The 56,402-nt window shown below is 72.6% G+C and carries 54 protein-coding genes; 36 read left to right on the top strand and 18 right to left on the bottom strand.

Annotation, left to right across the window (positions count from 1 at the left end; genetic code table 11):
- Window positions 1-118 precede the first annotated feature (118 nt).
- From mshD to pstB, 8 genes are all read left to right on the top strand, one after another.
- A complete protein-coding gene (gene mshD, locus ACWDRR_RS31990) occupies window positions 119-1,141 on the top strand; it encodes a mycothiol synthase (RefSeq protein ID WP_449775750.1) in 1,023 nt (340 codons plus the stop codon).
- 396 nt (window positions 1,142-1,537) lie between these two features.
- Window positions 1,538-3,715: an RNA degradosome polyphosphate kinase gene (locus ACWDRR_RS31995; RefSeq protein ID WP_449775811.1), complete on the top strand. Its 2,178-nt coding sequence runs from the start codon at window positions 1,538-1,540 to the stop codon at window positions 3,713-3,715.
- Between the two features lie 127 nt (window positions 3,716-3,842).
- Window positions 3,843-4,928: a CHAD domain-containing protein gene (locus ACWDRR_RS32000; protein WP_449775751.1), complete on the top strand. Its 1,086-nt coding sequence runs from the start codon at window positions 3,843-3,845 to the stop codon at window positions 4,926-4,928.
- Between the two features lie 43 nt (window positions 4,929-4,971).
- Window positions 4,972-5,463 carry an NUDIX hydrolase gene (locus ACWDRR_RS32005; RefSeq protein ID WP_449775812.1) on the top strand — a complete coding sequence of 164 codons (492 nt, stop codon included), beginning with the start codon at window positions 4,972-4,974 and terminating at the stop codon, window positions 5,461-5,463.
- 227 nt (window positions 5,464-5,690) lie between these two features.
- Window positions 5,691-6,821 (top strand): phosphate ABC transporter substrate-binding protein PstS, encoded by a 1,131-nt coding sequence (gene pstS / locus ACWDRR_RS32010; protein WP_449775752.1) that lies wholly within the window; start codon window positions 5,691-5,693, stop codon window positions 6,819-6,821.
- Between the two features lie 148 nt (window positions 6,822-6,969).
- Window positions 6,970-7,950 (top strand): phosphate ABC transporter permease subunit PstC, encoded by a 981-nt coding sequence (pstC, locus tag ACWDRR_RS32015; RefSeq protein WP_449775753.1) that lies wholly within the window; start codon window positions 6,970-6,972, stop codon window positions 7,948-7,950.
- Window positions 7,947-9,023 carry a phosphate ABC transporter permease PstA gene (gene pstA / locus ACWDRR_RS32020; RefSeq protein WP_449775754.1) on the top strand — a complete coding sequence of 359 codons (1,077 nt, stop codon included), beginning with the start codon at window positions 7,947-7,949 and terminating at the stop codon, window positions 9,021-9,023. Before pstC ends, pstA begins: the two co-directional genes overlap by 4 nt.
- Before the next feature lie 68 nt (window positions 9,024-9,091).
- Window positions 9,092-9,868, top strand: coding sequence for a phosphate ABC transporter ATP-binding protein PstB (gene pstB / locus ACWDRR_RS32025; protein ID WP_449775755.1), 777 nt, complete (start codon window positions 9,092-9,094; stop codon window positions 9,866-9,868).
- 135 nt (window positions 9,869-10,003) lie between these two features.
- Here the strand turns inward: pstB and ACWDRR_RS32030 are convergent, their stop codons facing one another.
- Window positions 10,004-10,999: an anion permease gene (locus ACWDRR_RS32030; protein ID WP_449775756.1), complete on the bottom strand. Its 996-nt coding sequence runs from the start codon at window positions 10,997-10,999 to the stop codon at window positions 10,004-10,006.
- 5 nt (window positions 11,000-11,004) lie between these two features.
- Window positions 11,005-11,625, bottom strand: coding sequence for a DUF47 domain-containing protein (locus ACWDRR_RS32035; protein ID WP_329489086.1), 621 nt, complete (start codon window positions 11,623-11,625; stop codon window positions 11,005-11,007).
- A 363-nt stretch (window positions 11,626-11,988) separates the two neighbouring features.
- On the opposite strand from ACWDRR_RS32035, the gene ACWDRR_RS32040 reads away from it, so the two are divergent.
- Complete coding sequence (locus ACWDRR_RS32040) at window positions 11,989-12,375, top strand: metal-sensitive transcriptional regulator (RefSeq protein ID WP_449775757.1); 387 nt, start codon at window positions 11,989-11,991, stop codon at window positions 12,373-12,375.
- 65 nt (window positions 12,376-12,440) lie between these two features.
- Here the strand turns inward: ACWDRR_RS32040 and ACWDRR_RS32045 are convergent, their stop codons facing one another.
- A complete protein-coding gene (locus ACWDRR_RS32045; RefSeq protein WP_449775758.1) occupies window positions 12,441-12,641 on the bottom strand; it encodes a hypothetical protein in 201 nt (66 codons plus the stop codon).
- Between the two features lie 172 nt (window positions 12,642-12,813).
- Entirely contained in the window at window positions 12,814-13,716 is a 903-nt protein-coding gene (locus tag ACWDRR_RS32050) for a hypothetical protein (protein WP_449775759.1), read from the bottom strand.
- Between the two features lie 167 nt (window positions 13,717-13,883).
- Here ACWDRR_RS32050 and ACWDRR_RS32055 point away from each other — a divergent pair, with 167 nt between their 5' ends.
- Entirely contained in the window at window positions 13,884-14,075 is a 192-nt protein-coding gene (locus tag ACWDRR_RS32055; protein WP_449775760.1) for a hypothetical protein, read from the top strand.
- Between the two features lie 26 nt (window positions 14,076-14,101).
- Here ACWDRR_RS32055 and ACWDRR_RS32060 read toward each other — a convergent pair whose 3' ends face one another.
- Complete coding sequence (locus ACWDRR_RS32060; RefSeq protein ID WP_449775761.1) at window positions 14,102-14,815, bottom strand: phosphatase PAP2 family protein; 714 nt, start codon at window positions 14,813-14,815, stop codon at window positions 14,102-14,104.
- A 193-nt stretch (window positions 14,816-15,008) separates the two neighbouring features.
- Complete coding sequence (locus ACWDRR_RS32065; RefSeq protein WP_449775762.1) at window positions 15,009-16,226, bottom strand: NlpC/P60 family protein; 1,218 nt, start codon at window positions 16,224-16,226, stop codon at window positions 15,009-15,011.
- Between the two features lie 239 nt (window positions 16,227-16,465).
- Here ACWDRR_RS32065 and ACWDRR_RS32070 point away from each other — a divergent pair, with 239 nt between their 5' ends.
- The 6 genes from ACWDRR_RS32070 (at window position 16,466) to ACWDRR_RS32095 (ending at window position 24,095) form a co-directional block, all read left to right on the top strand.
- Entirely contained in the window at window positions 16,466-16,816 is a 351-nt protein-coding gene (locus ACWDRR_RS32070) for a hypothetical protein (protein WP_360625092.1), read from the top strand.
- A gap of 168 nt (window positions 16,817-16,984) precedes the next feature.
- Entirely contained in the window at window positions 16,985-17,803 is an 819-nt protein-coding gene (locus ACWDRR_RS32075) for a hypothetical protein (protein WP_449775763.1), read from the top strand.
- 46 nt (window positions 17,804-17,849) lie between these two features.
- Window positions 17,850-19,109, top strand: a complete 1,260-nt coding sequence (locus ACWDRR_RS32080; protein ID WP_449775764.1) for a hypothetical protein — start codon at window positions 17,850-17,852, stop codon at window positions 19,107-19,109.
- A gap of 7 nt (window positions 19,110-19,116) precedes the next feature.
- On the top strand, window positions 19,117-20,691 hold the full coding sequence (locus ACWDRR_RS32085) for an SCO6880 family protein (RefSeq protein WP_449775765.1): 1,575 nt from the start codon (window positions 19,117-19,119) through the stop codon (window positions 20,689-20,691).
- An 18-nt stretch (window positions 20,692-20,709) separates the two neighbouring features.
- Entirely contained in the window at window positions 20,710-22,059 is a 1,350-nt protein-coding gene (locus ACWDRR_RS32090; RefSeq protein WP_449775766.1) for an ATP-binding protein, read from the top strand.
- A gap of 242 nt (window positions 22,060-22,301) precedes the next feature.
- Window positions 22,302-24,095 (top strand): bifunctional metallophosphatase/5'-nucleotidase, encoded by a 1,794-nt coding sequence (locus ACWDRR_RS32095; RefSeq protein WP_449775767.1) that lies wholly within the window; start codon window positions 22,302-22,304, stop codon window positions 24,093-24,095.
- 70 nt (window positions 24,096-24,165) lie between these two features.
- Here the strand turns inward: ACWDRR_RS32095 and ACWDRR_RS32100 are convergent, their stop codons facing one another.
- The 5 genes from ACWDRR_RS32100 to ACWDRR_RS32120 all read right to left on the bottom strand — a co-directional run bounded on the left by ACWDRR_RS32100 (window position 24,166) and on the right by ACWDRR_RS32120 (window position 29,713).
- Window positions 24,166-25,680 carry a HAMP domain-containing sensor histidine kinase gene (locus ACWDRR_RS32100; protein WP_449775768.1) on the bottom strand — a complete coding sequence of 505 codons (1,515 nt, stop codon included), beginning with the start codon at window positions 25,678-25,680 and terminating at the stop codon, window positions 24,166-24,168.
- Window positions 25,677-26,450: a response regulator transcription factor gene (locus ACWDRR_RS32105; RefSeq protein WP_449775769.1), complete on the bottom strand. Its 774-nt coding sequence runs from the start codon at window positions 26,448-26,450 to the stop codon at window positions 25,677-25,679. Before ACWDRR_RS32105 ends, ACWDRR_RS32100 begins: the two co-directional genes overlap by 4 nt.
- Before the next feature lie 96 nt (window positions 26,451-26,546).
- Window positions 26,547-27,692, bottom strand: coding sequence for a S1C family serine protease (locus ACWDRR_RS32110; protein WP_449775770.1), 1,146 nt, complete (start codon window positions 27,690-27,692; stop codon window positions 26,547-26,549).
- Window positions 27,693-27,798: 106 nt separating this feature from the next.
- Window positions 27,799-28,857 carry a LacI family DNA-binding transcriptional regulator gene (locus ACWDRR_RS32115; RefSeq protein WP_449775771.1) on the bottom strand — a complete coding sequence of 353 codons (1,059 nt, stop codon included), beginning with the start codon at window positions 28,855-28,857 and terminating at the stop codon, window positions 27,799-27,801.
- Window positions 28,858-28,981: 124 nt separating this feature from the next.
- Window positions 28,982-29,713: a response regulator transcription factor gene (locus ACWDRR_RS32120; protein WP_449775772.1), complete on the bottom strand. Its 732-nt coding sequence runs from the start codon at window positions 29,711-29,713 to the stop codon at window positions 28,982-28,984.
- Window positions 29,714-30,433: 720 nt separating this feature from the next.
- Between ACWDRR_RS32120 and ACWDRR_RS32125 the strand changes: the two genes are divergently transcribed.
- From ACWDRR_RS32125 to ACWDRR_RS32155, 7 genes are all read left to right on the top strand, one after another.
- Entirely contained in the window at window positions 30,434-30,727 is a 294-nt protein-coding gene (locus ACWDRR_RS32125; protein WP_449775773.1) for a MoaD/ThiS family protein, read from the top strand.
- 5 nt (window positions 30,728-30,732) lie between these two features.
- Window positions 30,733-32,082 (top strand): hypothetical protein, encoded by a 1,350-nt coding sequence (locus ACWDRR_RS32130; protein ID WP_449775774.1) that lies wholly within the window; start codon window positions 30,733-30,735, stop codon window positions 32,080-32,082.
- A gap of 220 nt (window positions 32,083-32,302) precedes the next feature.
- On the top strand, window positions 32,303-33,019 hold the full coding sequence (locus tag ACWDRR_RS32135; protein WP_449775775.1) for an LmeA family phospholipid-binding protein: 717 nt from the start codon (window positions 32,303-32,305) through the stop codon (window positions 33,017-33,019).
- A 248-nt stretch (window positions 33,020-33,267) separates the two neighbouring features.
- Window positions 33,268-33,348, top strand: coding sequence for an Ms5788A family Cys-rich leader peptide (locus ACWDRR_RS32140; protein WP_350517234.1), 81 nt, complete (start codon window positions 33,268-33,270; stop codon window positions 33,346-33,348).
- A gap of 218 nt (window positions 33,349-33,566) precedes the next feature.
- On the top strand, window positions 33,567-34,400 hold the full coding sequence (locus tag ACWDRR_RS32145) for a sulfurtransferase (protein ID WP_449775776.1): 834 nt from the start codon (window positions 33,567-33,569) through the stop codon (window positions 34,398-34,400).
- A 40-nt stretch (window positions 34,401-34,440) separates the two neighbouring features.
- Window positions 34,441-34,731, top strand: a complete 291-nt coding sequence (locus tag ACWDRR_RS32150; protein WP_093861460.1) for a DUF1416 domain-containing protein — start codon at window positions 34,441-34,443, stop codon at window positions 34,729-34,731.
- 157 nt (window positions 34,732-34,888) lie between these two features.
- Complete coding sequence (locus tag ACWDRR_RS32155; protein ID WP_449775777.1) at window positions 34,889-35,173, top strand: DUF3099 domain-containing protein; 285 nt, start codon at window positions 34,889-34,891, stop codon at window positions 35,171-35,173.
- Here ACWDRR_RS32155 and ACWDRR_RS32160 read toward each other — a convergent pair.
- Window positions 35,167-35,529: a DsrE family protein gene (locus ACWDRR_RS32160; RefSeq protein ID WP_449775778.1), complete on the bottom strand. Its 363-nt coding sequence runs from the start codon at window positions 35,527-35,529 to the stop codon at window positions 35,167-35,169. The genes ACWDRR_RS32155 and ACWDRR_RS32160 overlap by 7 nt on opposite strands.
- Window positions 35,530-35,816: 287 nt before the next feature.
- Here ACWDRR_RS32160 and ACWDRR_RS32165 point away from each other — a divergent pair, with 287 nt between their 5' ends.
- From ACWDRR_RS32165 to ygfZ, 3 genes are all read left to right on the top strand, one after another.
- A complete protein-coding gene (locus ACWDRR_RS32165) occupies window positions 35,817-36,419 on the top strand; it encodes an FABP family protein (RefSeq protein WP_449775779.1) in 603 nt (200 codons plus the stop codon).
- Window positions 36,420-36,557: 138 nt separating this feature from the next.
- The gene (locus ACWDRR_RS32170; RefSeq protein WP_449775780.1) at window positions 36,558-37,022 is read left to right on the top strand and encodes a Fur family transcriptional regulator; all 465 of its coding nucleotides are present in this window, start codon (window positions 36,558-36,560) and stop codon (window positions 37,020-37,022) included.
- A gap of 10 nt (window positions 37,023-37,032) precedes the next feature.
- The gene (gene ygfZ / locus ACWDRR_RS32175) at window positions 37,033-37,995 is read left to right on the top strand and encodes a CAF17-like 4Fe-4S cluster assembly/insertion protein YgfZ (protein ID WP_449775781.1); all 963 of its coding nucleotides are present in this window, start codon (window positions 37,033-37,035) and stop codon (window positions 37,993-37,995) included.
- 31 nt (window positions 37,996-38,026) lie between these two features.
- On the opposite strand, the gene dtd is transcribed toward ygfZ, so the two are convergent.
- A complete protein-coding gene (gene dtd / locus ACWDRR_RS32180) occupies window positions 38,027-38,491 on the bottom strand; it encodes a D-aminoacyl-tRNA deacylase (protein ID WP_449775782.1) in 465 nt (154 codons plus the stop codon).
- 477 nt (window positions 38,492-38,968) lie between these two features.
- Here dtd and ACWDRR_RS32185 point away from each other — a divergent pair, with 477 nt between their 5' ends.
- The 3 genes from ACWDRR_RS32185 (at window position 38,969) to ACWDRR_RS32195 (ending at window position 40,925) form a co-directional block, all read left to right on the top strand.
- Window positions 38,969-39,589: an RsiG family protein gene (locus ACWDRR_RS32185; RefSeq protein WP_449775783.1), complete on the top strand. Its 621-nt coding sequence runs from the start codon at window positions 38,969-38,971 to the stop codon at window positions 39,587-39,589.
- A 74-nt stretch (window positions 39,590-39,663) separates the two neighbouring features.
- A complete protein-coding gene (locus ACWDRR_RS32190) occupies window positions 39,664-40,623 on the top strand; it encodes an asparaginase (protein ID WP_449775784.1) in 960 nt (319 codons plus the stop codon).
- An 86-nt stretch (window positions 40,624-40,709) separates the two neighbouring features.
- Window positions 40,710-40,925 carry a dodecin gene (locus ACWDRR_RS32195; RefSeq protein ID WP_449775785.1) on the top strand — a complete coding sequence of 72 codons (216 nt, stop codon included), beginning with the start codon at window positions 40,710-40,712 and terminating at the stop codon, window positions 40,923-40,925.
- Between the two features lie 149 nt (window positions 40,926-41,074).
- Here the strand turns inward: ACWDRR_RS32195 and ACWDRR_RS32200 are convergent, their stop codons facing one another.
- From ACWDRR_RS32200 to ACWDRR_RS32210, 3 genes are read right to left on the bottom strand one after another with little or no spacing between them, the layout of a single operon-like run.
- Entirely contained in the window at window positions 41,075-41,896 is an 822-nt protein-coding gene (locus ACWDRR_RS32200; RefSeq protein ID WP_449775786.1) for a heme ABC transporter ATP-binding protein, read from the bottom strand.
- Window positions 41,893-42,960 carry a FecCD family ABC transporter permease gene (locus ACWDRR_RS32205; protein WP_449775787.1) on the bottom strand — a complete coding sequence of 356 codons (1,068 nt, stop codon included), beginning with the start codon at window positions 42,958-42,960 and terminating at the stop codon, window positions 41,893-41,895. The genes ACWDRR_RS32200 and ACWDRR_RS32205 overlap by 4 nt, the downstream gene beginning before the upstream one ends.
- Complete coding sequence (locus ACWDRR_RS32210; protein ID WP_449775788.1) at window positions 42,957-43,988, bottom strand: heme/hemin ABC transporter substrate-binding protein; 1,032 nt, start codon at window positions 43,986-43,988, stop codon at window positions 42,957-42,959. Before ACWDRR_RS32210 ends, ACWDRR_RS32205 begins: the two co-directional genes overlap by 4 nt.
- Before the next feature lie 156 nt (window positions 43,989-44,144).
- Here ACWDRR_RS32210 and ACWDRR_RS32215 point away from each other — a divergent pair, with 156 nt between their 5' ends.
- Both ACWDRR_RS32215 and ACWDRR_RS32220 read left to right on the top strand, forming a co-directional pair.
- On the top strand, window positions 44,145-45,674 hold the full coding sequence (locus tag ACWDRR_RS32215; RefSeq protein ID WP_449775789.1) for an HtaA domain-containing protein: 1,530 nt from the start codon (window positions 44,145-44,147) through the stop codon (window positions 45,672-45,674).
- 40 nt (window positions 45,675-45,714) lie between these two features.
- Window positions 45,715-47,382, top strand: coding sequence for an HtaA domain-containing protein (locus ACWDRR_RS32220; RefSeq protein WP_449775790.1), 1,668 nt, complete (start codon window positions 45,715-45,717; stop codon window positions 47,380-47,382).
- A 106-nt stretch (window positions 47,383-47,488) separates the two neighbouring features.
- Here ACWDRR_RS32220 and ACWDRR_RS32225 read toward each other — a convergent pair whose 3' ends face one another.
- Entirely contained in the window at window positions 47,489-48,160 is a 672-nt protein-coding gene (locus ACWDRR_RS32225) for a biliverdin-producing heme oxygenase (protein WP_449775791.1), read from the bottom strand.
- 194 nt (window positions 48,161-48,354) lie between these two features.
- The gene (locus tag ACWDRR_RS32230) at window positions 48,355-48,846 is read right to left on the bottom strand and encodes an inorganic diphosphatase (protein WP_329492202.1); all 492 of its coding nucleotides are present in this window, start codon (window positions 48,844-48,846) and stop codon (window positions 48,355-48,357) included.
- A 76-nt stretch (window positions 48,847-48,922) separates the two neighbouring features.
- On the opposite strand from ACWDRR_RS32230, the gene dacB reads away from it, so the two are divergent.
- The 5 genes from dacB (at window position 48,923) to ftsH (ending at window position 56,380) form a co-directional block, all read left to right on the top strand.
- Window positions 48,923-50,629 (top strand): D-alanyl-D-alanine carboxypeptidase/D-alanyl-D-alanine endopeptidase, encoded by a 1,707-nt coding sequence (dacB, locus tag ACWDRR_RS32235; protein WP_449775792.1) that lies wholly within the window; start codon window positions 48,923-48,925, stop codon window positions 50,627-50,629.
- A 196-nt stretch (window positions 50,630-50,825) separates the two neighbouring features.
- Window positions 50,826-52,004: a zinc-dependent metalloprotease gene (locus tag ACWDRR_RS32240; protein ID WP_449775793.1), complete on the top strand. Its 1,179-nt coding sequence runs from the start codon at window positions 50,826-50,828 to the stop codon at window positions 52,002-52,004.
- Window positions 52,005-52,333: 329 nt separating this feature from the next.
- The gene (gene tilS, locus ACWDRR_RS32245) at window positions 52,334-53,461 is read left to right on the top strand and encodes a tRNA lysidine(34) synthetase TilS (RefSeq protein ID WP_449775794.1); all 1,128 of its coding nucleotides are present in this window, start codon (window positions 52,334-52,336) and stop codon (window positions 53,459-53,461) included.
- Window positions 53,462-53,532: 71 nt separating this feature from the next.
- Window positions 53,533-54,087 (top strand): hypoxanthine phosphoribosyltransferase, encoded by a 555-nt coding sequence (gene hpt, locus ACWDRR_RS32250; protein ID WP_030059589.1) that lies wholly within the window; start codon window positions 53,533-53,535, stop codon window positions 54,085-54,087.
- 235 nt (window positions 54,088-54,322) lie between these two features.
- Window positions 54,323-56,380, top strand: a complete 2,058-nt coding sequence (gene ftsH, locus ACWDRR_RS32255; RefSeq protein WP_449775795.1) for an ATP-dependent zinc metalloprotease FtsH — start codon at window positions 54,323-54,325, stop codon at window positions 56,378-56,380.
- Window positions 56,381-56,402 lie beyond the last annotated feature (22 nt).

Genomic DNA, 56,402 nt, shown 5'->3' on the forward strand with positions numbered 1-56,402 from the left:
TACTGCAGGGGGGACCCTGTGGGAGAGTAGGACGCCGCCGAACAATCATTGTGAAGAACCCCCCGATCCATCCGGATCGGGGGGTTCTTTGCGTTTCCCCTTGACGTATCGTCAGAGCATGGACGATCAGGACGCTCAGCAGGAACGGGTCTACAAGGGAACTCCGGCCACCGGCGAGGGGGCCGTCGTCGCCCACGAGGTGCTGCGGCCGGAGGTGCGCGAGGGTGCGCTGCGCGTTCTGGCGGACGCCCAGGCGGTGGACGGCCGGGCCGCGGTGTCCGAGCAGGGGCGGCTGCGGCTTCGTTCCTCGGACACGGCCCGCCCGGGAGTGGTCCACTTCGTCCAGGAGGCCGGCACCGGGCCGGCGGCGGACGTCGTCGGGTACGGGCAGCTGGAGGTCCCCCAGGGCGCCGGCGCCAACCCGTCGGCCGAGCTCGTGGTGGCACCGGCCGCCCGCGGGCGCGGCTTCGGCCGGCCGCTGCTGGACGCGGTGCTCGCCGAGGCGCACCGGGACGGCCGGGACCATGTGGACGTCTGGGTGCACGGCGGCCACCCGGCCGCCCGCCACCTGGCCGGGCAGTACGGTGCCGAGCTGGTCCGCGAGCTGCGGCAGATGCGTCGCACCGGCCCGCAGACCGAGTCCGTCGCGCTGCCGGACGGCATCGAGCTGCGGACCTTCCGGCCCGGTCAGGACGACGCCGAGTGGCTGCGGCTGAACGCACTGGCCTTCGCCCACCACCCGGAGCAGGGCTCCTGGACCGAGCAGGACCTCGCGGACCGGCTGGCCGAGCCGTGGTTCGACCCGGCCGGCTTCTTCCTCGCCACCCGCGGGGGCAGGCCGGTCGGCTTCCACTGGACCAAGGTGCACCCGGCGACGGCCACCGAGCCGGCCCTCGGCGAGGTGTACGTGGTCGGAGTGGACCCGGCGGAGCAGGGCAGCGGCCTCGGCCGGGCGCTCACCGCGGCCGGACTGCGTCACCTGACCGGCGGCGGCCCGGGCGAGCGAGGGCTGGAGACCGTTCTGCTCTACGTCGATGCTGACAATCCCGCCGCTGTGCGGGTATATGAACGACTGGGGTTCACCGTTCACGAGGTGGACCTGATGTACCGCGTTCAGTACCGCGAGTCCGGAACGGCCTAGTGGTACCCCGGCGCGGCAGGGGCGGGCCCGACCGCGGCCGGGCCCATTCCCCGGCCGCGCCGGGACACCGCACGGCAGGCGCGAAGCGACGCTCCGGCACGGCGTCGGGACGGCATAGCGGAGAGCCGGGACCGAAGCAACGGGTGTGCCCGCACACCCCGGCTCCGACCGGTTCAGCTTTCCTCCTGGCCATGCGGTGTTTACCGTGGATTCAATTGCTGCCGCGAAGATCACAGGATGAAGTCCGTAGTGTCTCGCTCGTGCAGCGTCGGCCGACACCCGCTGGCCGGTCCTGTGCAGACCGCGCCGGGTGGGTGGGCGCTGGCGCTGGGCGAGGACGACGGCCCGCAGAGCCTTTCCCGTCCGGACGCCGTCCTGCTGGAGGAGCTGGAGCCCATGAGCATCCCCCGCCCTGTCTCTGCCCCGCTGTCCCCTCCGGCCCGGATGTCCAGCCCGCTGGGGATACCGCCGGAGCTTCCGGTCGCGGACGAGCAGGCGTTCGACGAACTGCCCCAGGGCCGGTTCCTGGACCGCGAGCGCAGTTGGCTCGCGTTCAACGAACGCGTTCTCGAACTGGCCGAGGATCCGCAGATCCCGCTGCTGGAACGGGCCAAGTTCCTCGCGATCTTCGCGAGCAACCTGGACGAGTTCTTCATGGTCCGGGTGGCCGGCCTGAAGCGCCGGATCGCGACCGGGGTGGCCCAGCGCAGCGCCTCCGGCCTCCAGCCGCGCGAGGTGCTGGACCTGATCTGGACCCGTTCGCGCGAGCTGATGGCGCGGCACGCCGCCGCCTTCCAGCAGGAGGTCCTGCCGGACCTCGCGAGCGAGGGCATCGAGCTGGTCCGCTGGGCGGAGCTGGCCGAGAAGGAGCAGGCCCGCCTGCACACCCTCTTCCGGCAGAAGATCTTCCCGGTGCTCACCCCGCTGGCGGTGGACCCGGCGCACCCCTTCCCCTACATATCGGGGCTCTCCCTCAACCTCGCCGTGGTCGTGCGCAACCCGGTCTCCGGGCACAAGCACTTCGCCCGGGTGAAGGTGCCGCAGTCCCTCGCCCGCTTCCTGGAGGCGTCCCCGCAGCGCTACGTGCCGCTGGAGGACGTCATGGGGGCCCACCTGGAGGAGCTCTTCCCCGGGATGGAGGTGCTCGCGCACCACGCCTTCCGGGTGACCAGGAACGAGGACCTGGAGGTCGAGGAGGACGACACCGAGAACATCCTCAAGGCCCTGGAGAAGGAGCTCATGCGGCGGCGCTTCGGCCCGCCGGTGCGGCTGGAGGTCGAGGAGTCGATCGACCCCTACATCCTGGACCTGCTGGTGCGGGAGCTGAACATCACCGAGGCGGAGGTCTTCCCGCTGCCCGGTCCGCTGGACCTCACCGGTCTGTTCGGCATCGCCGACCTGGACCGCCCCGAGCTGAAGTACCCGAAGTTCGTCGCGGGCACGGCGCGCGGGCTGACCGACGTCGAGTCGGCCTCGCAGCCGGACATCTTCGCCGCGATGCGCGAGCGGGACGTCCTGCTGCACCACCCGTACGACAGCTTCTCCACCTCGGTGCAGGCCTTCCTGGAGCAGGCCGCGGCCGACCCGGACGTCCTGGCGATCAAGCAGACGCTGTACCGGACCTCCGGTGACTCGCCGATCGTGGACGCCCTGATCGACGCCGCCGAGTCCGGCAAGCAGGTGCTGGTCCTGGTCGAGATCAAGGCGCGCTTCGACGAGCAGGCCAACATCAAGTGGGCCCGCAAGCTGGAGGAGTCCGGCTGCCACGTCGTCTACGGCCTGGTCGGGCTGAAGACGCACTGCAAGCTGTCGCTGGTGGTGCGCCAGGAGGGCGACACCCTGCGCCGCTACTCGCACGTCGGCACCGGCAACTACCATCCGAAGACGGCCCGGCTGTACGAGGACATCGGGCTGCTGACCTCGGACCCGCAGGTCGGCGCGGACCTCTCGGACCTCTTCAACCGGCTCTCCGGCTACTCGCGCCGCGAGTCCTACCGGCGGCTGCTGACCGCGCCGCGCGGTCTGCGGGACGGGCTGATCTCCCGGATCCACAACGAGATCGCCCACCACCGGGCCGGCCGTCCGGCGTACGTGAAGCTCAAGGTCAACTCGATCGTCGACGAGGCCGTGATCGACGCGCTCTACCGGGCCTCCCAGGCCGGCGTGCCGGTGGACGTCTGGGTGCGCGGGATCTGCGCGATCCGGCCGGGGGTGGCCGGGCTCAGCGAGAACATCCGGGTCCGCAGCGTCCTCGGGCGCTTCCTGGAGCACTCGCGGATCTTCGTCTTCGGCAACAACGGCGATCCGGAGGTGTGGATCGGCAGCGCCGACATGATGCACCGCAACCTGGACCGCCGGATCGAGGCACTGATGCGGATCACCGACTCGGCGCACCGGGCCGAGCTGTCCGGGCTGATCGACCTCGGGGTCTCGGACGAGACCGAGTCCTGGCACCTCGGGCCGGACGGGGCCTGGACCCGCCACGCCCAGGACGCCGAGGGCAAGCCGCTGCGACACGTCCAGGACCTGCTCATCGACTCGCGCCAGCGCCGCCGGGCCGCCACCGCCCGCTGATCGCGAGTCGCCGCCACGACCCGCTGGAGCGACCCACCGAGGCGTGCCGCCGAGCCGTCGGGTCGGCTGCAGCGGTCGGCCACCAGCCCCGGGGGACGGCCCCGGGGGAACGGGGATCTACCTAGTCATGACCGATGCGCCGATGACGGCCCAGGCGGCCTCCACCGCGACCGCCGGGGACATCCTCTCCAGCCACCTCACGGCCCAGGCCGGGGCGTTCCTGCGGGCGCTGCCCACGGCGGTGGGCGAGGTCGGAGCCAGACCGGGGGCGGCCGTCGTCCCGTCCGCCGGTACGGCCGACCTGCTGCGGGCGGTGCGGCGGATCGGCGGGCTGCTGCACACCTTCGGCGGGACCTTCGAGCAGGCCTGGGCGCAGGAGTCCCGCACCGAGCTGCGCTGGCTGCTCAACCTGTTGGCGCTGGAGCCGGGGTACGTCCGCCGGGCGGCCCGGCTGCTGGGCGCGCTGGACGCGCTGAACGGCAGCGAGGCGGACGGCCCCGGCATGCTGGCCGGCCACGCCGGTTCGCCGAAGGCGCGGGCGCTGCTGGACCGCCAGCTGACACTGGCCCGGACCAGGGCGCACTCGACCGTGCTGCAGGAGCTCCGCTCGGCGCGGCTGCACGCGCTGGCGGACCGGATGACGCTGCTGGTCGCCGAGGCGCCGCTGCTGGAGGCGGCGGGCGGCCGGGCCGGGGCGGTGCTGCTGCCGCAGGCGGCGGCGGCCTTCGGCGCGCTGACGGCGGGTGCCCAGCAGCTGCCGCTGCGGCGGGCCGCCACCCCGTACGGCGGGGACGGGTTGCGCCGGCTCGGCGCGGTGCCGGCGGCCCGGGGCGCGGTGGACGCCGACGCGGCGCTGGCGGCGGACGACGCGCCGTGGCACCGGGTGCGGATCCTGGTGAAGCGGGCCCGCTACGCGCTGGAGGTGTGCGGCCGCCCGGCCGTCGAGCTGGACGAGCTGGACGAGGTGCTGGGCCGGCACCAGGAGGCGGCGGACGCGGCGGTCACCGCGGCCACCGCGGCGCGGACGCCGAGGATCACTCCCGCGACCGCCTACGTGCTCGGCGTGGTGCATGCTGATCAACGACTGGAGGTGGAGGCGGCGCGGTACGCCTTCGGCCGCCGGTGGCCCGAGCTCCCGCCCGGCCTGGACGGCTGGCTGGAGATTCCCCCTGCCGAGGGCTGGGGGCACACCCCCGCACCCCGGACGGCATGACTTGCGCAACCGCCTGAGCACCGAGCAGGCCCACGGCCCGATCATCAGCAGCCCGCGTGTCGGGCGGGGGCCGGTCGTGCTCGCCGCCGGTGCGGTGCTCTGGCTGCCGGGGCGGCCGAAGAAGAGCGGCCGGCTCGGGCGGCCGCGGATCGCGCTGATCCACCGCCCCAAGTACGACGACTGGAGCCTGCCGAAGGGCAAGCTCGACCCCGGCGAGGGCGTGATCGAGGCGGCGCTGCGCGAGGTGCGCGAGGAGACCGGGTTCTCCTGCGTGCTGGGGGAGGAGCTGCCGACGCAGCACTACCTGGCGCAGGGGCGGCCGAAGGAGGTCCGGTACTGGGCGGCGGTGCCGTCGGCCGGGGCGTTCCGGCCCAACCGGGAGGTGGACCGGCTGGAGTGGCTGCCGGCGGGCAAGGCCCGGGCCAGGCTGACCCACGAGCGCGACCGGCTGCTGGTGGACGCGCTGCTGGCGGTGCTCGGCGCGCGGCCGGTCCGGGCGTCCGGGCCGGGCCCGGTGACCGGGCGATCGAAGTGATCTTCCCGCGCTCTCGTCGTGACGCAACCGTTACTACCTGACGTAGTTTCCTGCCATCCGTTCGAGGTTCACTCTCCGTTCACTTCCGACCGGCTGACGTGTCACTTACCCGGCCTAACTTCGGGGTTACCGGAGGGCCGAACGGGCCCCGGACCACAGCAAAACCCGCGCTCCGCCGTGTTCGTACGGTCCGCGCGCCGGGCAATGCCACAGAAAGGGACACCCCTGTGAAGCTCCAGCGGAACGGCCGCTCCAAGGCCCTCGCCATCGGTGCCATGGCGCTCGTCAGCTCGCTGTCGCTCGCCGCCTGCGGTTCGGACGAGAACAACACCAACGCGTCCGGCGGCAGCAGCGGTTCCCCGGCTGCCGCGATCAACTGCGGCAGCAAGCCCGCCGCCCTGATCTCCGCGGGTTCCACCGCGCAGGGCAACGCGATCGACGTCTGGAAGAACAACTTCGGCGCCGCGTGCTCCGGTTCCAGCATCAACTACGGCGGCGGCGGCTCGGGCGCGGGTGTCCAGCAGTTCAACCAGGGCAAGATCCAGTTCGCCGGCTCCGACTCGGCCCTGAAGCCGGCCGAGGTCGAGGACAGCAAGAAGGCCTGCACCGGCGGCCAGGGCATCAACCTGCCGCTCGTCGCGGGTCTGATCTCGATCGTCTACAACGTGGACGGCGTCGACAACCTGGTCCTGGACGGCGCGACCACCGCCAAGATCTTCGACTCGCAGATCACCAAGTGGAACGACCCGGCGATCGCCGCGCTGAACCCGGGCGCCAAGCTCCCGGACGCCGACATCCAGGCCGTCCACCGCACGGACGACTCGGGCACCAACGAGAACCTGACCAAGTACTTCGCCAAGGTCTCCAACGGCGCCTGGTCCTACCCGGCCGCCAAGGCCTGGGCCGGCAAGGGCGGCCAGGGTGCGAACGGCTCCGCCGGTGTCGCGGCCCAGGTGAAGCAGGTCAAGAACTCGATCAGCTACGCCGAGCTGTCCTACGCCCAGAGCAACAACCTGAAGAGCGCCGCGATCGCCACCGGCGCCTCCAAGCCGGTCGAGGCCACCGCCGCCAACGCCGCCACCACCTTCGCCAAGGCGAAGATCGCGGGCACCGGCAGCGACCTGGCGCTGACCCTCGACTACGGCACCAAGGACGAGGGCGCCTACCCGCTCGTCCTGGTCACCTACGAGATCGTCTGCGACAAGGGCAACAAGGCCGACACCCTCGACACCCTGAAGGCGTTCCTGACCTACGCCGCCAGCGACGCCGGCCAGAAGGCGATCGGCGACACCGGCTACGTCGCGCTCCCGAAGGAGCTGACCGACAAGGTCAACGCCGTCATCCCGACCCTGGCCTGATCCAGGCAAGCCTCCGGTGGAGCGGCCCCGTTGACGAGGGGGGCCGGGGCCGCTCCGCCGGACAGCACATTCTTCGCAAGCACGTCCGGGGCACCGCCGCCAGGGTGCCGCCCCCTCGGGGCAGCACCACCAGACCGGAGTAGATCACATGACTTCATCCACCCCTGCCGCCCCGCGAGGCAGGGAACGCCGCAAGCGTGACAGCCGGGTCGGCGACAAGATCTTCATGAACGCCGCCCGTGGGTCGGGCATCCTGCTGCTGGTCATCATGGCCGCCATCGCGGGCTTCCTGACCTGGCGCTCGGGCATCGCCCTGAGCAAGAACGAGGGCAACTTCCTCACCACCTTCGAGTGGACGCCGGACGCCGCGAAGCCCGTCTTCGGCATCGCCGTCCTCGCGTTCGGCACGATCATCAGCGCGGCGCTCGCGATGGCGATCGCCGTCCCGGTGGCCATCGGGATCGCGCTGTTCATCTCGCACTACGCGCCGCGCCGGATCGCCCAGCCGTTCGCCTACCTGGTGGACCTGCTGGCCGCCGTGCCCAGCATCATCTACGGCCTCTGGGGCGCGCTCTTCCTGGTGCCGCACCTGTACGGGCTGACCAGCTGGCTGGACGAGTACCTCGGCTGGACGTACATCTTCGACCAGTCCCGGGTCGGCTCCGTGCCGCGCACCCTGTTCACCGTCGGCATCCTGCTCGCGATCATGATCCTGCCGATCATCACCGCGGTCAGCCGTGAGGTCTTCCGGCAGGTGCCGCGGATGCACGAGGAGGCGGCGCTCGCGCTCGGCGCGACCCGCTGGGAGATGATCCGCACCGCGGTGCTGCCGTTCGGCCGCCCCGGCATCATCTCGGCCTCGATGCTCGGCCTCGGCCGTGCGCTCGGCGAGACCATCGCGGTCGCGGTGGTGCTCTCCTCCAACAACGTCCTCTCGCTCCACCTGCTCGACCCGGGTGGTGGCACCTTCGCGCAGAACATCGCGCTGAAGTTCGCCGAGGCCCAGCCCTTCGGCCGCGACGCGCTGATGGCCTCCGGCCTCGTCCTGTTCGTGATCACCCTGGTGGTGAACGGTGCCGCGCGGCTGATCGTCGCCCGCCGCAAGGAGTACTCGGGGGCCAACTCATGACCGCTGCGACCACGTCCGTCCCGGCGGACGCCCGTTCGGTCGGCCGCCCGCTGACCGCCAACCGGCTGCCCAAGTGGACCCCGGCCGCCGTCGCCGCCGGCTCGATCGCCCTCGGCTGCGGGATCGGTGCGGTCGGCGGCCTGGAGAGCCACCTGCAGTGGGGCCTGATCTCGGCGCTGCTGTTCCTGGGGATCAGCTACGGGCTCGCGGCCCGGGTCGAGGGCCGCCGTCAGGCCAAGGACCGGTTCGCCACCTCGGTGGTCTGGGTCGCCTTCATCCTGGCCGTGGTGCCGCTGGCCGCCCTCACCATCTACACCGTCCAGCAGGGCGCGGGCGTGGTGGACGGCAACTTCCTGTCGCACTCGATGAAGGGCGTCCGCTACTCGGGCCCCGGCGGCGGCATCTACCACGCGCTGATCGGCACCATCGAGCAGGTCCTGCTGGCCACCGCGATGGCCGCCCCGATCGGTCTGCTGACCGCCGTCTACCTGGTCGAGTACGGCCGGGGCCGGCTCGCCAAGGTGGTCACCTTCTTCGTCGACGTCATGACGGGTGTCCCGTCGATCGTCGCCGGTCTGTTCATCCTGTCCCTGTGGAACATCGCCCTCGGGTTCAGCTACTCGGGCTTCTCGGGCTCCCTCGCGCTGGCGATCCTGATGATGCCGGTCGTGGTCCGCTCCACCGAGGAGATGCTGAAGCTCGTCCCGAACGAGCTGCGCGAGGCGTCGTACGCCCTCGGCGTGCCGAAGTGGAAGACCATCCTGCGGATCGTCCTCCCCACCGCGATCGGCGGTATCACCACCGGTCTGATGCTCGCGGTCGCCCGCATCACGGGCGAGACCGCCCCGGTGATGATGCTGGTCTTCGGCGCGGACTACATCAACAGTGACCCGTTCAACGGGCCGCAGCAGTCGCTGCCGATGTACATCTGGCAGCAGTACGCGGTGGTGAACAACGACTACGGCTACGCCCGTGCCTGGGGCGCGGCGCTGGTGCTGATCGCCTTCGTGATGGGGCTCAACCTCATCGCCCGGGGCATCGCACGCTGGCGTTCGCCCAAGGGCGGACACTGAGCGACCGACTGACGTACGACCCCGAATTCATTAGCGGCCCCCGGCCGCGGGCGAGAGAAGTAACGATCATGGCCAAGCGCATCGACGTCAGCGGACTGTCCGCCTTCTACGGCACCACCAAGGCCATCGAGGACATCTCGATGAGCATCGAGCCCCGCTCGGTGACGGCCTTCATCGGCCCCTCCGGCTGCGGCAAGTCCACCTTCCTGCGGACCCTCAACCGGATGCACGAGGTGATCCCCGGCGCCCGGGTCGAGGGCAAGGTGCTCCTGGACGACGAGAACCTCTACGGCTCGCACGTCGACCCGGTCGCCGTCCGCCGCTCGGTCGGCATGGTCTTCCAGCGCCCGAACCCGTTCCCGACCATGTCGATCTACGACAACGTGGTCGCCGGTCTGAAGCTCGCGGGTGTGCGCAAGAAGTCCGTCCTGGACGGCGTGGTGGAGAAGTCCCTCAAGGGCGCCAACCTCTGGAACGAGGTCAAGGACCGGCTGAACAAGCCGGGCGCCGGCCTCTCCGGCGGCCAGCAGCAGCGCCTCTGCATCGCCCGCGCGATCGCGGTCGAGCCGCAGGTGCTGCTGATGGACGAGCCCTGCTCGGCGCTCGACCCGATCTCCACCCTCGCGATCGAGGACCTGATCGGTGAGCTGAAGTCCCAGTTCACCATCGTGATCGTGACGCACAACATGCAGCAGGCGGCCCGCGTCAGCGACCGCACCGCCTTCTTCAACCTGGCCGGCGTCGGCCAGCCGGGCAAGCTGGTCGAGCTGGACGACACCCAGCGGATCTTCTCCAACCCGTCCGTCCAGGCGACCGAGGACTACATCTCCGGCCGCTTCGGCTAGACCGCCCGGAGCCAGAGCTGCTTCGTGGTGCTGCATGGCGGTGCCGCCGCGAAGTATGAGGAAGGGCCCGCCCCCGAGATGTGGGGGCGGGCCCTTGCCATGCGTACCGAGCTCCTTCTTCCTGCCGTGGGCCTCTCAGCCCCAGAACAGGTGGACGAACCAGTACATCAGCGCCGCGACGACGGCGGCCGCCGGCATCGTGATGAACCAGCCGAGCACGATGTTCTTCGCCACTCCCCAGCGGACCGCGCGGATCCGCTTGGTGGCGCCCACGCCCATGATCGCGGAGGTGATCACGTGGGTGGTGGAGATCGGCGCCTTGAAGACGAACGAGGTGATGTACATGACCGTCGAGGCGGTGGCCTCGGCGGCGAAGCCCTGCGGCGGGTCCAGCTCGATGATCTTGCGGCCGAGGGTCCGCATGATCCGCCAACCGCCCGCGTAGGTGCCCAGCGAGAGCATCGTGGCGCAGGAGATCTTCACCCAGACCGGGATGTCGTCGGTGGTCTGGTGGCCCGAGATGGTGAGCGCCATGACCACGATGCCCATCGTCTTCTGGGCGTCCTGCAGACCGTGCGCGAGCGCCATGGCGGCGGCCGACGCGGTCTGGGCGACCCGGAAGTTGCGCTTGGCGCGGTGCGGGTTGGCCCGCCGGAAGATCCACAGGATCGCGAGCATCACCAGGTAGCCGCCGACCAGGCCGACGATCGGCGAGACGATCATCGGGATGACGATCTTGTCGACGACGCCGTTCCAGAACACCTCGGTGCCGCCGGCCAGCGCCGCTCCGACCATGCCGCCGAACAGCGCGTGCGAGGAGGAGGAGGGAAGACCGAAGTACCAGGTGACCAGGTTCCAGGTGATCGCGCCGACGAGGGCGGCGAACAGGATCACCATGCCCTGGTTGCCGGTCGGGGTCTCGATGATGCCCTGGGAGACGGTGTGCGCCACGCCGCTGCCGAGGAAGGCGCCGGCCAGGTTCATCACCGCGGCCATCGCGAGCGCGGCCCGCGGGGTGAGGGCCCGGGTGGAGACCGAGGTGGCGATGGCGTTCGCGGAGTCGTGGAAGCCGTTGGTGTAGGTGAAGAAGAACGCAACGCCGAGGACGGCGATGAGTGCAGCCATGTCCACGAGGGTCAGGACTCCTTGACGGCGATGGTCTCCACCGTGTTGGCGACGTGCTCGAACGCGTCCGCCGCCTCCTCAAGGACGTCCACGACCTGCTTGAGCTTGAGCACCTCGATGGCGTCGTACTGGCCGGAGAACAGGTGGGCGAGCAGCTTGCGGTGGATCTGGTCGGCCTGGTTCTCCAGGCGGTTGACCTCGATCCAGTACTCGGTGAGGTTGGACATGGTGCGCAGGTTCGGCATCGCCTCGGCGGTGAGCTCGGCCGCGCGCGCCAGGACCTCGATCTGCTGCTCGATGCCCTTGGGGAGGGTCTGGATGTCGTAGAGGACGACCAGGTCGACGGCCTCCTCCATGAAGTCCATGATGTCGTCCAGCGACGAGGCGAGGCTGTAGATGTCCTCGCGGTCGAAGGGCGTGATGAAGGACGAGTTCAGCTGGTGGAAGACCGCATGGGTGGTGTCGTCCCCGGCGTGCTCGGCGGCGCGCATGCGCTCGACGATCTCCGCGCGGGCCGACACGTCTGATCCCAGCAGTTCCAGCAGGAGCTTCGATCCGACGACGAGGTTCTCCGCGGCAGCGGCGAACATGTCGTAGAAACTCGTCTCCTTCGGGGTCAGGCTAAAACGCACGGAAATCTCCGATGTGCGGGGTAGGGACTGAACGATGCTAGGTGCAACCAAGCGCAATTGCGCAAACGGGGTGGTGCGAGAGGAGGCGGAGCCTCCGCTTCCGTTTGGCCGCCGCAGCAGTGGACCCGGCCCGCACACCCATGTGCGGACGTGAGCCCCCAGTCTGACGGAACCTCGCCGGGATTGCCCCCGTCGTGCGCGCGGAACAGCGGGGTGTTGCCCGGACGGGGGAACACCCCTCCGGAGCCGCTTCCGGCGCCCGTCCGGGCCCGCGGACCGCGTCGTAGGAACACCACGACCGGGCCCGGTGTTGGACACTGGAGGCCGACGCAGCCACCCAGGCACCCAGACGAAGGCGGGCCGATGACCACGACGGAAGCGCGTACCGACCCGGACCACGCGCCCGGGAGCGAGCCGCACGGCGACCCCGCCGCCCCGGAGGCGGCCGGGCACCACGGCGGGCACGGCCCGCACGGGTACAGCGCCCAGAAGGACGCCCACCTCAAGCGGCTGCGCCGGATCGAGGGCCAGATCCGCGGCCTCCAGCGGATGGTCGACGAGGACGTCTACTGCATCGACGTGCTGACCCAGGTGTCGGCCGGTACCAAGGCGCTGCAGTCCTTCGCGCTCTCGCTGCTGGAGGAGCACCTGCGGCACTGCGTCGCCGCGGCCGCCGAGGAGGGCGGCGCCGAGCTGGACGCCAAGGTGGCGGAGGCCACCGCCGCGATCGGCCGCCTGCTGCGCAGCTGACGCCCCGGCCCGGCCCGGCTCCCGGGCGCCGGCCCCCCGCTCCCGGGAGCCCGCTCGGGAGGCGCCTAGTACCCGGCCCCCGAGGGCCGGTCGGCGGCCGCACCGCCGTCGGGCCGGTCGAGCAGCAGCACCTCGTCGATCCGCTCCGGCGGCAGCCGGTCGTCGTCGCTGGCCGTGGCGGCGATCATCAGCTCGCCGGCCAGGTCGATCTCGTCGAGGGCCGCGTCGTCGTGGCCGCCGCTGCGGCCGCCCGTGGACGACACCACCTGCACCACCCCTTCAGCGCCTCGCCAGCCCGGGCGGCAGCCACCCGATGTCCAGCCTAGGCACTTCGGAGCCCGTCCACATGGCACGGACGGGTCATCTCGGCGCCGCCGAAACGGGTGGGCCGCGCTGCCCGGGGTGGCCCACCCGTTCCGGCGGCGTCCCTGTGCGCGGTTACTTCGGGCTCTCCGTGGGCTTCATCGCGTAGATGTCGGCGGCGGGCGGCTCGGCCGCCTCCACCGGCTTGCCGAAGTCCGACAGCGTGGTGGTCGACGTCACCTTCACCTGGTCCTTCGCCTCCTTGGAGCCGGCCACCCCGGCGAAGGTGAAGATCTCCACCACCTTGTGCAGCCGCCCCTGCTCGTCCAGCCAGGCGTCGTACGGGACGTCCTTGGCCGTGAAGGTCTGCGCCCCCATCCGCAGGCCGTCCCCGCCCCGGCCGCCGGTGGCGTCCGCCGCCTTGGTGAGGTCCAGGGTGCCGCGGTAGTGCTTCAGCGGGACCCCGTCGGCGGTCTCGGTGCCGACCAGGTCCGCCTTCTGGGCCCCGCGCAGCGCACCCGCGGCGGAGGCCGGGTCGGTGGCGCCGCTGCTGACCAGGTTGCCGTCCGGCAGCTGGCGCACGTCGAGCTTGACCCACTTGCCCTCGGGCACCTTGGCGCCGCTGTTCTGCAGGTAGACGGTGCCCGGCAGGACCACCTCGACGATCTTCCCGGTGGTCGCCGCGCCCGGCGGCACCGCCACCTCCAGCCGCCCGATCCGCTTCACGTAGTCGTAGCCGCCGGTGCCGGTGAAGACGGCCTTCTTCTCGGCGGACTCGGTGATCAGCTCGGTGGCGGTGCGCGCGGAGCCCGTCCGGCCGGTGATGTCGGCGGCGCTGCGGACGGCCGTCACCGGGTCGGCGGAGAGCCGGTCGGAGGCGCCCGCCTTCTGGTCGGCCGAGCCGCCGGAGTCCGCGGCGGCGCCCGAGCAGCCGGCCAGCCCGGCCAGGGCGACGGCGAGCGCGGCGGCCCCGGCGGCCGAGCGCAGGTGGGGCAGTGGGCGGCCGTGCCGCCGGCCGCTGCGCTGCTCGTCGGTCATCTTCATCCTCGCGACAACCCCCTCGGGCCCCGACTGCCCCGCCGGCCACCACCACCGGGTGGGCAGAGCTCTTTCCGGGCAAACGAGTTGGGCATCGAAGGGTTACGCGGCACCCGGCGCACGCGAAGCGTCGCGCGCCGGGTGCCGGGCGCGTTACGGTGAAGCACGTGCACAGTGAGCTGCCGGCTGCCCCCGGCACCACCAGGATGCCCGAGCACCGTGTCGCGATCAGCGAGCGCGGTTCCTTCTGCTTCGCGACCTGCAGCTGCGGCTGGTTCTCACCGGCCCGCCGCTCCCGTGACCTGACCAGACGCGAGGCCGCCGACCACCTCGCCGAGAACGGCGCCGAGCGGCCCTAGGGCCGACCGGCGCGGCGGCGTGTCGGCTAGGCCGCCAGGTCGGACTCGGGCGGCTGCTCCTCGGACGTCACGCTGCCGCCCTCGCGACCCCGCCGGCGTCCGCGCGGGCGGGTGCCGCTGCTCTGCGGCGCCCGGATCAGCGGGGCGACGGCGGTCCGGCTCAGCGCGTGGCAGAGCGGGACCAGGACGGCCATCGCGATCGGTGCCAGCAGCAGGACGACCGCGGTGGCGAGTGCGAAGCCGCCGATCACGTCGGTGGGGTAGTGGACGCCCATGTACATCCGGCAGAAGCCCTGCAGCAGGGCCAGCCCGCCGGCGATCCAGCCCAGCCGCCGGTTCACCAGGAACAGGGCGACCGCGATGCCCATCGACATCGTCGAGTGGTCGCTGACGAAGGAGTGGGTGCCCTCCTTGCCCTCCACCAGCACGTCCAGCCCGGCGTGGTCGACGAACGGGCGCGGGCGGTCGACGATGGCGGCGATCGGCAGGTTCGCCAGCTCGGCGAGGGCGACCGCGAGCGGCGCCCAGAGCAGGCCGGCGACGGCCACCGGGGCGTCCGGGCGGCGTCTGGCCTGGAGCCAGCCGACCAGGCCCAGCAGGGCCAGGCCGATCAGGATGCCGTACTCGCCGATCCAGGAGACCGAGTGGTCCAGCCACTGCGGGGAGCGCTTGGCCAGGCCGTTGACGGCGTAGAGCAGTCCGAGGTCGGGGTTGGTCGTGTCGGCAAGCGGCGTCGACACGCCGCACCTCCTTCTGGTCCGCAGCACCTGTTCGATCCGGCCGTGGCCCGGCCAGCTCCGCCCTGTTCAGGGAGCTGACGAGGGGCCACCGGACACAACGTCATAACCGGGGCACAGCGTTCCACGGAAACACGCGGTTATGGAAACTTGACTCAGCGTCCACAGGGCAATCACACCCGGCGGCCCGGGCGGATCAGCTCTTTGCGGGGCTTTGACCTGCACCTGTCGGGGCCGGGCCGCCCGCGACGGCCTGGCGGGTCGTCGGGGAGCCGGGGGTGCGCAGGGCGGTCGGCGGCGCGGGGGCCGCCTGGTTCGAGGGGGCGGCGGGGTTGGACGGGGCCGGGGAGGGCGTCTCGGGGGCGGTGGTGCCCGGGCGGCTGGGGCCGGTGATGCTGCCGTCCGCGTTGCGCACCGGCAGCGCCTCGGCGCCGTCCGAGGTGACCCGGGTGGCGCCGATGTACTCCTTGGTGTCGATCTTGTCGTAGCGGATCACCGCGCCGGTGTGCGGCGCGTTGATCATGTAGCCGCCGCCGACGTAGATGCCGACGTGGTGGATGCTGCGCGGGTCGCCCAGGTCCGTCGCCCAGAACACCAGGTCACCCGGGCGCAGCTGGTCCCGCGAGGGGTGCTGCCCGGCGTACCACTGGTCGTTGGCGACCCGGGGGAGGGTGATGCCCACGCTGGCGTACGCGGCCTGGGTCAGCCCGGAGCAGTCGAACCGCCCGTTCTGCGAGGGCAGGCCCTCGCCGCCCCACAGGTACGGGGTGCCGAGCTTGGTCTGCGCGAAGTAGATCGCACCGGCCGACTGCTGGGAGACGGCCACCGGGGCGGTCGGCGCGGTGAAGCTCCGGGCCATCGCCTGGATGTTCTTCACGTAGCCCTGGGTCTCCTTGTACGGCGGCACCCCGCCGTACTTCGTGACCGCGTACGGGCCCGCGTTGTAGGCGGCCAGCAGGTTGGCCTGGCGGTCGCCCGGCACCTTGGCGACGTCGTCGGCGAGTGCGCAGTCGAACGTGGCGGCCGAGGCGATCGCGTCCAGCGGGTCCCAGACATCCTTCTTGCCGTCATTGTTGCCGTCCGTGGCGTATGTTCCCCAGGTGGCCGGCATGAACTGCGCCATTCCCTGTGCGCCCACGGGCGATCGGGCGCCGGGGTCAAAGCCGCTTTCCTGGTACAGCTGTGCCGCGAGCATCGGCGGGGAGATCTCCGGGCAGAGCGAGCCCCACTGCTGGATCGGCCCCTGGTAGGCCGCCGGAACGGTGCCGGGGGAGAGCGCGGCGCGATTGGCCGACTGCTGTGGCGCACCGCTCGCCGCATACGTCGCAACCGTGACCAGCCCGATGAAGCCGACCGCGACAACTCCCGCAGCGGCAGCGGCCGTACCGGCCTTCCGGAGTACCATCAGCACCATCCCGACGAATCGTCAGTCGAAGTGTCCCGGAAGGCGTTGCTCACCGCAATCATCAGAGATACAAAGAGTGAGCGCTATCCTTCGTACGGTGGACATCCTCGCGTACGTGTCCGGTGCCTCACGACCAATCCGCGAGAAGCAGCCAAGTCGACATCAGATCTGGCCAAGAATAGGTACCGACCCTTCGCGCGGACGGGGTCTGGGCCCTTGAATTTGCCTGATCGGGCGGTGAGATGGAAATGAACCTGAGCAGCGTGGACAGCCTCGCGATCGGCCACCTGGCCGAGGACCCTCCTAAGAAGCCGAATATCGACACCATCATCGGCGGGATCGCCCCGGACTGGGGCCCGTTCGCGAGTCTCGGGTCGGAGGCCCGGGTGATGGTCGAGGTCGTCATGGCCGTGGCGATCCTGGCCTGCCTCGGCCTGGCCGTCTGGGGTGCGGCCAAGCAGCGGATCGGCGCGACCGCCATGCGGGACAGCTTCGGCGCCGAACAGGGCAAGGGACTGATCATCGCGGGGCTGACCGGCGTGTTCATCATTGGATCACTTGGCACTCTGTTCACCATTGTGTACGGCATGGCCATCTGACGATCGGACAGTTCGGGTGTGCGTGGGCGGCGGAGCCGCCCGCCCGCCCGGCCGTCGGAGCCGTCGGAGTCCCGTCGGGAGTCCACCCATTCACCCCTCCCTCCGCGCCCGCCCACGGGCGGAGGGGCCCCCGGAGCCGCCCCGGCTCCCCGCACCAGGAGGGCCGCCGTGCCGTTGTCCGACGACCAGCCGCACACCCGTACGCGGCTGCCGGTCGGCGAACAGCCCTCCTCCCAGCCGACCGGCCGTCAGCCGCGCCCGATGCGCACCCTGCTGGCCGTCCTGGTGGTCGTCACCCTGCTGGTGGTGGCGATCTCCATCGCCAACCGCGGCAAGGCCGACCCGGGCACCGCGCCCGCCCGCTCGGCCGACGGCGCCGCCCCCACGGCCGCCTCCGGCGCCGGGCCGGCCCCCAGCGGCGACCAGCCGGTGGGCACCACCGGCAACGGGATCGCCGGCGGCTTCCCGCACACCGACCAGGGCGCGCAGTCGGCCGCCACCAACTACGCGGTCGCCATCGGCTCGGCCGACATGTTCCGCACCGACAGCCGCCACACCATCGTGGCCACCATCGCCGACCCGTCTGCCGTCACCGCCCTCCAGACCCGCCTGGACCAGGGGTTCGGCGGGGACACCGCGGCCCGCTACGGCCTGGACGCCCAGGGCCGCGCGCCCAAGGGCCTGACCTTCGTCAGCCGCACCGTCCCGGTGGGCACCAAGTCGGTCGGCTACGGCGACGCCGAGGCCAAGGTCGAGGTCTGGTGCACCGGCCTCACCGGGCTCGCCGGCGAGCGTTCCGTCCAGCCGGTCATGGAGAACTGGTTCACCCTCACCCTGACCCTGCACTGGGCGGGCGGCGACTGGAAGCTCACCGACTACGCAAGCCGGCCGGGCCCAGCCCCGATGCCGGGCGACCAGCAGGCCGCCACCGCCGAGGAGATCACCGGCGCCGTCCAGCAGTTCGGGGGTTTCCGCTATGCCCGTTGAGTCCACTCCGCGGCGCCGTGCCGCACGTCCTGGTGCCCGTGCCGCCGTGCCACCAGGCGTCCGCCGGGCCGGCACGTTCGCGGGGGCGGTGGCCGCCGTGCAGGTGGCGGCGCTGCTGACGGCGCAGCGGGCGTTCGCGGAGCCGTCGCCGACGGCGACGCCGTCCCCGAGCGCCACCTGCCAGAAGGTCGACCTGCCGATTCCCGGCAGTGACGCGGGCTGCGCCCCGAACGGGGCGGTGGTCATTCCCGGCTCCGGGACGGTCGGGAGTGTCACCGATCCGCTCGGGGCGTTGGCGAAGGGCTGCGCGCAGGCGGCGGCCTGGGTGGTGCGGAAACTGTCAGGAGCCATCGACGGGACGACGCAGGTGGACTTCACCAACGCGTCGTTCCTGCAGCAGTACGCGGTGGTGTTCGCCGCCTCGACGATCATCACGCTGGTGCTCTGGCTGCTGGCGGTGACGAAGCGGGCCGTGCGCGGTGCGCCGTTGACGACGGCGATCTCGGAGGCGATCGGCTTCCTGTGGCTGACCGTGGTGGCCTCGGCGTTCACGCCGCTGATCCTGTACACCGTGGTGAGCGCGACGGACGGGCTGACCACGGCGATCGCGGTGGGGACGAAGTCGGACACCGGGACGTACCTGGGCGGGTTCGCGGACACCCTGGAGAAGGGTGACGTGGGCGGCGGGCCGCTGATCCTGATCATCGTGTCGCTGGTGGCCGTGCTGGCGGCGGCGGTGCTCTGGATCGAGCTGCTGATCCGGGCGGCGATGCTGTACGTGGGCGCGCTGCTGGGGACGGCGGTGTACGCGGGGCTGGTGGACAAGCAGCTGTGGAAGCACGTGCGCCGCTGGGCCGGGGTGATGCTGGCGGTGGACCTGGCGAAGCCGATCATCGTGATCATCCTCGGGCTGGCCGGCGCGGTGGCCACCGGTGCCGGCGCCAACGACGACTTCGCGCGGGTGCTGTCGGGCCTGGCGATCCTCTTCCTGTCGATCTTCGCGAGCGCCTCCGTCTACCGCTTCGTGCCGGGCTTCGGCGACGAGATCATGAGCATGCGCCATGCCAGGGCCAGCGCGGTGTCGGCCGGGTCGGCGATGATCAACGGCACGGCGAACCTGGTGAAGCAGGGCATCAGCACGCACGGCGACCGCGGCCCGCAGGGCGGCGGCGGTGGCTCGGGCGGGGGCGGCGGCTCGGTCGCGCCGGGCATCGCCGCCCACGCCGCGCGCACCCCGGCGCCGCCGCCGCAGGCCTCGCCGGCCTCGGCTTCGACCCGCGACAGCAATCCAGCGAAGGGAGGGTGACGGGTAAGTGAGCAGCGAACCACTCGGCCAGTACGGCGCCCAGTACGCCCAGCCGTACGTGCACCAGCGCCGCACCTACCTGATCGGCAAGGCCCGCCCGAACGCGCCGATCGGCCGCAACCGGGAGTCCGGCGAGATCGTCCTGATCATCTTCGGGGCGTTCCTCGGCATGCTCTGGGGTCTGCTGATGCCGGTCCTGCCGCTGCGCATCGCGGGTCTGGTCGGTCTGCCCCTGCTCGCCATCGCGGCGGTCTACGTGCCGTACCGGCGCCGGACGTTCTACAAGTGGGTGGAGATCAACCGCACCTACCGCCGGACGGTCCGCAGCGGGCGCGCGGTGTGGAAGTCGGACGTGATGGACGCCGGCACCCGGATGGACGGGCGCGAGGTCGAGGTCGGCCCGCCGCCCGGGGTGGGGCGGCTGCGCTGGCTGGCGGCGCCGTTCGGACCGGACGAGGTCGGGGTGCTGATGCACCTGGAGCGGCGGACGGTGACGGCCGCGATCGAGATCGAGGGCCCGGGCGTCGGCCTGCGCGACTCGGAGGACCAGGAGGCCCTGGTCGACCGGTTCGGCACGCTGCTGAAGCACGTCGCCAACGGCGACGGCTTCGTGACGCGGCTGCAGATCCTCGCCCGTACGCTGCCGGCCGATCCGGACGCGCACGCGAAGGACGTGGAGCGGCGCGGCGACCACAACGCGCCGGGCTGGCTGAAGGACTCGTACGACCAGCTGCAGTCGATGGTGTCGACCTCCTCCGAGCAGCACCGGGCGTACCTGGTGGCCTGCATGCACTACACCCGCGACCTGGCGGCCGAGGCGCACGCGATGGGCCGGACGGCGACCGCGCGGCGGGCCCGGGACGACGAGGGCCTGGCCGCGGTGATGGCCCGTGAGCTGACGGACATCTGCGCCCGGCTGGCGGAGGCGGACATCCGGGTGCGCCAGCCGCTCGGGCAGGCCCGGCTCTCCTCGCTGCTGCACTCGATGTACGACCCGGACCACCCGATCGACCACATCCAGGCGATGTCCCGGCGCAACGCCTGGCCGGCCGAGCTGGACGCGACGCACCCGCAGTACCTGGAGGCGAAGACCCGCGAGTCGGCGACCCGGGCGCCCTGGTGCCACGCCACCGCCTGGATCAAGGAGTGGCCGCTGACCCCGGTGGGCGTCAACTTCCTGGCGCCGCTGCTGGTGCACACCCCGGACGTGATCCGGACGGTCGCGGTGACGATGGACCTGGAGCCCACCGACGTCGCGATCGAGCGGATGCTCACCGAGAAGACCAACGACGAGGCGGAGGCCAGCCGCGCCGCCAAGATGAACCGCACGGTCGACCCGCGCGACCTGGCCCACACCGGCCGGGTCGACCAGCGCGGTGACGACCTGGCCTCCGGCGCGGCCGGGGTGAACCTGGTCGGCTACATCACGGTCTCCTCGCGCAACCCGGAGGCGCTGGCCCGCGACAAGCGGACCATCCGCGCCTCGGCCGGCAAGAGCTACCTCAAGCTGGAGTGGTGCGACCGCGAGCACCACCGGGCGTTCGTCAACACCCTGCCGTTCGCCACCGGCATCCGCCGCTGATCCACCTGGAGGCCCCGCATGGCGATCGGCAACCTCACCGACGCGTTCACCAGCCTGATGTTCGGCAAGGTGGAGACCACCCGGCTGCCGGTGCGCACCTCCACCGGCCAGGCGCAGGCGGTCTACCTGCCGACCGCCGCACCGGGGCTGGGCGACTCCGGTGTGATCATCGGCCGCGAGGTGTACAGCGGCAAGGGCTACGTCTACGACCCCTTCCAGCTGTACGGGCAGCAGCTGCCGGCCCCGCACTGGCTGGTGCTCGGCGAGTCCGGCAACGGCAAGTCGGCGCTGGAGAAGACGTACGTGCTGCGCCAGCTGCGGTTCCGCGACCGGCAGGTCGTGGTGCTGGACGCGCAGGGCGAGGACGGCGTCGGCGAGTGGAACCTGATCGCCAACGCCCTCGGCATAAAGTCGATCCGGCTCGACCCGATGGCGGCCCGGGACGGCGGGGTGAAGCTCAACCCGCTGGACCCGGCGATCACCCAGACCGGTCAGTTGTCGCTGCTGCGCACCATCGTCGAGGTGGCGATGGGGCGCGGGCTGGAGGAGCGGGCCGGGTTCGCGCTGAAGGCGGCGCACGCCCATGTGATCGCCTCGGTGACCGACCGGCAGCCGGTGCTGGACGACATCATCGACACCCTGCGCAGCCCCGAGCTGGCCTCGGTGGAGTCGCTGGGCGTGGCGGTGGACGAGGTGCAGTCCTGGGGCCTGGACGTGGCGCTGGTGCTGGACCGGCTGGTCGACGGTGACCTGCGGGGCATGTTCGACGGGCCGACCACCGACGGCATCGACCTGGACGCGCCGCTGATCGTCTTCGACCTGTCGCACATCGACCGGAACTCGATCGCGATGCCGATCCTGATGGCGATCGTCGGCGTCTGGCTGGAGCACACCTGGATCAGGCCGGACCGGCGCAAGCGCATCTTCCTGGTCGAAGAGGCCTGGCACATCATCAACAGCCCGTTCGTCGCCCAGCTGTTCCAGCGGCTGCTGAAGTTCGGGCGCCGGCTCGGGCTCTCCTTCGTGGCGGTGGTGCACCACCTGTCCGACGTGGTGGACGGCGCGGCGGCCAAGGAGGCCTCGGCGATCCTCAAGATGGCCTCCACCCGGACGATCTACATGCAGAAGGCCGAGGAGGCGAGAGCCACCGGCCGGGTGCTGGGTCTGCCGCGCTGGGCGGTTGAGATCATCCCCACACTCTCGCCGGGCATCGCGGTCTGGGACGTCAACGGCAACGTCCAGGTGGTGAAGCACATCATCACCGAGGCCGAGCGGCCACTGGTCTACACCGACCGCGCGATGACGGAGGACACGGTCGCCGAGCGGACCCGTGCAGAGCGTCAGTTGGCATCCGAACCAGGTCTCTGAGCCGAACCCCGGAGCGCACCGGCAGGCCGGCCGCGCCGTGCACCGCCGCGCCCACCGCCTCCCGGCGACCCGTCGACGCGCGGGATGTGCGGCGACGATTCGTCAGCAGGTAACCCTGTCGTTACGTTCAGGGTCCTGACAGCTACGCGCGTTGACTCTAGGCTGCACTGGCGCAACGACACCGTCGCCCGCCCACACATGTCCACAGCCGGGCGCGCTCTCTCAAGGTGCAGGGGACCTTCATGCTCACCGTCAGATCCCGACGTGCGGTACTGGCCGCCGTCGCCGCGGCCGGCCTCGTCGGCACCGTGGCCATGCCGACCGCCGCCCAGGCCGCGGACGCCAAGCGTGCCAAGACCGTCAACCTCCAGCTGCTGGCGATCAACGACTTCCACGGCAACCTGGAGCCCCCGGCCGGTTCGTCCGGCACCGTCCGGGAGATCGACCCGGCCACCGGCCAGGCGGTCAGCACCCCGGCCGGCGGCATCGAGTACCTGGCCACCGCGCTGCGCCAGGCCCGGATCCCGGCCGACGACTCGATCACCGTCGCCGCCGGTGACATCGTCGGCGCCTCCCCGCTGACCTCCGCGCTCTTCCACGACGAGCCGACCATCGAGGCGATGGACAAGCTCGGCCTGGACGTCACGGCCGTCGGCAACCACGAGTTCGACGAGGGCTCCAAGGAGCTCGTCCGCCTCCAGGAGGGCGGCTGCCACCCGGTGGACGGCTGCTACGAGGAGGGGCGCAAGTTCAAGGGCGCCAACTTCAACTACCTGGCCGCCAACGTCACCAACGAGAAGACCGGCAAGCCGATCCTGGCCCCGTACTGGGTGACCAAGTCGCAGGGCGTGAAGGTCGGCTTCATCGGCGCCACCCTGGAGGGCACGCCGAACATCGTGACCGCCGAGGGCGTCAAGGGCCTGAAGTTCGGCAACGAGGTCGCCACGATCAACAAGTACGCGGCCGAGCTGAAGAAGCAGGGCGTGAACTCGATCGTCGCCCTGATCCACGAGGGCGGCCTGCCGGCCAGCAGCGTCTACAACTACGACTGCGGCGCCGCCGGCGAGGGCATCTCCGGCCCGATCGTCGACATCGCCAAGAACCTGGACCCGGCGATCGGCGCGATCGTCACCGGCCACACCCACAACGCCTACGCCTGCACCATCCCCGACCCGCAGGGTGTGCCGCGCTCGGTGACCAGCGCCGCCTCCTTCGGCCGGCTCTACACCGAGATCGACCTGAAGCTCGACAAGACCACGGGCAGCATCGTGCGCCCCTCGGTCAAGGCCGAGAACCACGTCGTGCGCCGCACGGTCGAGAAGGCCCCGGACATGACGGCGCTGATCGACCGCTACTCCAAGCTGGCCGCTCCGATCGCCAACCGTCCGCTCGGCTTCATCGCCTCGGACATCAACGGCCGCGGCAACAGCGACCTGGAGAAGCCGCTCGGTGACGTGATCGCCGACGCCCAGCTGGCGGGCCTGGCGCCCGCCGACAAGGGCGGCGCGCAGATCGCGTTCATGAACCCCGGCGGCATCCGCTCGGACCTCGTCTACAAGGCGAGCGGCGCCGAGGGCGACGGCGTGGTGACCTACGGCGAGGCGTTCACCGTCCAGCCGTTCACCAACATGATGCAGGTCAAGACGCTGACCGGCGCCCAGCTGGTCCAGCTGCTCCAGCAGCAGGTGAGCGGGGCCAACAGTGCCTCGCCGAAGGTCCTGCAGTCCTCCAAGGGCCTGACCTACACCCTGGACATGCGCAAGACCGGCGCGGACCGGGTGCTGACGGACTCGATCCGGCTGAACGGCGCGCCGATCGACCCGGCCGCCAAGTACCGCGTCGCGGCCAACGAGTTCCTGGCCGGCGGCGGCGACGGCTTCCCGGCCTTCGCGGCCGGTACCGACAAGCTGGTCGGCGCCTCCGACCTGGACGTCTTCGCCGCGTACCTCGGTGCCAACAGCTCGGCGGCCGCGCCGCTGAAGGCGCCGGCGCAGGACCGCATCAAGGTCATCGGCCCGGGCAGCGACCTCGACTGACCGGAGCCGGCGAAGGAACGGGCGGGGCGCTGTCGGGGCGCCCCGCCCGTTCCGTCCGTCCGGGCCCGGTTCAGTCGGGCGCCGGGCCGCCCGGCAGCCGGACGGTGGCCAGCGCACCCGGGCCGCCGTCCTGGGCCGGGCCGAGCGAGACCTCGCCGCCGGCCTCCCGCACGCTCTGCGCGACGATCGACAACCCGAGCCCGGAGCCGGGGAGTTGGCGCGAGGACGGCGAGCGCCAGAAGCGGTCGAAGACGTACGGCAACTCGTCCGGCGGGATGCCGGGGCCGTGGTCGCGGACGGTCAGCACACCCTCGCGGAGCCGGACGTCGATCGTGCCGCCCGGCGGGCTGTACTTGACCGCGTTGTCCAGCAGGTTGATCACGGCGCGTTCGAGCGCGGCGGCGTCGCCCTGGACGAACCAGGGCTCGATGTCGGTCTCGAAGACCAGCCCCGGACCGCGCAGCTTCGCCCGGGCGACCGCCCGGTCGGCGAGCTCGTGCAGGGCGACGACGGCCAGGACCAGGCCCGGCTTGGGGGTGTCCGGGCGGGACAGCTGGAGCAGGTCACCGATCAGGACGGTGAGCTCCTGCATCTGCGCCTTCATGTTGCCGAGCAGCTTGGTCTTGGTCGCGGCGGGCAGCGGACGCCCGGTGTCGTCGCTGCGGATCAGCAGGTCGACGTTGGTGCGCAGCGAGGTGAGCGGGGTGCGCAGCTCGTGCCCGGCGTCGGCGATCAGCCGCGTCTGGCGGTCGCGGGAGTTGGCGAGTGCGGTGCTCATCGAGTTGAACGAGGCGGAGAGCCGGGCGATCTCGTCGCTGCCGTGCACCGGGATGGTGCTGCCGACCTCCTCGGTGCGGGCGATGTGCTCGACCACGTCGGTGAGCCGGTCCACGGGCTTGAGCGCGGAGCGGGCGACGAACCGGCCGGCGAGCCCGGCGAGGATGACGCCGCCGAGGGCGACGCCGCCGAGGATCAGGGCGAGCTTCTGCAGGGAGTCCTCGACCGGCTGGGTGGGCGCGGCGATCATGACCAGTACGGGCGGCCCGCCGGGCCTGTCGGTGGCGACCCAGAACACCCGGACCATGGCGGGCGCACCGTTGGTGTAGTGGCCGCTGCGGAAGACCGACTGGTTCGGCGGCAGTGCGAGGACCTTGGCGTCGTCGGCCTGGAGGTCGATCGCCCTGGTGGCGCCGCGCGGCAGGCAGACCCCGGCGGGGTCGGTCATGACCAGCTGGGTGTCCCGGAACGCGAAGTTGGGCGGATCCTGCTGCGAGGCGCCGTTGCGGGGGAAGGGCAGGGCGGCCTGCTTCAGCGCCTCCTCCGGAGTGGCCGGACAGTACGCCGGGAGCCGGACGTTCGGCAGTTGGACGCTGCGCAGGTCGTTGCGCACCTGCCCGTACAGCTGCTTCTCCACGATGAACCAGCACGCCAGTGCCGACAGCGCGATCGCGACCGCCACCGCCGCCGCCGTCAGGAAGGTGAGCCGGCTGCGCAGGGACCGGGCGCGGTACCAGCGGGCGAGCCGCCGGCGGCGGTGGACGCGGGGCGGTAGCAGGGGCGGCGGTGGCGTGGCGGTGTCGCTCACGCCGTGGTGCCGGCGGCCGGGCGGAGGGCGTAGCCGACGCCGCGTACGGTCTGGATGATCCGGGGCATGCCGCCTTGCTCGGTCTTGCGGCGCAGGTACATCACGTACACGTCCAGGGAGTTGGAGGAGGGCTCGAAGTCGAAGCCCCAGACCGCCTTGAGGATCTGCTCGCGGGTGAGCACCTGGCGGGGGTGCGAGAGGAACATCTCCAGCAGCATGAACTCGGTGCGGGTGAGTTCGACCGGCCGGCCGGCCCGGGTGACCTCGCGGGTGGCGGTGTTCATCCGCAGGTCGGCGAAGGCCAGCACCTCGCTGTCGTCCTCGACGGCCGCGGCGCGTGCGGCGGCCTCGGTGGCGAGGGCGTTGCGGCGCAGCAGGGCGCGGACCCGGGCGAGCAGTTCGTCCAGTTCGAAGGGCTTGGCGAGGTAGTCGTCGGCGCCGACGTCCAGGCCGGTGACCCGGTCGCCGACGGCGTCGCGGGCGGTGAGCATCAGCACCGGGACGGTGTCGCCGCGCGAGCGCATCCGGCGGACGGCGGTGAGGCCGTCCATCCGGGGCATCATGATGTCCAGCAGGACCAGGTCGGGCTTCTCCCGTTCGACGGACTCCAGCGCCTCGTAGCCGTCGGTGGCGGTGGCGACCTCGTAGCCCTCGAAGGCGAGGCTGCTCTCCAGGGCGTCCCGGAGGGCGGGTTCGTCGTCGACCACGAGGAGCCGGGCGGAGGCCGGTGCGGGCTCGGCGGGGGTGCGGTCGTCGGCGGCCGGGGTCATGGGCGGTTGCCCTTTCTCATCGTCGGAGAGCCCGCGGGGTGCCTGCGGGGGTGCGGTGACCTGCTGGGTGGGGACCTGCTCGGAGTAATTGTCCGTCTAGATGTTCTGCCCGGCCTGCAGCTTCGGCAGCACCTGCTTGATGTCGTTGATCGGGATGGAGAAGCCGAGGCCGACGCTGCCGGCGCTGCCGCCGCCGGCCGTGGAGCTGGAGCCGGTCGCCGAGTACATCGCCGAGTTGATGCCGATGACCTGGCCGTTCGCGTTGATCAGCGGGCCGCCGGAGTTGCCGGGGTTGAGCGCGGCGTCGGTCTGGAAGGCCTTGTAGGTGGCGGTCTCGCCGCCGCTCTGCGGGGTGTTGCCGCGCAGGCCGGGCAGGTTGGGGAAGCCGAAGCCGCCGTTGCCGCTGGTGGTGCCCTCGTCGACCTGGACGGTGACCTCGCGGTTCTCGGCGCTGATGATGCCCGAGGTGACGGTGCCGGTGAGGCCCTCCGGGTTGCCGATGGCGACGACCGGGTCGCCGACCGAGACGGCGGAGGAGTCGCCGAGGGTGGCGGGGCTGAGGTTCTTGGCGCCGCTCGCGGTGATCACGGCGGCGTCCAGGGACTTGTCGGTGCCGGTGACGGTGGCCTTGGCGGTGGAGCCGTCCTTGAAGGTGACGGTGACCTGTCCGCCGTCGGCGGCGCCGGAGACGACGTGGTAGTTGGTGAGGATCCGGCCGTCCTTGTCGAGCACCACGCCGGTGCCGGTGGACGTCCCGCTCGCGGTCTTCACGGTGATCTGGACGACGCTCGGCGAGACGGCCGAGGCTATCGCGGCGACGTCGGCGCTGCCGTCCGAGCGGGCGGAGACCGGGCTGGCGATGGTGCCGGTGCGGGCGACGGAGCCGTGCTCCTGGGCGGCGACCACACCGCCGGTCACCCCGCCGAGGACGGCGGCGACCGCCGCGACGGCGGTGACCAGCGCGACCCGGCCGCGCAGAAAGCCGCGCCTGGCCCGGCCGCCGTGGCCGCCGTGGCCGCCGTGGGACGCCGGTCCGCCGGCGGCCGGGGGCGCCGGGGGCAGCGGCGGTGCGGCGGGCGGGGGAGGGGGCGGGGTCCCGACCGAGGGGTGGCCGGCGGCCGGGTACCCGGTGGTCGTGCTGCCGAGGACGGTGCCCTGCACGACCGGCCCCTCGGCGGGGCGCGGGTACCCGTACGGGGACGGGTCGTCGTACTGCTCGCTGCCGTGCTGCTGATCGCTCATGCCGACCAACGTCCGCCCGCCGGATGAGGATCCGATGAGAACGGGGTCAGAAGCCTCCGAGAAGCCCGTTGACTTCTCATAAAGCCTGGTCAGGCCGGGACCGGCGCTAGGAGGGCCGGACGTCCTGCGGCTCGCTCGGCCGGCAGCCGCAGGAACGGCGGATGACCAGGCGGGACGGGAACTTCCGGACCCGTTCGGTGTCCGAGCCGGGCACCATCAGCGAGTCGTCGAGCACGAGGTCCACGGCGGCCCGGGCCATCGCGTCGCGGTCGGAGGCGACGGTGGTCAGCGGCGGGTCGGCGAAGGCGGCCTCGGGCACGTCGTCGAAACCGGCCACCGCGAGGTCCTCCGGCACCCGCAGGCCGAGTTCGCGGGCGGCCCGCAGCACGCCGATCGCCTGGTCGTCGGTGGAGCAGAAGACGGCGGGCGGGCGGTCCGCCGAGCGCAGCAGGCCGAGTGCGACCTCGTAGGCGCCGTAGCGGTGGAAGGGCGCGTCGATCAGGTGCGGCTCGCTGGGCAGGCCGTGGGCGTCCATGGCGCGCTGCCAGCCCTCGACGTGGTCGATGACCGGGTCGCCGGGGGCGGGGGACTCGACCGGGCCGCCGAAGCAGGCCACGTACGGGTGCCCGTGCTCCTCCAGCAGGTGGCGGACGACGGCCTCGGCGCCGGCCACGTCGTCGGTGACCACCGCGACGTCGTCGATCGCCTCGGGCCGGCGGTGCAGCAGCACCACCTTGGCGCCCTCCATCGCGGCGAACTCCTCGGCGGCCCGCTGCGAGGGGCCCTGGCTGACCAGGATCAGGCCGGAGACCCGCATGCCGAGGAAGGCGCGGACGTAGTGCACCTCGCGGTCGTCCACGTAGTCGGAGTTGCCGATGAGGACGAGCTTGCCGCGCTCGGAGGCGGCGCGTTCCACGGCGTGCGCCATCTCGGCGAAGAACGGCTGGCGGGCGTCGGGGACGACCATGCCGATCAGGTTGGTGCGGCGGGAGGCCATCGCCTGGGCGACGCTGTTCGGCCGGTAGCCGAGCTGCTCGATCGCCGCGAGCACCTTCTCCTTGGTCGCGGGCGCGACCGGGCGCGGCCCGTTGTTGATGACGTAGCTGACGACCGCGGTCGAGGTACCAGCCAGTCGGGCTACATCGTCGCGCGTCACTTTGGCCACGGGGGGAGTCTACGCGTGTGGCGTCCTCCCGGGCAGGGGGATCTCGGCGGCACGGGAGGTACCCGCAGGACAGTGCGGGGCGAATGCGGACAGGCCGGGCGGGTGCCAGCCGCCCGGCCGGCGGTCAGTTCTCCAGCGCGGCCGAGGAGCGCTGGGCGAGGTCCGGCCGTTCGCCCTTGTCCGGCTTCTCCGGGACGACGAAGCGGTAGCCGACGTTGCGCACGGTGCCGATCAGCTGCTCGTTCTCGACGCCGAGCTTGGCGCGCAGCCGTCGGACGTGGACATCGACCGTCCGGGTGCCGCCGAAGTAGTCGTAGCCCCAGACCTCCTGCAGCAGCTGCGCCCGGGTGAAGACCCGGCCGGGGTGCTGCGCGAGGTACTTGAGCAGCTCGAACTCCTTGAAGGTGAGGTCGAGCACCCGGCCCTTGAGCTTGGCGGAGTAGGTGGCCTCGTCGACCGAGAGGTCGCCGTTGCGGATCTCCATCGGGCTGTCGTCGGCCGACACCTGGAGGCGGCCGAGGGCGAGCCGCAGCCGGGCCTCGACCTCGGCCGGGCCCGCGGTGTCCAGCAGGACGTCGTCGACGCCCCAGTCGGCGGTGACGGCGGCCAGGCCGCCCTCGGTGACCACCAGGATCAGTGGCGAGCCGATGCCGGTGGAGCGCAGCAGCTGGCAGAGGCTGCGGATCTGCGGCAGGTCCCGTCGGCCGTCGACCAGGATGACGTCGGCGCTGGGGGTGTCCACCAGGGCGGAGCCCTCGGCGGGCGCCACCCGGACGTTGTGGAGCAGCAGGCCGAGGGCCGGCAGTACCTCCGCGGAGGGTTGCAGCGCGTTGGTGAGGAGGAGCAGAGAACTCATACCCGGTAGTCCCCTTTCCGGGTCGTCGCGGTCGCGTTACGGCTGCCGCCACAGCCGGATGGCGCACGTGCAAGGAGGTGTCGCGCGCAGCGGGCCCCGCGAGGGGAGGCGGCGGGCGGCGTGAGGGTGGGGGAGGAGACCAGGCGTTCACCGGAGGACTCACCGGCGCGCACGGCAGTACGGGGCGTGCGTCGGAGGTCCCGCAACCCCTGAAGCACCGTTTCTGCCCTGCTCATCCCGTGAACCTTCCGGTCTGTCCCGTACCGGGCGGCGGCCCGGGGCCGGGTTCCGACACCCCGACCGGGTCCGCGCACGTCGTTGTGCCGCGAATGGCGGGGCGGTTCCTGCTCCGCGCCGGGGGTGGGCCGACGAATCGCAAGAACGTCCGTACTGGCGTCCTGAAAGCACGAAAGGATCCGGGGGCGACTCTGCCCGGATCCCTCAGGGGTCGAGGATAGCCGACGGTCTCTCGCACCGGGAGGGCCCGAAGGCGGCGGTTCGGCTTTTCCGGAGGCTCCCGGGGTGAGCCTGGCCACAGCTTCGCGCGGGCGCCGGCACCGGTGCGGCCAGGGCGATTGCCGGTCGCGCCGGCGGACACGCCATCATGGGACGCACATCGGCGGCACCGTACGCGTACCTCTTTCGAGTGGTGTTCGGCCGCCCCGGTGGCGACCCGCCCGGGGTACCGGGCCCGGGCGAGGACGACGAGAAGGGGTTGCCATGGGCGCGACCACCGAGCCAGCGAGCGCCGCTCGGGTGAGCGGGACGATCCGCTACTGGGCGGCGGCGAAGTCGGAGGCCGGGCTGGCCGAGGAGCCGTACGAGGCGGCGACCCTGGCGGAGGCACTGGCGGCGGCCCGCGCGCGGCACGCCGACCGGCCGAAGCTCGTCCGGCTGCTCGGACACTGCTCCTACCTGGTCGACGGCTCTCCCGTCGGCGGCCGTGACCACGCGACGGTGTCCCTGAGCCAGGGCGGCACCGTCGAGGTGCTCCCGCCGTTCGCGGGAGGGTGAGCGGCGTGACGGACCCGAACAACGTGAACGGCGGCCCGCAGGGCGCCGGCCCGGACGGCTGGCAGCAGCAGTCGCAGCAGCCGCCGCATCCGCAGGCGCAGCCGCACCAGCCGCAGTCCCGGCAGCCGTACGCCCCTCAGCAGGGGTACGCGCCGGAGCAGTATCCGCAGCAGGGGCACGCGGCTCGGCCGTACGCCCCCGGTACGGGCCAGGCGCCGGGACACCCGGCGAACCAGCAGCACCCGCAACACCAGCAGCACCAGCAGCACCAGTCCTACGGACAGCCGTCGTACGGGCAGCAGCACGCGCAGCCGTACGGGCAGCCGCCGATGGACGACGCGGCGACGACCCTGCTCCCGCCCGTCCCGCCGATGGACGACGCGGCGACGACGCTCCTTCCCCCGGTGGTGGTGTCGGGGGCGATGCCGACCGCGCCGCCCGCCCGGAGGCCCGCCCCGGCACCCGCCGCGAACCCCGCACCCGCCCCGCAGCCGGTCTTCGACCCGCCGACCATGACGCTCAAGCGCCCGACGGCCCCGGCCGCGCCCGGTGGCCCCACCGGCCGCCGGCGGGCCGGCGCTCCGCAGGGCGGCGTCCCGGCGCAGCCCGCTCCCGCCGCCGCGCCCGTCCCCGGCGCGCCCGTCCGGACCGGCTCGCCGATCATCGACCCGGGCCTGCAGCCCGCCCTGATCACCGCGGGCGCGGCCGCACTGCTGGCCGGCGGGGCGGCGCTCGGGCAGCCGGCGCTGGCGCTGGTCGTCGCGCTGCTCCAGGTGCTGACCGCGGCCGGCTGGTTCCGGCTGAACGGCATGTGGCCGGCCCGCCAGGGCATCGCCCTCGCCGCGCTGGCCGGTCTCACCGCCGATGCGGCGGTGCTGCTGGCCGACTCCGACGGGGGGACGGCGGCCGTCGTCGGCACCCTCGGCGGGTTCTTCCTGCTCGTCCTGGTGCTCCAGACCTTCCGCCCCTCGGACCCGAAGGAGCGGTTCTACGCGCTCACCGTGCTCGGCTCGGCCACCGTGGTGACGGTGCTCTGCACCGCGCTGCTGCTGGCGGACTGGGTGCCGGCGGCGGTCGGCGCGGTCGCGCTGGCCACCGTCCTGGCCGCCGCGCCGCTGCCCGGCCCGAAGCAGCTGGGCCCCGTGCTCGGCCTGCTGGCGGCCGTGGTGTTCGGCCTGGTCGTCGGCGCCCCGTTGGCGCTGGGCGTGCTGGCGGGCCTGGGCGCCCTGGTCGGCCGCCGGGTGGCGGGGTACGACTTCCCGTCCCGTTTCGTGCACATGACGGCGGGGGTGGCCCTGCCGCTGGCGGTGGCCTCGCCGCTGATCTGGATCGCCACCCGCCTGCTCGCCGGCTGAGCTCCGGCGGCACTCCCGCGACGCCCCGCCCCGGAACCATGCTCCGGGGCGGGGCGTCGTACCGTCGTGCGGGCGCGACCCCGGCGGCGGACGGCCGGGCGGGGCGCGTACCGGGACGAGAACACCGACGACCTACGACGAGCACGACGACGAGCACGACGAGATCGACGAAGAGAACGACGCGTACGACGACAGCGGCAGGCGACGACGGGGGAGAGCAATGCGCGGTTGGCTGAAGGCGACGATCGGCCTGGTGGTGCTTTCCGGCCTGCTGGTGGGCGCGGACCGGATCGCCGTGGGCGTGGCCGAGGACCAGGTCGCCGAGCAACTGGTGAAGAGCGGCCGGATGAGCCAGCGGCCGGACGTGTCGATCGGTGACGTCCCGTTCCTCACCGACCTGCTCTCGAAGGAGGTGGACGACCTCCGGATCTCGGCCGACGGGCTGACCGTCGGTGACGGCACCCGTCAGGTGGCGCTGCACTCCTTCAAGGCCCGGTTGTCCGGTGTCAAAGTGAGCAACAGCCTGACCAGCGCCAAGGTGGCCAAGGGCAGCGGCAGCGGCCTGATCTCCTACGCGGACCTCACCCAGCTGCTGCCGCCCGCGTCCCAGATGGTGCCCGCCGCCGCTCGGCTGCCGGTGGGCACCAACACCCGGTTGAGCCTGTCCTACGGCGGCCCGGGCAAGATCAAGGCGGCGCTGGGCGGGCTGCAGGTCGGCGAGGGGTCGGTGCACAGCCAGGGCAACACCGTCACGGCGGACGGGTTCCGGCTCAGCGGGGTGGCCGCGATGGTGGCGGGCCTCACCGACCAGAAGGTCGATCCGGTCAGCTTCACCCTCGACCAGCTCCCGGCCGGGCTGAAGCTGTCCGGGGTGACGCCGCAGGAGGAGGGCCTGCAGCTGACCTTCCAGGGCGACGGCGTGACCCTGATCGGCTGACGCCACGGGCCCCGCCCGCCCCACCCCACCTCTTCCGCCCGCCGTTCCGCTCCGCGAGACGCGCTGTCCAGCGCCGATCGTGGAGCGGTGTGCTTTCCGGCCTCCGCCGCCCCCGTGGGGAGCTCCGGGCGGCCGTTGGCCGGTTCCCGCCCACCATGAAATGACCAAATCTCGCAATGCGAGCGATCTGGTCTCACCATTCGATACGCTGGTGACAGCGGGCATCCCGTGTCCCTAGCATCGTCCGTATGAAGCGACAGACGGACCTCACGAAGCGGCGGGCGGTAGACCTGTGCCGCGTGGCCGCCTGTCTGTGTCGAATGCGCTAACTCGGCGTCTTTGCAGGGCAGTTCCTGCCCGCCGCCGATTTCCCCGGTGACCTGGCCCGGTACCTGGTGCCGGTCGTCCCCGCTGCACACCGCAGACCACTGCTCGGAACAGCGCGCCACCCTCGTTCGTCCCAGTATTCGGACATGGATTCGGAACGGCCGCCGACGAGCACCCAGCAGCACCTTCCGCAAACCGCCCTCGGATGGAGAACATCACCATGAGCCGCAGCGACGTCCTGGTCGACGCCGACTGGGTCCAGGCCCGCCTGGACGACCCGAAGGTTGTCATCGTCGAGGTCGACGAGGACACCTCCGCCTACGACAAGAACCACATCCGCAACGCCGTCCGGATCGACTGGAAGAGCGACCTCCAGGACCCGGTCCGCCGCGACTTCATCGACCAGGCCGGCTTCGAGGCGCTGCTCAGCGCCAAGGGCATCGCCAACGACGACATCGTCGTCCTGTACGGCGGCAACAACAACTGGTTCGCCTCGTACGCCTACTGGTACTTCAAGCTGTACGGCCACGGCGACGTCCGCCTGCTGGACGGCGGCCGCAAGAAGTGGGAGCTGGACTCCCGCGACCTGGTCGCCGAGGTGCCGGCCCGCGCCGCGACCGAGTACAAGGCGCAGGCCGTGGACTCCTCGATCCGCGCCTTCCGCGACGACGTGATCGCCGCCATCGGCAACCTCAACCTGGTCGACGTCCGCTCGCCCGACGAGTTCTCCGGCAAGCTGCTCGCCCCGGCGCACCTCCCGCAGGAGCAGTCGCAGCGCCCCGGCCACGTGCCGAGCGCCCGCAACATCCCGTGGGCCAAGAACGCCAACGACGACGGCACCTTCAAGAGCGACGACGAACTGAAGGCCCTGTACGAGGCCGAGGGCATCGACCTGGCGAAGGACACCATCGCGTACTGCCGCATCGGCGAGCGCTCCGCGCTCACCTGGTTCGTGCTGCACGAGCTGCTCGGCCAGGCGAACGTGAAGAACTACGACGGTTCCTGGACCGAGTACGGCAGCCTGGTCGGCGTGCCGATCGAGCTCGGCAACTGAGCCGCCGGCTCCACCCGTAAGGCTGAAGGGAAGACAAGACATGTGCGGTGCGAAGGCCGGTGGGCCGGACCTGGCAGGAGTTGACGTGGCGAACGAGACGATCATCCAGGGTTCCGTGACCCGAGACGGCGAGCCGGTGAACGGCTACGTCCGGCTGCTCGACGAGGGCGGCGAGTTCACGGCCGAGGTGCCCACCTCGGCGACCGGCCAGTTCCGGTTCTTCGCCCGCCCGGGCAAGTGGACCCTGCGCGCGCTGGTCCCGGGCCAGACCGTGGACCGCCAGGTGGTCGCCTCCCAGGGCAACCTGACCGAGGTCGCCATCGCGGTCTGAGTGCTCAGAGCACTCCGAGCACTCCGAGCGCTCTGAACTCCCGAGCGCTCCGAAGTGCTCCGCGCACTCCGACGCGCGCCGGATCCGACACCGATCGGCCGGATCCGACACCGAGGGCCCCTGCTGCTGCGGGGGCCCTCGGTCGTACCGTGGAACCGTGCAGGGACGTCGGCGCCACCGCTACTACTTCGCCATGATGGGCGTCTGCCTGGGGCTGTTCGTCCTGGCCTGGGGCGTGGTCCGGTTCTGGTCCGTCCCGGCCGCGATCGGCATGTGCCTGTTCGCGATGGTCATCCCCCCGGCCGCCGCGGTCTTCGCCAACAAGCGGGACCCGGAGGACGACTGGTGGAACGACCCGCGCTGGGAGGACCCGAAGTGGGACGACCCCGGCCACGACCGGGACCGCCCCGACCACGGGGAGCGGCGGGGGCCCGATCAGTAGACGAGCGCCTGCACGCCGTCGGCCATGATCTCGCTGACGAAGACCTGCGCGCCCGCGATCCGGACGCCCTCGACGGTGTCCTTCTGCTCGATCCCGCGCCGGGCCGCGCACTGGGTGCAGAGGGTGACGGTGCCGGCCGCCAGGATCGACTCCAGGAGGTCCGGCAGCGGAGCGGCGTGCGGCAGTTCGAACTCGGCGGCGCGCCCGGGCAGCGCGAACCAGGACGACTCCCCGGTCAGCCAGAGCGAGACCTCGATCCCGCTGGCGACGGCGACCGCCGCCACCGTGAACGCCTGCGAGCAGCGCTCCGGCGCGTCGGCTCCGGCAGTGACCTTGATGACGAGCTTCTTCGACATGCCGCCACCCTAGATCCCGGCGAAATGCCGACGTGGTGGGGCTCACCGAGACCCGTCGGCACCCGGCGGATAGAGTGAGCGGCAGCAAAATCCACCACACTGTCGCCGCCCTGGGAGCCCCCCGTGTCCGGTCTGGAAATCTTCTTCGACGGTCTGCTGGCCCTCATGGCCGTGCTGATCACCTGGTTCGCCATCTTCTCGGTGATGAAGCTGTACCAGGGCCAGCGCTGAGTCGGCTGCCGTACGGTTGAAGCTGCCCCACATCGACGACGACAGCGACCAGGAACATGATCGAGATCCCCTCTGACCTCCACAAGGACGTCGTCCCGCTGGCCTTCCTCCTCGGCACCTGGGAGGGCGCGGGCGTCTACGCGCCGCTGCCCGGCGAGGAGGCCGCCGGCGCGGAGAAGTGCAACTTCGGCCAGGAGATCGTCTTCCGGCACGACGGCCGGCCGTTCCTGGAGTTCCGCTCCCGCACCTGGGTGCTGGACGGCGAGGGCGAGAAGGTCCGCCCGCTGGAGAACGAGCACGCGTTCTGGCGCATCACCAGCAACCAGCACGGCACCAGCGGTGCCCGCGGGATCGAGATCTCCTCCGTCCGTGACGACGGCACCGTGGAGATCTGGTACGGCGAGCTGGCCGACGGCAAGCCGCAGATCGACGTCTCCACCGACGCGGTGGCCCGGATCGAGGGGTCGCCGGAGTACTCGGGCGGCAAGCGTCTCTTCGGCTTCGTCAACGAGGAGCTGCTCTGGGTCGGCGAGAAGGCCGCCCCGAACGTGCCGCTGCGCCCGTACATGTCGGCGCAGCTGAAGAAGGTGCTCAGCCCGGCCCAGCTGATCAAGGACATCAACGACCTGCCGGACGACGGCATCGCGTTCTTCCGCTGAGCACGGCTCAACGCTGAGCACGGCTCAACGCTGAGCGCGGCCTCCGCTGCGCACAGCTCACCGCGTACGAGGTAGGGACCGGCCCGGGGCCGGTCCCTACACTTGCAGCAGGACCCCGACCTTGGCAGGGACAGCACCGTGGCGGACACCGGCACCACCGACTGGCAGCTCTCCGGCGACTGGAAGGCCGACCTGCGTCAGCGCGGCTACCGGCTCACGCCCCAGCGCCAGCTCGTCCTGGAGGCGGTCGACGTGCTCGACCACGCGACTCCGGACGACATCCTCGGCCACGTCCGCCGGACGGCCAGCGGCATCAACATCTCCACCGTCTACCGGACGCTGGAGCTGCTGGAGGAGCTCGGCCTGGTCTCGCACGCGCACCTCGGCCACGGCGCCCCGACGTACCACCTGGCGGGCCGTCACCACCATCTGCACCTGGTCTGCCGGGACTGCGAGAAGGTCACCGAGACGGGGACGGAGATCGCCCGGCCGCTGATCGAGAGCCTGCGCGAGCAGCACGGTTTCGACACCGACCTCAAGCATTTCGCCATCTTCGGCCGCTGCGCCGACTGCACCGCCAAGCTCGCCGAGGACCGGTCGTAAGCTGGCCGGTATGAAGAGCCCGCTGCTTGCGCTGCCCGGTGCCGTCCCCGTCGAGGGAACCGACGAGGGCGTGGCCGCCCACTACGGCGACATCTTCCGCGAGCAACGCAACCTCGCCCGGGGCACGGGCTTCGTGGACCTCTCGCACCGCGGTGTGGTGACCGTGACCGGTGCCGACCGGCTGGCCTGGCTGCACCTGCTGCTCACCCAGCACGTCAGCGACCTGCCCGTCCAGCAGGCCACCGAGGCGCTGGTGCTCTCCCCGAACGGGCACGTCGAGCACGCCCTCTACCTGGTCGACGACGGCACCACCACCTGGGCGCACGTCGAGCCGGGCACTCAGCAGGCGCTGGTCGGCTACCTGGAGAGCATGAAGTTCTTCTACCGGGTGGAGGTCGCCGACGCGACCGCCGACTACGCGGTGGTCCACCTGCCGGCCGGCTCCACCGCCCCGGCGGACGGCGCGGCGGCGGTGCGCGAGCTGTCGTACGGGCGGGACCTCTTCCTGCCGCGCGCCGAGCTGGCGGCGCTGACCGAGGGGTACGGCCCGGCGGCCGGGATCTGGGCGTACGAGGCGCTGCGGATCGAGGGCCACCGGCCCCGGCTCGGCTTCGAGACCGACCACCGGACCATCCCGCACGAGGTGGACTGGCTGACGACCGCCGTCCACCTGCAGAAGGGCTGCTACCGGGGGCAGGAAACCGTCGCCCGGGTGCACAACCTGGGGCGCCCGCCGCGCCGGCTGGTCTTCCTGCACCTGGACGGCACCGAGGAGGTGCTGCCCCCGCACGGTACGGAGGTGCGGCTCGCCTCGGACCCGGACGGCCGGGCGCTGGGCTTCGTGACGTCCTCGGCGCGCCACCACGAGCTGGGGCCGATCGCGCTGGCGATCGTCAAGCGGAACGTCCCGGTGGACGCGGTGCTGCTGGCCGGCACGGTGCCGGGGACGCAGGACGTGATCGTCCCGCAGTAGGCGGGCCGGACGGGGCGGACGGGCCGGCGGGTCAGACCTCGACCAGGACGGTGAACGGGCCGTCGTTCACCAGGGCGACCCGCATGTCCGCCCCGAACCGGCCGGTCTCGACCTTGGCGCCGAGCGCGCGCAGCTGGGCGACCACCTCGTCCACCAGCGGCTCGGCGACCGGGCCGGGGGCGGCGGCGTTCCAGGTGGGGCGGCGGCCCTTGCGGGCGTCCCCGTAGAGGGTGAACTGGCTGATCACCAGGAGCGGCGCGCCCAGGTCGGAGCAGGACAGCTCGACGCCGTTCTCCCGCTCCGCCTGCTCGCCCCCCTCGGGCGCCTCCAGCAGCCGCAGGGTCCAGAGCTTGCGGGCCAGCTGGGCGGCCTTGGCGGGGGTGTCCTCGTGGGTGACGCCGACCAGGACGCAGAGCCCGGGCCCCTCGATCGCGCCGACGGTCTCGCCGGCCACCGTCACCCTGGCCTCGGTCACTCGCTGCACCACTGCTCGCATGCGGCCATTGTGCCGGAGCCGGCAGCGGGCCTCCGCGGCCCCCCAGGGGGCGTGAATGGTGTGGTTGTGCGCCGGGTGGTGTGCGCCTGCGCGCCGGGTGGTGCCGCTCCTGCTGCGAAAAGCCCCGGTCATATCAGCCACCCCCGTTCGCCAGGGGGCCGTTCGGGTGCACGGGCGGTGCACCGGCGGTGGGCGGGGTGGCACGCTGGGGACGGTACGAGGGTCCGGGGCGCCAAGGTCCGCCGCGCCGGGCCCGTTCGGCCGGGCGGTCGAGTCGGTAGGTCAGGCGTTCTGGTGGTGTCGCCCCGTGGGGTGGCATCGGCGGGGGCGGGAACCTTCGGGGGCGATCGCGCGTGCCATCGGACGGGTGTGCGCGGTGGGTACGCGCGACGGCCCGCCGGGGGGACGGGTCGGACCGGCGGCAGGCGACGGGGTGCCGCGAGCGGGCGGGATCGGACGACGGCAGGTGGTTGGTTGATGGACGCGAGCAGCGCGGGGCGGGACGGGTCCGGGCGGATGCCCGAGGGCCTGGAGCCGGCGGGCGGCCCCTCGGGCCCGGTGGCGGACACGGAGGGCGAGCCGGATCTGGAAGGGCTGGGCCTGGAGCAGCTGCGGACCCTGCGCCGGGAGACCTTGGAGCAGGAGGCGGACCTCTCCTATCTGCGGCGCCTGCTGCACGGGCGGATGGACATCCTGCGGGCGGAGCTCGACCGCCGGCCGGGTGCGCTCCTGGTGGCGGCGGGGGGTGAGTGCCCGGCGGGCGGCGCCCTGCTGGACCGGCTGCCGGCCATCCTCACCGACGCGCCGTCGACGGTGCGCCGGTCCGCCCGGCACGTCACCCTGGGGCCGCCCCGGGGCCAGCAGTCCCAGCTGGAGGCGGACGCCCTGATGGGCGATGTCCAGCTGGCCGACCTGGCCGCGCACCCGCCCGAGGACCTGCTGGCCGCGCTGGACCGGCTGCGGGCGCACGAGCGCGAGGTGTCCGGACGCCGGCAGTTGCTGCTGCGGACGGCGGACGGCTGCAGCGCCGAGATCACCCGCAGGTACCGTGATGGGGAAGCGCGGGTCGACGACCTGCTCGCGGGCGGCCCGCTCTGACCGGGTGAGGTGTCCGGGGCGGGCACGGGGCCCGGCTCGCCCCCGGCCCACCCTCACCCCGGAAGGCTTCCGCCATGTCCCGCTCTGTTGCCCTGCCCGTGCTCGCCGAGGTCATACGCTCCGGCTTCACCGAGGGCCGGCACCACGGATCGCTGGTACTGCTCGCCCCCGACGGCTCGGTGGACTTCGCCCTGGGCAGCCCCGAGGCGCCGGTCTTCCCGCGTTCGTGCGCCAAGCCGTTCCAGGCGGTGGCCACCCTGCGGGCGGGTCTGGCGATCGAGGGCGAGCTGCTGGCGCTGGCGGCGTCCAGCCACTCCGCGGAATCGTTTCACCGGGACGGCGTACGGCGGATCCTGGGTGACGCCGGGCTGGACGAGTCCGCCCTGCGGACCCCGGCGGACCTGCCGCTCGACGAGACCGAGGCGGAGCTGCACCTGCGGTCCGGCGGCGAGCGCGCACCGATCCTGATGGACTGCTCCGGCAAGCACGCCGGCTGGCTGGCCGCCTGCGTCGCCAACGGCTGGCCCACCGAGACCTACCTCGACCCGGCGCACCCCGTCCAGCTGCTCGCCCGCGAGGCGCTGGAGGAGGCCACCGGCGAGCCGGCGGCGCACGCCGGGGTGGACGGCTGCGGCGCGCCGCTGCTGGCCGTCAGCCTGACCGGCCTGGCCCGCGGCTACCGGGCGCTGCTGCGCGCCGAGCCGGGGACGCCGCAGCGGCGGGTGGCCGACGCCATGCGCGCGCACCCCGAGTACGTGGCCGGCACCCGCCGGGCCGACACCTGGCTGATGCGGGCGGTGCCGGGCGCGCTGTCCAAGATGGGGGCCGAGGCCGTGCAGGTGGTGGCGCTGCCGGACGGCCGGGCGCTGGCCTTCAAGATCGACGACGGTGCCGAGCGGGCCCGCGGGCCGGTCCTGGCGGCCGCGCTGCGCCGGCTCGGGGTGACGACGGAGGACGGCACGGTCGAGCGGATCGCCGCCGCGCCGCTGCTCGGCGGCGGCGTGCCGGTGGGCGAGGTCCGGGCCGCCTTCTGAGGCCTGCCCGGCGGGCGCCGGAGTGCGGAGCGACCGGTGGCGGTGCACGGTGGACGGGGGCCGTCGCACAGCTGAGGGAGTCCGTCATGAGCGAGCACGTGTACCGGGTGACAGAGATCGTCGGGTCCTCGACCGAGAGCATCGACGCCGCCATCCGCAACGGGGTCGAGCGGGCCTCCCGGACGCTGCGCAACCTCGACTGGTTCGAGGTGACGCAGGTCCGGGGCCACCTCGCGGAAGGCCGGATCCAGCACTACCAGGTCGGCCTGAAGGTCGGTTTCCGGCTCGACGACGAGGCCTGACCGGCGTCGCGCGCGCCGGGCGGGCCGGCCTCCCGGCCTCCTCCGCCGGCCGGCCGCCCGGCGCCGTCCCCCCGGGTCCTCCCGTGTCCGCCGGGGTTCAGTGGCCGCGGGTGCTCAGCGGTCGCCGGTCCTTCCGCGTCCACCGGTGCTCAGCGGTCGCGCTCCGGCAGGACCAGCGGGACGCCCGTGCGCGGGTGCGCCAGCACCTCGACCGGGTGCCCGTAGACCTCGCTGAGCAGCGGCGCGCGCAGCACCTCGGCCACCGGCCCGTCCGCGACCGTCGCGCCGGCGGCCAGCAGCACCACCCGGTCGGCGTAGGCCGCCGCCAGCGAGAGGTCGTGCAGGACGACGACCACGGCGTCCCCGGCGCCCGCCCGCGCCCGGGCGACCCGCAGCACCAGCTCCTGGTGGCGCAGGTCGAGGGCGGCGGTGGGCTCGTCGAGCAGCAGCAGCGCCGTCCGCTGGGCCAGCACCCGGGCCAGCGCCACCCGGGCCCGCTCGCCGCCGGAGAGCGCGGTGAACGGCCGCCCGGCGAAGGCGGTGGACTCGGTCGCGGCCATCGCCTCGGCGACCACCGCGTCGTCCTCGGCGGCGGCCGCCGTGCCGGCCCAGGGGGCGCGGCCCATCCGGACCACCTCGTCCGCGGGGAACGGGAAGGAGAGCGCGGCCGACTGCGGCAGCAGCGCGCGGTGCCGGGCGAGTTCGGCCGGCCGGTAGCCGGCCAGCGGGCGGTCCAGCAGCCGGACCTCGCCGGCGGTCGGCGCGAGGTCGCCGGCCAGCACGGAGAGCAGGGTGGACTTGCCGGCGCCGTTCGGCCCGAGCAGGGCGACCACCTCCCCGGCCGCCACCCGGACGCTCGCGCCGGCCAGCAGCTCGCGGCCGCCGATCGTCAGCCGGACGGCCTCCGCGGTGAGCAGTTCGGTGCCCGGGGCGGGGCGTCCGGGCACCTCGGGTCGGGTTCGCAGCCTCATGCCCAGCCTCCCTGCTTGGTCCTGGTGCGGCGCAGCAGCCAGAAGAAGAACGGGCTGCCGATCAGCGCGGTGAGCACGCCGAGCGGGAGTTCGGCGGGCTCGGCCAGGGTGCGGGCGGCGAGGTCGCCGGCCACCAGGACGAGTGCGCCGCCGAGCGCGGAGGCGGGCAGCAGGAACCGGTGGCCCGGTCCGGCCACCATCCGCAGCAGGTGCGGGACGACCAGGCCGACGAAGCTGATGATGCCGCTGACCGCGACGGCGGCGGCGGTGAGCAGCGCGACCAGGGTGATCAGCACCAGGCGCATCCGCTCGACGTCCACGCCGAGGTGGCGGGCCGGCCGCTCGCCGAGCGCCAGCAGGTCCAACTGCCGCGCGTAGCGGGGGGCGAGGGCCAGGCCGACGAGCGCGAACGGCAGCACGGCGAGCACCTTGCCCCAGGTGGCCTGGGAGAGCGAGCCGAGCTGCCAGAAGGTGACCTGGCTGATCGCGGCGGAGTCGGCGGTGAAGAGGAAGAGGCCGATCAGCGCTCCGCAGAAGGCGTTCACGGCGACCCCGGTGAGGATCAGCGTGACCACCTCGGTGCGGCCGCCGGAGCGGGACATCGCGTACACCGCGAAGACCGTCAGCAGGCCGGTCGCGAAGGCGAAGGCGGTGATGGTCCAGTTGCCGAAGGCGTCCAGGCCGAGCACGATGCAGCCGACCGCGCCGACGGCTCCGCCGGAGGAGACGCCGATCACGGCGGGCTCGGCCAGCGGGTTGCCGAACACGCCCTGCATCAGCGCGCCCGCGCAGCCGAGCGAGCCGCCGACCAGCAGGGCGAGCACCACCCGGGGGAGCCGGACGTTCCACAGCACCGACTCCGGGACGCGGTCCAGCGCGTGCCCGCCGAGGCCGAGCCGGTGGCCGAAGGAGGCGAGGATGTCGCCGAGCGGGATGCGGTAGGCGCCGATGCCGGCCGCGAGCAGGGCGCAGAGCACCAGGGCGGCGGCCAGGCCGACGGTGATCACCGCGGTGCGCCGGGGTCCGGGCAGTGCGAGCGCCTTCTTCCTTACGGCGGTGCTCACTTGGCGGCCGCCGGGTAGAGCTGGTCGGCGATCTCGCGGAGCACCTGCGGGGTGCGCGGGCCGTAGCTGAGCAGCTGGCCGTCCTCGATCGAGACGATCCGGCGGTCCAGGCCGGCCGGGGTCTGGGCGACGCCGGGCAGCTTGAGCAGGCCGTCGACGCCGCCGACCGAATCCAGGCCCTTGCTCATCACCAGGATCGCGTCGGGAGCCGCCTTGACCAGGGCCTCGCTGGTGAGCGGGGTGAAGTCGCCGCTGATCCCGGCGGTCTTGCCGGCGTCCTCGCCGCCGACGGCCTCGATCAGCGAGGTGGCGCCGGAGGCCGGACCGCCGAGGAGGAAGACGGAGGCGCTGCCGCGCAGGTAGAGGAAGGCGACCTTGGGGTGGCGGTCGGCGGCGGGCAGCGCGGACCGCGCCTCGCTGATCCGCTGTTCGGTGCGCTCCTTCAACCGCCGTCCGGCGTCGGGGACGCCCAGGCCGGTGGCGACGGTGTCGATCCGGGGGCCGACGTCGGCGAGCTGCTTGGCGTCGTCCAGCACGATCAGCGGGACGCCGGCGGCGCGGATCTGCGCGATCGCCTCGGCCGGGCCGGTGGAGCGGTCGGCGAGGACGACGGTCGGGTGCAGCGAGAGCACGCCCTCGGCGGAGACGTCGTGCGCCTGGGTGATCACCGGCAGCGCGGCGGCCTGCTGGAAGGTGGTGGAGACGTCCCGGGCGACCACCTCGGGGCCGAGGCCGAGGCTGAACACGATCTCGGCGAGGCTCCCGTTGAGCGGGATGATCCGGTCGGTGCTGGTCACCGTCACCTGGCGGCCGTCGGCCGAGACGGCGGTGGCCGGCAGCCGGGGAGCGGGCTTCTCGGGCAGCGGCTCCACGGCGTCCGGGGCGCGCGAGGCGCCGGACCCGGCGGCGGCTCCGGTGGCGCCGGCCCCTGATCCGCAGGCGGTCAGCGCGAGCAGCAGACCGAGGGCCACCAGCAGCAGGAGGGGCCCGCGGGCCACCCGGGTTCGGATCGTGCTGCCGCTCAACATGTGTCCCTTCGCTGGGAGTTGTCGCCGCCTTCGATGGATGGGCCGGGGTGGTCGGCGGGACTCTTGACTTATATATTAGGTTAGCCTTACCTGAGTTTCGCAAGGGGGTCGGCGCTGCGCCGACCCCTCCCCTGTTGTGCCGAGGAGTGATCCGCCGTGCCTCTGCCCAGACGGCTCCGTCGCCTGGCCGCCACCCTGGTGGCCACCCTCGCCGCTCTCCTGACGGTGGCGCTGCTACCGGGCCAGGCGGTGGCGGCGGAGGGCAAGGTGTCCGGCGGACGGCTGGACTGGGGGATCAAGCAGTCCTTCCTGACGTACGTCACCGGCCCGATCGCCAAGGGGAGTTGGGCGCTCACCGGGGGCGCCGCCACGGTCGCCGGGAGCACCTTCCGGTTCCACTCGGCCAACGGCACGTACGACCCGGCCACCGGCGCGCTGAGCGCCGCGTTCTCCGGCGGGGTCCGGTTCACCGGGCACCAGGAGAACGGCACCAACGCCCTCGACCTGAGCATCGGCCGGCTCACCTTCCGGGCCGCCGCCGGCGGTGGTGCCGGGCTGTACGCGGACGTCAGCAGCAAGTCCAAGGACACCGGCCAGGTCAGCAGCGTGAGCCAGGCCAAGCTCGCCGATCTCTCGCTGGCCGGGGTCGACCTGCGCGGCGCCGCCGGCACCCTGGCGCTCAGCAACGTGCCCGCGACGCTGACCGACGCCGGGGCGAAGGCCTTCGGCAACTTCTACACCGCCGGGACGGCGCTGGATCCGGTCAGCCTCTCGGTCAACCTGCCGGCGGCGCAGCCGACCTCGGCGGCCCCGGCGCCCTCCGCGCCCACCACCGCGCCCGCCGCGACGGCGGAACAGCCGTCGGCCGCCCCGTCCGCGGCCGCTCCCCCGGCGAGCGCTCCCTCGGCCGCTCCCGAGGCGCCGGCCCGGACCGAGTTCGCCAACGGCGCGCTCGACTGGGGCGTGCGCCGGACCTTCCGCGACTACGTCACCGGGGCGATCGCCAAGGGCCGTTGGGAGCTCGGCGGCGGCGCGGCGGACGGCGGCGCGTTCTTCCGCTGGACCCCGGCCAAGGGCGGGTACGACCCGGCGGCCGGCACCCTCACCGCCTCCTTCGCCGGCAGCGTCCGCTTCACCGGGATGCGGGGCGGCAACGGCTTCGGGCTCGACCTCACCCTCGCCAACCCGGGCGTGACGGTGGCCGACGGCCGGGGCCGGCTGCTCGCGGACGTCTCCGGCCGGACGCCGGACGGCGCTTCGCAGGCGCTGACCGGGGTCGAGCTGGCCGCCTTCGACGCGGCCGGTCTGAAGCCCGAGGCCGGTCTGCTGAAGGCCACCGAGCTCCCGCTGACACTCACCGAGGCCGGTGCCAAGGCCTTCGGCAACCTCTACCCGGCGGGTACCGAGATGGACCCGCTGAGCTTCGCCGTCGCCCTCGACCCGGCCGCCGCGCTCCCCCCGCTGCCCGACATCGGCAGCGCCCCGCCGGCCGCGCCGAGCCCGAGCGCCACCACGGCTCCCACCACGGCGCCGCCAGCCGCGCCCGCCGCCTCGTCCTCCTCCTCGGACGGCGTCCCGGCGGTGGCGGTGGCCGGCGGCCTGCTGGTGGTCGCGCTGGCCGCGACCGCCGCGGTGCTCGCCCGGCGCCGGCGCCGTGCCACCTCCACCCCCACCGACGCGGCCTGACGTCGGTTCCCGTCCCCCGCTCACCGAACGGAGTTCCACCATGTCCCGCAGCACCGCCATGCCCGCAGGCCGCCGCAACCGCACCCGGCTGGCCGCCCTCGCCGCCGCCACCGCGGGTCTCGGCCTGACCGCCTTCGGCGCCCCCGCCCTGGCGTTCGGCGCGGGCGCGCCCAGCAGCGTCACGTACGACACCGGCGCGCTGGACTGGGGGGTCAAGGCCAGCTTCCGCAGCTACGTCACCGGTCCGATCGGCCAGGGCGGCGTGGAGCTCACCGGTGGTGCGACCACCAACGCGGACGGCAGCTTCCACTTCGGCCTGGCGAGTGCCACCTACGACCTCACCACGCACTCGCTCACCTCGGCCTTCACCGGCGGGGTCCGGTTCACCGCCCACCACGGCGCGCTGGACGTCGGCCTGAGCGACCTGAAGATCTCCACCGTGGGGACGACCGGCAAGCTGACCGCCGACACCGCGTCCAAGGAGTCGATGGGCGCCACCGAGGTCACCCGGCGCGACGACGTGCCGCTGGTGACGTTCACCGTCGGCCGGGACACCACCAACGGCGTGCCGACGGCGGCCGCGCTCACCGAGGAGGGGGCCAGGGCGTTCGCCGGCTTCTACCAGGCCGGGACGGCGATGGACCCGCTGGCGCTGCTGCTGAAGCAGAGCCCGGCCACGCCGTCGCCGACCGCCACGCCGCCGGCGACGCAGTCCCCGAGCGCCACCGCCTCGCCGTCCGCCTCGTCCTCGCCCTCCGCGACCGGTTCGCCGTCCGCGACGCAGTCGCCGAGCAGCACCGGCTCGCCGTCGGCGACGCAGTCCCCGAGTGCCACCGGCTCGCCGTCCGCCTCGTCCTCGGCCTCCGTGAGCGGTTCGCCGTCCGCGACGCGGTCCCCGGGCGCCACCGGCTCGCCGTCCGCCACCACCGCGCCGAGCGGCAACGGCGAACTCGCCGTCGTGAACGCCACCCTGGACTGGTCGGTCAAGGAGAGCTTCCGCAAGTACCTGACGACGATGGCCAACGGCAAGGTGGAGTTCGGCGGCGGCGCCGCGGACTACCGCTTCGGCGGCGGCACCGGCAGCTACAACACCACGACGCACGCGGTGTCGGCCGGCTTCAACGGGTCGGTCCGCTTCCTCGGCCACCCGGAGGGCGGCGGCTACCAGCTGGACACCACCCTCGCCAAGTTCGGCCTGAAGATCGACAAGGACGGCGCCTACCTGACCGCCGACGTCAACGCGAAGTCCCGGGACGGGAAGGGCGACACCTCGCTCACCGGTGTCCGGATCGCCAAGCTGGACCTCTCCAAGGCCAACTTCGCCCCGGTCAACGGCGTGGTGACGCTCTCCGGCGTCCCGGCCGCGCTGACCGCGGAGGGCGTGCCCGCGTTCGGCAGCTACCCGGCGGGCGAGGCGCTCGACCCGGTCACGGTCGCGCTGGCCTTCGACAAGGGAGCCCAGCTGCCGGCCGGTACGGGCGGCGGCTCCGCCAGCGGCACCGGCACCGGCGCCGGTACCGGCGGCGGCTCCGGGAGCGGCACGGGCACGGTCGGCGGCGCGTCGCTGGTCACCGGTGGCGGCGCCTCGCTGGCCTCCACCGGTGCGGACACCCCGGTGGTGCCGCTGCTGGCCACCGCGGCCGGCCTGCTGCTGCTCGGCGGCAGTGCCACCGCGCTGGTCCGTCGTCGCAGCGCTGCGCAGGCCTGATCCCGCGCCCCGACGCCACCGGGCCCCGGCGAGCAACTGCTCGCCGGTGCCCGGTGGCGTCGGGGGCCCGAACGCCCTGTGCGGGAGCGTCCGGGCACCGCGGTGACTAGGCGCTGAGCGGGTAACGCCCGTCCAGGTCGCGGAAGATCGCGCCGTTGAGCACGAAGGCGCGCTTGCACTCCTCGACCACCCGGCGGCGCTCGATGTCGTCCAGCGCGAGCCCGGCGGCGTCCAGCTTGGCGCGGTAGTCGCGCTTGAAGGCGGCCGGGTTGTCGATCTCCTCGAACACGTAGAACCGCACGCCGTCGCCCTTGCGCTCGAAGCCCCAGGTCTTCTCGGCGATGCCGCGGATGATCTGACCGCCCGACAGGTCGCCGAGGTAGCGGGTGTAGTGGTGCGCGACGTACCCGGCCGGCCACTCGGCCGCCAGCTCCGCCACCCGGGCCACGTACGCGGCGGTGGCGGGCAGCGGCTCCAGCCCCTCGCGCCAGCCGGGTCCGCGCAGGTGCTCCAGGTCGCGTTCGATGGCGGCGGTGCGCAGCAGGGCCCGGTCGATGAACGGTCCGGCCACCGGGTGGTCCGCCAGCTCGGCGGCCCGGCCCTCCAGGGCCCGGTAGACGAACCAGAGCTGGCCCGTGAGGTCGGCGTAGGCGTCTATCCCGAGCCGCCCTCCCAGCAGGTGGCTCATGAACGACGACTGCTCCGCGGCCTCGTGCTCCTCGCTGCTGGCGGTGCGGAGCACGGTGGAGAACGGGACGGGCTGCTCGGGCGTGGGCATGCGGCCTCCAGTGATCGGAATCGGCCCCGACTTTTTGGTTAGCCTAACCTAAGTCGCCATCATGCCGACAGGGTGTCGGGATAATTGTCCCGCGGAACGGCGAAGGCCGGGATCCGCGGACAATTCCGCGAATCCCGGCCTCCGGCTGGCCCGACCTACCTCGAACGCCCTGCGAACGAGATCGGTACGAGGGCTCAGTGACCGCCCTGCTCCGCCAGTCGCTTGATCGACGCGGTGACCTCGGCCTCGGCCTCGGCGCGGCCGACCCAGTTGGCGCCCTCGACGGACTTGCCGGGCTCCAGGTCCTTGTAGACCTCGAAGAAGTGCTGGATCTCCAGACGGTCGAACTCCGACACGTGGTGGATGTCCTGCAGGTGCTCCCAGCGGGGGTCGGTCGCCGGGACGCAGAGCAGCTTGTCGTCGCCGCCGGCCTCGTCCGTCATCTTGAACATGCCGATGACACGGCACTTGATCAGGCAACCGGGGAAGGTCGGCTCCTCAAGGATGACCAGGGCGTCCAGCGGGTCGCCGTCGTCCGCCAGGGTGCCCTCGACGTAGCCGTAGTCGGCCGGGTAACGGGTCGAGGTGAACAGCATCCGGTCAAGACGAAGACGGCCACTCTCGTGGTCGACCTCGTACTTGTTGCGCGAGCCCTTAGGGATTTCGATAAGGACGTCGAACTCCAACGGTTCCTCCAAGGTAGGGACTGACAGAATCCAAGTGTCTCCTACGGGAGCGGGTGCTCAGGAAAGGGGCCGGTCGGTGGGAGCAGGGGTCGGGGCGGGAGACCGTCGCAGGGGGACGACCGCGGGGTTGTTCGGGGCGGCGCTGCTGGTCGCCGGCACGGTGCTGTCCTCGGGCGGTGGCGCGTACGCCCAGCCCTCTCCCGCGCCCGGCGGGCACAGCTCGGGCCACGGCGAGGACGGCAGGCACGACGGCCGGGGCGACGACAAGGGCACCGACAAGGGCGACGACCGGGGCGGGGACAAGGGCAACGGTCACGGCAATGACCGGGGCAGGACCGGCGACCCGGGCCGGAGCCGGGTGGGCACGGCGCAGTCGCCCGACCCCACCGGTTCCGGCGGCCCGGCCGGCCCGGCCGCCCCTCCGGCCGGCGGCACGCCCCCCGGCACGCCCCCCGCCGTGCCGTCCGGGACGCCGGCCGGGACACCCGCCGGGCGCCCGGCTCCTGCCGCCGGGGCCGTGCTGGCCTCGGCCGAGGCCGGCCCGACCGCCGCACTGCCGACCGCCCAGGGCCTCCAGCAGGCCCTCGCCGCCGCACTCGCCGACCGGAACCTGGGCACCGTGAGCTTCGCCGTCGCGGACGCCGCCGGCGGCCAACTCCTCTACGGCTCGGGCGAGAACACGGCCGCCACCCCGGCCTCCACCACCAAGCTGGCGACGACCGTGGCGGCGCTCTCGCTGATCCCGGGGGACACCCGGCTGACCACCCGGGTCGTCAAGGGTGCGAACCCCGGCGAGATCACCCTCGTGGGTGGTGGTGACCCGACCCTCACCGCGCTGCCCCTCGACCAGGTGCAGATCGGCGGTGTGCCCGCCGACGCCGACACCGCCCCCGCCTCGCTGGAGGCGCTGGCCCGGCAGACCGCCGCCGCCCTCAAGGCCGGCGGCACCACCACCGTCAGGCTCGACTACGACCTCTCGCTCTACTCGGGCAACCCCCAGCACAAGAACCACGACGCCGCCAACATCGCGCTGGTCACCCCGCTGATGGTCGACGAGGGCAAGGTGGACCCGAAGAGCCGCGAGGACGCGCCGGCCCGGGTGGCCGATCCGGCCGGCCAGGCCGCCGACACCTTCGCCGCCCTGCTGAAGACCCAGGGCGTCACCGTCGACGGCAAGGCCAAGCCCTCCGCCGCCCCGGCGGCCGCGACCGCGCCGGTCCTCGGCCGGGTGGACTCGCCGACCGTCGCCCGGCTGGTCGAGCGCCTGCTGACCACCTCCGACAACACCCTCGCCGAGGCGATCGCCCGTCAGGCCGCGCTCGCCGCGCACCAGCCGGCCAGCTTCGAGGGCGCCGCCACCGCGGTCACCCAGGAGCTCGCCCGGCTCGGCGTGCCGATGGCCGGGGTGGTCCTGGGCGACGGCAGCGGGCTGTACCCCGGCAACGCGATCCCGCCGGCCGTCCTGGTGCACCTGCTCGCGCTGGCCGCCTCGGACCAGCACCCGACGCTGCGTCCGGTGCTCACCGGCCTGCCGATCGCCGGCTTCACCGGCACCCTCGGCAAGCGCTTCGGCGCCGGCTCCGGCGCCGCCGAGGCGGCCGGGCTGGTCCGGGCCAAGACCGGCAGCCTGAGCGGCGTCAACACCCTGGCCGGCACGGTGGTGGACGCCGAGGGACGGCTGCTCACCTTCGCCGTGATGACGAGGACCAGCGCCTCCGCCGACACCGCCCGCGCCGCGATGGACCGCATCGTGGCCAGGCTGGCGGCCTGCGGCTGCCACTGAGCCGGCCGCCGAGGACGGCGCACCGCCACCGCCGCGCGGCGGCCCGGGGCCGATCCCCGTGCGCCGACGGCGGGTTCGGCTCCGCGCGGCCGATTCTCCGGCGGCCCGCCGTCCGGTTGTTCGTCCGCTCGCCCGTCCGGCAGGACGTGGGCACCCGTGGCTCCCCCCGATGGGCCGGAGCACGTACGGTGAGGGCATGACGAGCGCGAGCGGCGGTGCTGACATGGTCGACTGGAATCTCGCGGTCGCAACCGCGACCAGGCTGGTACGGCCCGGGCCGGAGGTGAGCCGCGCGGAGGCGGCGGCCGTGGTCGCCGAACTGCGCAGGCACGCCCTGGAGGCGGAGGAGCACGTCCGGGCGTTCACCGGGATGCGCTCCAGCAGCCTCGGCGCGGCCACCGCGACCCCGGTGCTGATCGTGGACCGCCCCGGCTGGGTGCGGGCCAACGTCGCGGGCTTCCGCACCGTCGTCCAGCCCCTGGTGGAGAAGCTCCAGGCCCGCCGGGCCGGCAGCACCGCCGCCGGTGTCTTCGGCGCGGTGGGGGAGAAGGCCACCGGTATCGAGGTCGGCGCCCTGCTGGCCTTCCTGGCGACCAAGGTGCTGGGCCAGTACGAGACCTTCGCCCCGGCCGAGCCCTCGCTGGAGGCGCCGGACAGCCCCGCCGCCCTCTTCGACAAGCCCCGGCTGGGCCCCGAGGGCCCCGGCCCGGGCCGGCTGCTGCTGGTGGCGCCGAACATCGTGCACGTCGAGCGGGAGCTGGACGTGAACCCGGCCGACTTCCGGCTCTGGGTCTGCCTGCACGAGGAGACCCACCGCACCCAGTTCACCGCCGTGCCGTGGCTGCGCGACCACATCCAGTCCGAGGTGCAGTCGTTCCTGGCCGAGACGGACGTCGACCCGGGGGCGCTGCTGGACCGGCTGCGGGACGCGGCCGGCACGCTCGGCGGCGGCCTTCCGGGCCTGGGCGGCCGGGGTGAGGCGGGTGGCTCCACCGGCCTGCTGGAGATCGTCCAGTCGCCCTCCCAGCGCGAGATCCTCGGCCGTCTGACGGCCGTGATGTCGCTGCTGGAGGGCCACGCGGACGTGGTGATGGACGGCGTGGGCCCGGCCGTGGTGCCCAGCGTGGCGGAGATCCGGGAGAAGTTCCAGCAGCGCCGGGACCGCGGTGCCAACCGGCTCGACCTGGTGCTGCGCCGGCTGCTCGGCATGGACGCCAAGCTCCGCCAGTACCAGGACGGCGCGGTCTTCGTGCGGGGCGTGGTGGAGCAGGTCGGGATGGAGGGCTTCAACCGGGTCTGGACGTCGCCGAACACCCTGCCGACCAAGGACGAGATCCACGACCCGTCCGCCTGGGTGGCCCGCGTCGCGCGGTGAGGGCCGTTCGGTAGCCCGCCCGCCTCCGGGCCGGATCCGGGGCGGGTTGTCGCCCGCACGGGGCGGCTCGGCGCGCCCGGTGGCCCGTGGGCGGTCGGCAGCGGTCAAAGCCGTTCGTACGAGTGGTCCAATCGTGCAGATGGCGGGTGAAGATACGTTTCTCCATTCACCCGTACGTGGGACGGTGGTCGTACCGGTGGCGCGGGTGGCGTAGCGGGTGCCTCCTTTCTGCCACCATCTGTGAGCGCCCGGTAACACGGTGCTCACAAATGCGCGGTCCCCGCCGCGCCCACCGCCGTCCTGTTCCCTCCGTCAAGGAGTCGTCCGCCGTGGGCCCACACCCCGCTGTCGCAGCGATACGCCTGGCCGTACGCCGCACGCTCACCGACCTCGCCGCCGAGGCCGGCACCACCTTCACCGCGCCCGTGCGCGAGCCCCGCGAGCGCCCGAGCGGGGCGCCGCTGGTCGGCGCCGCCGTCGGGACCACCCTGATCGGCAACGCCCACCGCCACCCGTCCGGGCTGCCGCGCACTCCGGCCGCGCCCGGCTCGCCGCTGGTCCTGGTCGCCGTCAGCGGCGGGGCCGATTCGATGGCGCTGGCCATCGCGGCCGCCTTCGAAGCCCCCAAGCTGGGCCTGCGGGTCGGCGCCGTCACCGTCGACCACGGCCTCCAGAGCGGTTCCGCCGACCGCGCCGCCCAGGTCGCCGAGCGGCTCCGCTCGCTCGGGCTCGACCCGGTCGAGGCCGTGCCCGTCCGGGTCGGCCGCGCCGGCGGCCCCGAGGCCGCCGCCCGGGACGCCCGCTACGCCGCCCTGGACGCGGCCGCCGAGCGTCACGGCGCCGTCGCCGTCCTGCTCGGCCACACCCGCGACGACCAGGCGGAGACGGTGCTGCTGGGCCTGGCCCGCGGCTCCGGCGCCCGCTCGCTGGCCGGCATGCCGGCCCAGAAGGGCCGCTACCGCCGCCCACTGCTGGAGCTCGACCGGGCCGCCACCCGCCAGGCCTGCTCCGCCCAGGCGATCCCGGTCTGGGACGACCCGCACAACTGTGACCCCGCCTACACCCGCTCCCGGGTGCGCCACGAAGTGCTGCCGGTGCTGGAGAAGCACCTCGGCGGCGGCGTGGTCGAGGCGCTGGCCCGGACCGCCCGGTTGTTCCGCGACGACGCCGACGCGCTGGACCAGTGGGCCGCGCTCGCCGAGCGCGATCTGCGGACCGGGGAGGGCGCCCTGGACGCGGCGAAGCTGGCCGAACTGCCGCCCGCGGTGCGCCGCCGGGTGCTGCGCAGGGCCGCGCTGCGGGCGGGCTGTCCGGCCGGCGACCTCTTCGCGCGCCACCTCGAAACGATCGATCTGCTGGTCACCGGTTGGCGCGGCCAGGGACCGCTGCACCTACCCGGGGGCGTCGAAGCCACCCGCAGGTGTGGCACGCTGGTCTTTCGGCGGCAGGGCGACTGACGGGCAGGCATGCTCCCGGGGCGCCGGGCCGCCGGCCATCCAGACCCCGAACGTTTGAGGACGTATCCCCGGTGGACCAGAACGACATGGGCGCTGACCTCGCGAAGGTGCTCATCAGCAAGGACGAGATCGACGCCAAGCTCCTGGAGCTGGCCGAGCGCATCGACCGGGACTACGCAGGCAAGGACCTGCTGATCGTCGGCGTCCTCAAGGGTGCCGTGATGGTCATGGCGGACCTCGCCCGCGCCCTGCACTCGCAGGTGACCATGGACTGGATGGCCGTCTCCTCGTACGGGATGGGCACCAAGTCCTCCGGTGTGGTGCGGATCCTCAAGGACCTGGACACCGACATCGCGGGCCGTGACGTCCTGATCGTCGAGGACATCATCGACTCCGGGCTGACGCTGTCCTGGCTGCTGGGCAACCTGGGCTCGCGCGGCCCGGCCTCGCTGGAGGTCTGCACGCTGCTGCGCAAGCCCGACGCGGCCAAGGTCGAGATCGACGTCAAGTACGTCGGGTTCGACATCCCCAACGAGTTCGTGGTCGGCTACGGCCTCGACTACGCGGAGAAGCTCCGCAACCTCCCCTTCATCGGCACCCTCGCCCCGCACGTCTACGGCGGCTGAGAGAACCTTCGGGGCCCGTTCGGGCTACGGACGGGAACAGTGGACCGTTCCCGCCCGTTGCATCGGGGGAAATAGAAGTAGGTCGTGTCGCTGTGCTCCCGCCACCGGCGGGTCGGACTGCGGTACGGTCCAATAAAACCGCTCTTCACATGAGCAGAGACCGGATGCGCCGGCGGCCCAGGCCCCGCGGCGCCGTCGAGTGGCAGGAGGGACGGGGCGGCAACGCCCCGCATGGATGGACGTCAAGCGATACTTCCGTGCGCCGATCATGTGGATCGTGCTGGCCGTCCTCGCCGTCATCGTGCTGATGCAGGTCGTTTCTGACTCGAACGGCTACAAGACGGTGGACACCGGGCAGGTCGTCGCAGCGATCGACGCCAAGCAGGTCAAGTCGGCGCAGATCACCACTGGTGACTCGAACACGATCAAGATCCAGTTGAAGGACGGCGCAACGCTGTCCAACGCCGGCACGGGCAAGACCCCGTCCGGCAGCAAGTTCCAGGCCTCGTACATCGGCGACCAGGGTGTTGGGATCGCCGACAAGCTCCAGGCCCAGATCAACGACACCGACCAGAGCACGCTGTCCGAGGGCTACACCATCAGCCCGGAGAAGCAGAGCACCTTCGTCAGCCTGCTGCTGTCGATGCTGCCCATCGTGATCATCGTTCTGGTCTTCCTGTTCCTGATGAACCAGATGCAGGGCGGCGGCTCGCGCGTCATGCAGTTCGGCAAGTCGAAGGCCAAGCTGCTGACCAAGGACACCCCGAAGACGACCTTCTCGGACGTCGCCGGTGCGGACGAGGCGGTGGAGGAGCTCCACGAGATCAAGGAGTTCCTGCAGGAGCCGGCCAAGTTCCAGGCCGTCGGCGCCAAGATCCCCAAGGGTGTGCTGCTCTACGGCCCGCCCGGTACCGGCAAGACCCTGCTGGCGCGTGCCGTCGCGGGCGAGGCCGGGGTGCCGTTCTACTCGATCTCCGGCTCGGACTTCGTCGAGATGTTCGTCGGTGTCGGCGCCAGCCGGGTCCGCGACCTCTTCGAGCAGGCCAAGGCGAACGCCCCGGCGATCGTCTTCGTCGACGAGATCGACGCCGTCGGCCGGCACCGCGGTGCGGGCCTGGGCGGCGGTCACGACGAGCGCGAGCAGACCCTCAACCAGCTGCTGGTCGAGATGGACGGCTTCGACGTCAAGGGCGGCGTGATCCTGATCGCGGCCACCAACCGCCCCGACATCCTGGACCCGGCGCTGCTGCGCCCGGGCCGTTTCGACCGCCAGATCGCGGTGGAGCGTCCCGACCTCCAGGGCCGGCTGGACATCCTCAAGGTGCACCAGAAGGGCAAGCCGATCGCGCCGGACGTCGACCTCTCGGCCGTCGCCAAGCGCACCCCCGGCTTCACCGGCGCGGACCTGTCGAACGTCCTCAACGAGGCCGCTCTGCTGACCGCCCGTTCGGACAAGAAGCTGATCGACAACAACATCCTGGACGAGGCGATCGACCGCGTCGTGGCGGGTCCGCAGAAGCGCACGCGGATCATGTCCGACAAGGAGAAGAAGATCACCGCGTACCACGAGGGCGGCCACGCCCTGGTGGCGGCGGCGTGCCCCAACAGCGACCCGGTGCACAAGATCACGATCCTGTCCCGCGGTCGGGCGCTCGGCTACACCATGGTGCTGCCGGACGAGGACAAGTACTCCACCACCCGCAACGAGATGCTCGACCAGCTGGCGTACATGCTGGGCGGGCGCGCGGCGGAGGAGCTGGTCTTCCACGACCCGACCACCGGTGCGTCGAACGACATCGAGAAGGCCACCGCCACCGCGCGGGCCATGGTCACCCAGTACGGCATGACCGAGCGCCTCGGCGCGATCAAGTTCGGCTCGGACAACTCGGAGCCGTTCCTCGGTCGTGAGATGGGCCACCAGCGCGACTACTCGGAAGAGGTCGCCGGGCTGGTCGACGAAGAGGTCAAGAAGCTCATCGAGAACGCGCACAACGAGGCCTGGGAGATCCTGGTCGAGAACCGCGACGTGCTCGACAACCTGGTCCTGGAGCTCCTGGAGAAGGAGACCCTGAACAAGGAGCAGATCGCCGAGATCTTCTCGACCATCGTCAAGCGCCCGGCCCGGCCGGCCTGGACGGGCTCGTCCCGCCGGACGCCGTCCACCCGTCCGCCGGTGCAGTCCCCGAAGGAGCTGGCGCTCACCAACGGTGCCGCCGCCACCGCCGCCGAGGCCTCCCCGGTCGACGTGGTGAAGCTCCCGCCGCTGCCGACGGAGCCGCCCGCCGAGGGCTGATCCGACCGCGAAACGGACGGAA

This window comes from Kitasatospora sp. NPDC003701, assembly GCF_053587085.1.

Coding starts and splice junctions, on each gene's coding strand:
- mshD (WP_449775750.1), top strand. CDS start 119: ATGGACGATCAGGACGCTCAGCAGGAACGGGTCTACAAGGGAACTCCG.
- ACWDRR_RS31995 (WP_449775811.1), top strand. CDS start 1,538: ATGAGCATCCCCCGCCCTGTCTCTGCCCCGCTGTCCCCTCCGGCCCGG.
- ACWDRR_RS32000 (WP_449775751.1), top strand. CDS start 3,843: ATGACCGATGCGCCGATGACGGCCCAGGCGGCCTCCACCGCGACCGCC.
- pstC (WP_449775753.1), top strand. CDS start 6,970: ATGACTTCATCCACCCCTGCCGCCCCGCGAGGCAGGGAACGCCGCAAG.
- pstA (WP_449775754.1), top strand. CDS start 7,947: ATGACCGCTGCGACCACGTCCGTCCCGGCGGACGCCCGTTCGGTCGGC.
- pstB (WP_449775755.1), top strand. CDS start 9,092: ATGGCCAAGCGCATCGACGTCAGCGGACTGTCCGCCTTCTACGGCACC.
- ACWDRR_RS32040 (WP_449775757.1), top strand. CDS start 11,989: ATGACCACGACGGAAGCGCGTACCGACCCGGACCACGCGCCCGGGAGC.
- ACWDRR_RS32050 (WP_449775759.1), bottom strand. CDS start 13,716: ATGACCGACGAGCAGCGCAGCGGCCGGCGGCACGGCCGCCCACTGCCC.
- ACWDRR_RS32065 (WP_449775762.1), bottom strand. CDS start 16,226: ATGGTGCTGATGGTACTCCGGAAGGCCGGTACGGCCGCTGCCGCTGCG.
- ACWDRR_RS32070 (WP_360625092.1), top strand. CDS start 16,466: ATGAACCTGAGCAGCGTGGACAGCCTCGCGATCGGCCACCTGGCCGAG.
- ACWDRR_RS32090 (WP_449775766.1), top strand. CDS start 20,710: ATGGCGATCGGCAACCTCACCGACGCGTTCACCAGCCTGATGTTCGGC.
- ACWDRR_RS32095 (WP_449775767.1), top strand. CDS start 22,302: ATGCTCACCGTCAGATCCCGACGTGCGGTACTGGCCGCCGTCGCCGCG.
- ACWDRR_RS32105 (WP_449775769.1), bottom strand. CDS start 26,450: ATGACCCCGGCCGCCGACGACCGCACCCCCGCCGAGCCCGCACCGGCC.
- ACWDRR_RS32110 (WP_449775770.1), bottom strand. CDS start 27,692: ATGAGCGATCAGCAGCACGGCAGCGAGCAGTACGACGACCCGTCCCCG.
- ACWDRR_RS32120 (WP_449775772.1), bottom strand. CDS start 29,713: ATGAGTTCTCTGCTCCTCCTCACCAACGCGCTGCAACCCTCCGCGGAG.
- ACWDRR_RS32125 (WP_449775773.1), top strand. CDS start 30,434: ATGGGCGCGACCACCGAGCCAGCGAGCGCCGCTCGGGTGAGCGGGACG.
- ACWDRR_RS32135 (WP_449775775.1), top strand. CDS start 32,303: ATGCGCGGTTGGCTGAAGGCGACGATCGGCCTGGTGGTGCTTTCCGGC.
- ACWDRR_RS32140 (WP_350517234.1), top strand. CDS start 33,268: ATGAAGCGACAGACGGACCTCACGAAGCGGCGGGCGGTAGACCTGTGC.
- ACWDRR_RS32145 (WP_449775776.1), top strand. CDS start 33,567: ATGAGCCGCAGCGACGTCCTGGTCGACGCCGACTGGGTCCAGGCCCGC.
- ACWDRR_RS32150 (WP_093861460.1), top strand. CDS start 34,441: ATGTGCGGTGCGAAGGCCGGTGGGCCGGACCTGGCAGGAGTTGACGTG.
- ACWDRR_RS32160 (WP_449775778.1), bottom strand. CDS start 35,529: ATGTCGAAGAAGCTCGTCATCAAGGTCACTGCCGGAGCCGACGCGCCG.
- ACWDRR_RS32165 (WP_449775779.1), top strand. CDS start 35,817: ATGATCGAGATCCCCTCTGACCTCCACAAGGACGTCGTCCCGCTGGCC.
- ygfZ (WP_449775781.1), top strand. CDS start 37,033: ATGAAGAGCCCGCTGCTTGCGCTGCCCGGTGCCGTCCCCGTCGAGGGA.
- dtd (WP_449775782.1), bottom strand. CDS start 38,491: ATGCGAGCAGTGGTGCAGCGAGTGACCGAGGCCAGGGTGACGGTGGCC.
- ACWDRR_RS32185 (WP_449775783.1), top strand. CDS start 38,969: ATGGACGCGAGCAGCGCGGGGCGGGACGGGTCCGGGCGGATGCCCGAG.
- ACWDRR_RS32190 (WP_449775784.1), top strand. CDS start 39,664: ATGTCCCGCTCTGTTGCCCTGCCCGTGCTCGCCGAGGTCATACGCTCC.
- ACWDRR_RS32195 (WP_449775785.1), top strand. CDS start 40,710: ATGAGCGAGCACGTGTACCGGGTGACAGAGATCGTCGGGTCCTCGACC.
- ACWDRR_RS32200 (WP_449775786.1), bottom strand. CDS start 41,896: ATGAGGCTGCGAACCCGACCCGAGGTGCCCGGACGCCCCGCCCCGGGC.
- ACWDRR_RS32210 (WP_449775788.1), bottom strand. CDS start 43,988: ATGTTGAGCGGCAGCACGATCCGAACCCGGGTGGCCCGCGGGCCCCTC.
- ACWDRR_RS32220 (WP_449775790.1), top strand. CDS start 45,715: ATGTCCCGCAGCACCGCCATGCCCGCAGGCCGCCGCAACCGCACCCGG.
- ACWDRR_RS32225 (WP_449775791.1), bottom strand. CDS start 48,160: ATGCCCACGCCCGAGCAGCCCGTCCCGTTCTCCACCGTGCTCCGCACC.
- ACWDRR_RS32240 (WP_449775793.1), top strand. CDS start 50,826: ATGACGAGCGCGAGCGGCGGTGCTGACATGGTCGACTGGAATCTCGCG.
- ftsH (WP_449775795.1), top strand. CDS start 54,323: ATGGACGTCAAGCGATACTTCCGTGCGCCGATCATGTGGATCGTGCTG.